General features: G+C 71.5%; 49 protein-coding genes, 1 tRNA gene and 1 pseudogene (2 of these 51 cut by a window edge). 28 read left to right on the forward strand and 23 right to left on the reverse strand.

What is annotated here, in order from left to right:
* Positions 1-399, forward strand: partial view of an ABC transporter ATP-binding protein gene (locus tag IG02_RS0114540; RefSeq protein WP_030746608.1) — the end only. The gene continues 1,485 nt to the left of window position 1, outside the view; only the last 399 of its 1,884 coding nucleotides appear in the window; its start codon lies off the left edge, out of view; its stop codon occupies positions 397-399.
* Between the two features lie 161 nt (positions 400-560).
* Positions 561-1,370, forward strand: a complete 810-nt coding sequence (locus IG02_RS0114545) for an ECF transporter S component (RefSeq protein WP_030746611.1) — start codon at positions 561-563, stop codon at positions 1,368-1,370.
* A 177-nt stretch (positions 1,371-1,547) separates the two neighbouring features.
* Here the strand turns inward: IG02_RS0114545 and IG02_RS0114550 are convergent, their stop codons facing one another.
* The 3 genes from IG02_RS0114550 to IG02_RS0114560 all read right to left on the reverse strand — a co-directional run bounded on the left by IG02_RS0114550 (position 1,548) and on the right by IG02_RS0114560 (position 5,586).
* Positions 1,548-3,722, reverse strand: a complete 2,175-nt coding sequence (locus tag IG02_RS0114550; protein ID WP_420707748.1) for a bifunctional glycosyltransferase 87/phosphatase PAP2 family protein — start codon at positions 3,720-3,722, stop codon at positions 1,548-1,550.
* Positions 3,723-4,270: 548 nt separating this feature from the next.
* Entirely contained in the window at positions 4,271-4,918 is a 648-nt protein-coding gene (locus tag IG02_RS41540; protein WP_051765008.1) for a hypothetical protein, read from the reverse strand.
* Positions 4,918-5,586: a hypothetical protein gene (locus tag IG02_RS0114560; protein WP_030746621.1), complete on the reverse strand. Its 669-nt coding sequence runs from the start codon at positions 5,584-5,586 to the stop codon at positions 4,918-4,920. The genes IG02_RS41540 and IG02_RS0114560 overlap by 1 nt, the downstream gene beginning before the upstream one ends.
* 177 nt (positions 5,587-5,763) lie before the next feature.
* On the opposite strand from IG02_RS0114560, the pseudogene IG02_RS0114565 reads away from it, so the two are divergent.
* Positions 5,764-6,249: pseudogene (locus tag IG02_RS0114565) on the forward strand (GNAT family N-acetyltransferase); the annotation flags it as partial.
* 217 nt (positions 6,250-6,466) lie between these two features.
* Here IG02_RS0114565 and IG02_RS0114570 read toward each other — a convergent pair.
* A complete protein-coding gene (locus tag IG02_RS0114570; RefSeq protein WP_030746627.1) occupies positions 6,467-8,515 on the reverse strand; it encodes an MDR family MFS transporter in 2,049 nt (682 codons plus the stop codon).
* A 362-nt stretch (positions 8,516-8,877) separates the two neighbouring features.
* Between IG02_RS0114570 and IG02_RS0114575 the strand changes: the two genes are divergently transcribed.
* Positions 8,878-9,561: an HAD-IA family hydrolase gene (locus IG02_RS0114575; protein WP_030746629.1), complete on the forward strand. Its 684-nt coding sequence runs from the start codon at positions 8,878-8,880 to the stop codon at positions 9,559-9,561.
* Between the two features lie 83 nt (positions 9,562-9,644).
* On the opposite strand, the gene IG02_RS0114580 is transcribed toward IG02_RS0114575, so the two are convergent.
* Entirely contained in the window at positions 9,645-10,382 is a 738-nt protein-coding gene (locus tag IG02_RS0114580; RefSeq protein WP_030746631.1) for an ABC transporter permease, read from the reverse strand.
* Positions 10,383-10,824: 442 nt separating this feature from the next.
* On the opposite strand from IG02_RS0114580, the gene IG02_RS0114585 reads away from it, so the two are divergent.
* The 5 genes from IG02_RS0114585 to IG02_RS0114605 all read left to right on the forward strand — a co-directional run bounded on the left by IG02_RS0114585 (position 10,825) and on the right by IG02_RS0114605 (position 17,079).
* Positions 10,825-11,478 carry an HNH endonuclease family protein gene (locus tag IG02_RS0114585; protein ID WP_030746633.1) on the forward strand — a complete coding sequence of 218 codons (654 nt, stop codon included), beginning with the start codon at positions 10,825-10,827 and terminating at the stop codon, positions 11,476-11,478.
* Between the two features lie 95 nt (positions 11,479-11,573).
* Complete coding sequence (locus tag IG02_RS42805) at positions 11,574-13,562, forward strand: alkaline phosphatase D family protein (RefSeq protein ID WP_234314737.1); 1,989 nt, start codon at positions 11,574-11,576, stop codon at positions 13,560-13,562.
* A gap of 157 nt (positions 13,563-13,719) precedes the next feature.
* Positions 13,720-15,714 carry an FAD/NAD(P)-binding protein gene (locus IG02_RS0114595; protein ID WP_030746638.1) on the forward strand — a complete coding sequence of 665 codons (1,995 nt, stop codon included), beginning with the start codon at positions 13,720-13,722 and terminating at the stop codon, positions 15,712-15,714.
* A 76-nt stretch (positions 15,715-15,790) separates the two neighbouring features.
* Entirely contained in the window at positions 15,791-16,228 is a 438-nt protein-coding gene (locus tag IG02_RS0114600; protein WP_107055609.1) for a DoxX family protein, read from the forward strand.
* Between the two features lie 179 nt (positions 16,229-16,407).
* The gene (locus IG02_RS0114605) at positions 16,408-17,079 is read left to right on the forward strand and encodes a DedA family protein (RefSeq protein WP_030746644.1); all 672 of its coding nucleotides are present in this window, start codon (positions 16,408-16,410) and stop codon (positions 17,077-17,079) included.
* A gap of 31 nt (positions 17,080-17,110) precedes the next feature.
* On the opposite strand, the gene IG02_RS0114610 is transcribed toward IG02_RS0114605, so the two are convergent.
* Together IG02_RS0114610 and IG02_RS0114615 are read right to left on the reverse strand one after the other, a co-directional pair.
* Positions 17,111-17,356, reverse strand: coding sequence for a DUF2277 domain-containing protein (locus IG02_RS0114610; RefSeq protein WP_030746647.1), 246 nt, complete (start codon positions 17,354-17,356; stop codon positions 17,111-17,113).
* A 38-nt stretch (positions 17,357-17,394) separates the two neighbouring features.
* The gene (locus IG02_RS0114615) at positions 17,395-18,153 is read right to left on the reverse strand and encodes a GntR family transcriptional regulator (RefSeq protein ID WP_030746651.1); all 759 of its coding nucleotides are present in this window, start codon (positions 18,151-18,153) and stop codon (positions 17,395-17,397) included.
* 164 nt (positions 18,154-18,317) lie between these two features.
* Between IG02_RS0114615 and IG02_RS0114620 the strand changes: the two genes are divergently transcribed.
* Both IG02_RS0114620 and IG02_RS36360 read left to right on the forward strand, forming a co-directional pair.
* Positions 18,318-18,977 carry a hypothetical protein gene (locus tag IG02_RS0114620; RefSeq protein ID WP_030746653.1) on the forward strand — a complete coding sequence of 220 codons (660 nt, stop codon included), beginning with the start codon at positions 18,318-18,320 and terminating at the stop codon, positions 18,975-18,977.
* Positions 18,978-19,039: 62 nt separating this feature from the next.
* Entirely contained in the window at positions 19,040-20,014 is a 975-nt protein-coding gene (locus IG02_RS36360; protein ID WP_063756783.1) for a hypothetical protein, read from the forward strand.
* On the opposite strand, the gene hemC is transcribed toward IG02_RS36360, so the two are convergent.
* Both hemC and IG02_RS0114640 read right to left on the reverse strand, forming a co-directional pair.
* Positions 20,007-20,945, reverse strand: coding sequence for a hydroxymethylbilane synthase (hemC, locus tag IG02_RS0114635; protein WP_030746656.1), 939 nt, complete (start codon positions 20,943-20,945; stop codon positions 20,007-20,009). The two genes, IG02_RS36360 and hemC, sit on opposite strands and share 8 nt — an antisense overlap.
* Before the next feature lie 125 nt (positions 20,946-21,070).
* Positions 21,071-22,159 carry a LacI family DNA-binding transcriptional regulator gene (locus tag IG02_RS0114640; protein ID WP_078854471.1) on the reverse strand — a complete coding sequence of 363 codons (1,089 nt, stop codon included), beginning with the start codon at positions 22,157-22,159 and terminating at the stop codon, positions 21,071-21,073.
* Positions 22,160-22,311: 152 nt separating this feature from the next.
* Between IG02_RS0114640 and IG02_RS0114645 the strand changes: the two genes are divergently transcribed.
* From IG02_RS0114645 to IG02_RS0114670, 5 genes are all read left to right on the forward strand, one after another.
* Complete coding sequence (locus IG02_RS0114645; RefSeq protein WP_030746662.1) at positions 22,312-23,613, forward strand: ABC transporter substrate-binding protein; 1,302 nt, start codon at positions 22,312-22,314, stop codon at positions 23,611-23,613.
* An 88-nt stretch (positions 23,614-23,701) separates the two neighbouring features.
* Positions 23,702-24,646, forward strand: coding sequence for a carbohydrate ABC transporter permease (locus IG02_RS0114650; RefSeq protein WP_078854492.1), 945 nt, complete (start codon positions 23,702-23,704; stop codon positions 24,644-24,646).
* Entirely contained in the window at positions 24,643-25,500 is an 858-nt protein-coding gene (locus tag IG02_RS0114655; RefSeq protein ID WP_051765010.1) for a carbohydrate ABC transporter permease, read from the forward strand. The genes IG02_RS0114650 and IG02_RS0114655 overlap by 4 nt, the downstream gene beginning before the upstream one ends.
* Before the next feature lie 278 nt (positions 25,501-25,778).
* Complete coding sequence (locus IG02_RS36365; RefSeq protein WP_078854493.1) at positions 25,779-28,280, forward strand: glycoside hydrolase family 3 protein; 2,502 nt, start codon at positions 25,779-25,781, stop codon at positions 28,278-28,280.
* Between the two features lie 177 nt (positions 28,281-28,457).
* Positions 28,458-28,754 (forward strand): GYD domain-containing protein, encoded by a 297-nt coding sequence (locus tag IG02_RS0114670; protein WP_030746672.1) that lies wholly within the window; start codon positions 28,458-28,460, stop codon positions 28,752-28,754.
* 74 nt (positions 28,755-28,828) lie between these two features.
* On the opposite strand, the gene IG02_RS0114675 is transcribed toward IG02_RS0114670, so the two are convergent.
* Positions 28,829-28,903: transfer RNA gene (locus tag IG02_RS0114675), tRNA-Val, on the reverse strand.
* Between the two features lie 364 nt (positions 28,904-29,267).
* On the opposite strand from IG02_RS0114675, the gene IG02_RS0114680 reads away from it, so the two are divergent.
* The 3 genes from IG02_RS0114680 (at position 29,268) to IG02_RS0114690 (ending at position 31,659) form a co-directional block, all read left to right on the forward strand.
* Positions 29,268-30,671, forward strand: a complete 1,404-nt coding sequence (locus IG02_RS0114680) for a membrane protein (protein ID WP_030746675.1) — start codon at positions 29,268-29,270, stop codon at positions 30,669-30,671.
* A gap of 150 nt (positions 30,672-30,821) precedes the next feature.
* Complete coding sequence (locus tag IG02_RS0114685) at positions 30,822-31,382, forward strand: DUF4383 domain-containing protein (protein ID WP_037802901.1); 561 nt, start codon at positions 30,822-30,824, stop codon at positions 31,380-31,382.
* A gap of 55 nt (positions 31,383-31,437) precedes the next feature.
* Positions 31,438-31,659 carry an FmdB family zinc ribbon protein gene (locus IG02_RS0114690; RefSeq protein WP_030746683.1) on the forward strand — a complete coding sequence of 74 codons (222 nt, stop codon included), beginning with the start codon at positions 31,438-31,440 and terminating at the stop codon, positions 31,657-31,659.
* A gap of 176 nt (positions 31,660-31,835) precedes the next feature.
* Here the strand turns inward: IG02_RS0114690 and IG02_RS0114695 are convergent, their stop codons facing one another.
* The 3 genes from IG02_RS0114695 to IG02_RS0114705 all read right to left on the reverse strand — a co-directional run bounded on the left by IG02_RS0114695 (position 31,836) and on the right by IG02_RS0114705 (position 36,534).
* Entirely contained in the window at positions 31,836-32,642 is an 807-nt protein-coding gene (locus IG02_RS0114695; RefSeq protein WP_030746686.1) for a hypothetical protein, read from the reverse strand.
* A 116-nt stretch (positions 32,643-32,758) separates the two neighbouring features.
* A complete protein-coding gene (locus tag IG02_RS0114700) occupies positions 32,759-35,353 on the reverse strand; it encodes a phosphoribosyltransferase (RefSeq protein WP_030746689.1) in 2,595 nt (864 codons plus the stop codon).
* Positions 35,354-35,370: 17 nt separating this feature from the next.
* A complete protein-coding gene (locus IG02_RS0114705) occupies positions 35,371-36,534 on the reverse strand; it encodes an HpcH/HpaI aldolase/citrate lyase family protein (RefSeq protein WP_030746692.1) in 1,164 nt (387 codons plus the stop codon).
* Positions 36,535-36,713: 179 nt separating this feature from the next.
* On the opposite strand from IG02_RS0114705, the gene IG02_RS0114710 reads away from it, so the two are divergent.
* Positions 36,714-37,685, forward strand: coding sequence for a TerD family protein (locus IG02_RS0114710; RefSeq protein WP_030746695.1), 972 nt, complete (start codon positions 36,714-36,716; stop codon positions 37,683-37,685).
* 33 nt (positions 37,686-37,718) lie between these two features.
* Here IG02_RS0114710 and IG02_RS0114715 read toward each other — a convergent pair whose 3' ends face one another.
* The 6 genes from IG02_RS0114715 to IG02_RS0114745 form a co-directional block, all read right to left on the reverse strand.
* Positions 37,719-38,456, reverse strand: a complete 738-nt coding sequence (locus tag IG02_RS0114715; protein WP_030746697.1) for a TerD family protein — start codon at positions 38,454-38,456, stop codon at positions 37,719-37,721.
* A gap of 178 nt (positions 38,457-38,634) precedes the next feature.
* Positions 38,635-39,774, reverse strand: a complete 1,140-nt coding sequence (locus IG02_RS0114720) for a DUF475 domain-containing protein (RefSeq protein WP_030746699.1) — start codon at positions 39,772-39,774, stop codon at positions 38,635-38,637.
* A 54-nt stretch (positions 39,775-39,828) separates the two neighbouring features.
* A complete protein-coding gene (locus IG02_RS0114725) occupies positions 39,829-40,404 on the reverse strand; it encodes a TerD family protein (protein ID WP_030746701.1) in 576 nt (191 codons plus the stop codon).
* Positions 40,405-40,654: 250 nt separating this feature from the next.
* Entirely contained in the window at positions 40,655-41,230 is a 576-nt protein-coding gene (locus IG02_RS0114735) for a TerD family protein (protein ID WP_030746703.1), read from the reverse strand.
* Between the two features lie 266 nt (positions 41,231-41,496).
* The gene (locus IG02_RS0114740; protein WP_030746706.1) at positions 41,497-41,961 is read right to left on the reverse strand and encodes a peroxiredoxin; all 465 of its coding nucleotides are present in this window, start codon (positions 41,959-41,961) and stop codon (positions 41,497-41,499) included.
* A 234-nt stretch (positions 41,962-42,195) separates the two neighbouring features.
* On the reverse strand, positions 42,196-42,633 hold the full coding sequence (locus IG02_RS0114745) for a DUF3052 domain-containing protein (RefSeq protein ID WP_030746709.1): 438 nt from the start codon (positions 42,631-42,633) through the stop codon (positions 42,196-42,198).
* A 545-nt stretch (positions 42,634-43,178) separates the two neighbouring features.
* On the opposite strand from IG02_RS0114745, the gene aceE reads away from it, so the two are divergent.
* Positions 43,179-45,923 carry a pyruvate dehydrogenase (acetyl-transferring), homodimeric type gene (gene aceE / locus IG02_RS0114750; protein WP_030746712.1) on the forward strand — a complete coding sequence of 915 codons (2,745 nt, stop codon included), beginning with the start codon at positions 43,179-43,181 and terminating at the stop codon, positions 45,921-45,923.
* A gap of 167 nt (positions 45,924-46,090) precedes the next feature.
* Here aceE and IG02_RS0114755 read toward each other — a convergent pair whose 3' ends face one another.
* On the reverse strand, positions 46,091-46,540 hold the full coding sequence (locus IG02_RS0114755; protein ID WP_078854472.1) for a peptidase inhibitor family I36 protein: 450 nt from the start codon (positions 46,538-46,540) through the stop codon (positions 46,091-46,093).
* 628 nt (positions 46,541-47,168) lie between these two features.
* On the opposite strand from IG02_RS0114755, the gene IG02_RS0114765 reads away from it, so the two are divergent.
* From IG02_RS0114765 to IG02_RS0114790, 6 genes are all read left to right on the forward strand, one after another.
* Complete coding sequence (locus tag IG02_RS0114765; RefSeq protein ID WP_030746718.1) at positions 47,169-48,389, forward strand: alpha/beta hydrolase; 1,221 nt, start codon at positions 47,169-47,171, stop codon at positions 48,387-48,389.
* Between the two features lie 247 nt (positions 48,390-48,636).
* Positions 48,637-49,548 carry a DUF4429 domain-containing protein gene (locus IG02_RS0114770; RefSeq protein ID WP_030746721.1) on the forward strand — a complete coding sequence of 304 codons (912 nt, stop codon included), beginning with the start codon at positions 48,637-48,639 and terminating at the stop codon, positions 49,546-49,548.
* 140 nt (positions 49,549-49,688) lie between these two features.
* The gene (locus IG02_RS0114775) at positions 49,689-51,146 is read left to right on the forward strand and encodes a sensor histidine kinase (protein WP_199814015.1); all 1,458 of its coding nucleotides are present in this window, start codon (positions 49,689-49,691) and stop codon (positions 51,144-51,146) included.
* Entirely contained in the window at positions 51,143-51,826 is a 684-nt protein-coding gene (locus tag IG02_RS0114780; RefSeq protein WP_030746727.1) for a response regulator, read from the forward strand. The genes IG02_RS0114775 and IG02_RS0114780 overlap by 4 nt, the downstream gene beginning before the upstream one ends.
* 307 nt (positions 51,827-52,133) lie before the next feature.
* Positions 52,134-53,201, forward strand: a complete 1,068-nt coding sequence (locus tag IG02_RS0114785) for an alpha/beta hydrolase (RefSeq protein ID WP_030746731.1) — start codon at positions 52,134-52,136, stop codon at positions 53,199-53,201.
* Complete coding sequence (locus IG02_RS0114790) at positions 53,198-54,406, forward strand: acyltransferase family protein (protein ID WP_030746734.1); 1,209 nt, start codon at positions 53,198-53,200, stop codon at positions 54,404-54,406. The genes IG02_RS0114785 and IG02_RS0114790 overlap by 4 nt, the downstream gene beginning before the upstream one ends.
* Before the next feature lie 245 nt (positions 54,407-54,651).
* Here the strand turns inward: IG02_RS0114790 and IG02_RS0114795 are convergent, their stop codons facing one another.
* Positions 54,652-55,689 (reverse strand): aldo/keto reductase, encoded by a 1,038-nt coding sequence (locus IG02_RS0114795; protein ID WP_030746738.1) that lies wholly within the window; start codon positions 55,687-55,689, stop codon positions 54,652-54,654.
* A 6-nt stretch (positions 55,690-55,695) separates the two neighbouring features.
* Positions 55,696-56,160, reverse strand: coding sequence for a MerR family transcriptional regulator (locus IG02_RS0114800; protein ID WP_030746740.1), 465 nt, complete (start codon positions 56,158-56,160; stop codon positions 55,696-55,698).
* 195 nt (positions 56,161-56,355) lie between these two features.
* Between IG02_RS0114800 and IG02_RS0114805 the strand changes: the two genes are divergently transcribed.
* On the forward strand, positions 56,356-57,174 hold the full coding sequence (locus IG02_RS0114805) for a serine hydrolase domain-containing protein (protein WP_030746742.1): 819 nt from the start codon (positions 56,356-56,358) through the stop codon (positions 57,172-57,174).
* 21 nt (positions 57,175-57,195) lie between these two features.
* Here IG02_RS0114805 and IG02_RS0114810 read toward each other — a convergent pair whose 3' ends face one another.
* Positions 57,196-57,671 carry the 3' portion of a pirin family protein gene (locus IG02_RS0114810; RefSeq protein WP_030746744.1) on the reverse strand. Its footprint extends 190 nt past the window's final position, so only the last 476 of its 666 coding nucleotides appear in the window; the start codon falls outside the window, past its right edge; it ends in the stop codon at positions 57,196-57,198.

The raw sequence follows: 57,671 nt of genomic DNA on the forward strand, positions 1-57,671 counted from the left end.
ACGACGCATCCACGTGACCTGTCCGAGGGGCAGCGGCTGGCGCTGGCCCTGGCCGTCATCCTGACCGGGCGGCCTCCGCTGCTGTTGCTGGACGAGCCGACCCGGGGGCTGGACTACGCGGCGAAGTCCCGTCTCGTGGGGATCCTGCGGTCGCTCGCGGCAGCGGGACACGGAACCGTCCTGGCGACCCACGATGTCGAGCTGGCGTCGGAGCTGGCCGACCGGGTGGTGATCCTCGCCGACGGCGAGATCGTCGCGGACGGCCCGACCTCCCAAGTGGTGGTCTCGTCCCCTGCCTTCGCGCCCCAGGTCGCGAAGGTCCTGGCGCCCCAGGCATGGCTGACGGTGGCACAGGTGCGTACCGCCCTGTCATCGGACGGGGGCGACCGGCCGGCATGACCACCCCCGACACCCCCGCGACCCACGGCGGTCCCGGCACTCCCGGCAGCCCAGCGGCCCGGGATTCGGACTCCGGTCCCAACTCCGGCCCCAGCCCCAGCCCCGGCTCCGGCTCCGGCTCCGGCTCCCGGAATCCCCGCCGGCGGCCGCCTCGTTCCCCGGTGCCGCAGGCGCGTGCCGTGCGGCTGGGGCCGCGCTCGGTCTGCGCGCTCGCCCTCGTCAGCGCCATCGGCGTCGTCGCCTTCGGCTGGCCCCTGCTGGCCGACCCCGCGTCCGGGCTCGCCCATTCCCAGGACGCGCCCTGGCTCTTCGCGCTGCTCCTGCCCCTCCTCGTGGCCGTGGTCGTCGCGACGATCGCCGATTCCGGACTGGACGCCAAGGCGGTCGCGATGCTGGGCGTCCTGGCCGCCGTGGGCGCCGCCCTGCGGCCGCTGGGGGCGGGCACGGCCGGGCTGGAACCCATGTTCTTCCTGATGGTGCTGAGCGGCCGGGTCCTCGGCCCCGGCTTCGGATTCGTCCTGGGCTCCGTCACCATCTTCGCGTCCGCGCTGCTGACCGGCGGGGTCGGTCCCTGGATGCCCTTCCAGATGCTCGCGATGGGGTGGTTCACGATGGGCGCCGGGTTGCTGCCGGGGCCCGACCGGCTGCGCGGCCGGGCCGAGTCGCTGATGCTGGCGCTGTACGGCGCGTGCGCCGCGCTCGCGTACGGCACCGTCATGAATCTCCAGGGCTGGACGTACCTCGGCGGGCTCTCGTCCGGCATCTCCTTCCACCCGGGCGAGCCCGTCCAGGACAACCTCGTCCGTTTCCTCGCGTACTGCGCCGCGACCTCACTGGGCTGGGATCTGGGCCGGGCGACGCTCACGGCCGTCCTGACCCTGACCGTCGGCGGCACCCTGCTCAAAGCGCTGCGCCGGGCCACCCGCAGGGCGGCCTTCGAGGCGAAGGCCGCCTTCGCCCGACCCGAGTGAGCCGAGCGCCCGAAGCGGCGGGCCACGTGCCCGGCCATGTGCCCGGCCACGTGCCTTGCCACGCATCCGACCACGCGTCCGGCCACCCAGCCCGCCGGACCGCGGACCGCGCGCCGCGCGATACGTACAACAACGTCCGAGCGTCGAACTTCCGAACTATTCGTCATGCACGGAAAGCTACCCCTGCTCACTCTCCGTAAACACTGGATTCTTCCGCTCCGTCCCCGTCGGCGCGTCCGGCCCCTCGTCCGGTCCCTCGTCGCGCCGCTCACCACGGTCCCCGTCGCGGTCCTTGTCCCCGTCCCGCCGCTCGCCGCTGTCCCCGTCGGGCGCTTCCCGCCGAGCGCCACCCGCAGCGCCGTCCAGGCCCAGAGCGGCGCCCTTGCCCAAGGGGAACGGGTCCTGCTTCTCACCCGCCTCCGGCATCAGCTTCCGCGGCCCGGCCAGTACGTACGTCAGCGCGAATCCGGCGCCCACGACCGCCGCACCGCCCACCGCGTCCAGCACCCAGTGGTTGGCCGTCGCGATGATCGCGCACACGGTGAACAAGGGATGCAGCAGCCCCAGCAGCTTCATCCACAGCTTCGGCGCCAGTACGACGACCACGACGCCGCACCACAGCGACCACCCGAAGTGCAGCGAGGGCATCGCCGCGTACTGGTTGGTGACAGCGGTCATCGCCCCGTAGTCCGGGTTCGCCAGGTCCTGCGGGCCGTGCACGGTGTCGATGAAGCCGAGGCCCGGCATCAGGCGCGGCGGGGCCAGCGGATAGAACCAGAAGCCGATCAGCGCGAGGACCGTGGCGAAACCGAGCGAGGAGCGCGCCCAGCGGTAGTCGGCGGGCCGGCGGACGTACAGAACACCGAGGATCGTCAGCGGCACGGCGAAGTGGAAGGACGTGTAGTAGAAGTTGAAGAAGCTCTCCGCCCACTTCATCTCCACGACCGCGTGGTTGGCCCAGCGCTCGATGTCGATCCCGAGCGCCTTCTCGATGCCGTGGATCTGCCGGCCGTGCTCCTCCGCCGACGCCCGGCCGCCCGTCGCGACGAGCCGGATCTGGGAGTAGACGGCGTACCCGACGCGGATCACCAGCAGTTCGAGCAGCAGATTCGGCCGGCTCACCAGCCGCCGCCAGAACGGCGCCAGCGGGACCCGGTTCCAGCGCGCGGGCACCGGTCGCGCGTACTCGGTCGGGACGGGCTTGTCGAAGTACGGCGAGGTCCGCAGCAGGAACGGCACTCCGCAGGCCGCCGCCAGCGCGGCGATCAGCGTCACGTTCTCCCGTATCGGAGACAGCAACGCCATGCTCGGCAACAACATCTTCCCCGGCAGTGTCATCGTCAGCACCACCAGCACGGGCCACACCATCCGGTCCCTGGCCCGTGTCCCGACCCGCCCCACCACCGCCAGCAGCAGCCACAGCAGCTGGTGCTGCCAGGCCGCGGGCGAGACCGCGACCGCCACACAGCCCGTCAGCGCGACGGCGAGCAGCAGTTGCCCGTCCCGGGCGTAGCGGACGGCGCGCCGCAGTCCGAGGGGGACGACGGCTGCCGCGAGGAGAACGAAGAGGACGACTTCCAGGGGCCCCGTCAGGCCGAGGCGGAGCAACGCGCCGTGCAGGGACTGGTTGGCGAGGCTGTCCGGGCTGTCGCCGAGGCCCGCCCCCGCCACATGGTGCACCCAGTACGCCCACGAGTCGTTGGGCAGGGCCACCCAGGCGAGGGCCGTACCGAGGACGAACGTCCCCGCCGTCGACACCGCCGCGTTCTTGCGCCCCGTCAGCCACAGCAGCGGCGCGAAGAGGAGCATGGCGGGCTGGAGGGCCGCGCCGACGCCGATGAGCACGCCCGGCGCGCGTTGCCCTCGGACGACGAAACAGCCGACCAGTACGAGCAGCACGGGAATGATGCTGGTCTGGCCCAGGTGGAAGCTGTTGCGTACCGGCAGGGACAGCATGAGCAGGCTGATCGCGACGGGCGCGGCGAGCAGTCCCGTACGGCGGGAGACCCGGCCCGGCAGGGCGCGGGCCGCGACCAGTCCGAGTGCGACGACCAGCAGGAGGGTGCCGAAGGTCCAGGCGATGCCGAGACTCTGCTCGGCCGAGCGGGCCAGCGGTCTGAGGACGAGGCCCGCGAACGGGGTTCCGGTGAACTTGCCCGTTTCGTACAGGGAACCCGCCACGTGCAGCACGCCGTTGTCCCCGACCCACGTCTCCAGATCGGTCAGCCGCTCACCGGGCGGCAGGCGGAGCACCGCCGCTGCCTGTCTTATCGCCAGCACGCCGGCGAGCAGCCAGAGAACCACGCGCACCCTGCCGAATCCGGCCCCCGCCACACCCGCCGTGCCCGCCACACCCGCCGCCCCGACCACGCCGGCGGCTCCCGCCGCACCGGCCGCCGCTCCGCCGCCGTGCACGCTGTGCTCCGCTTTCCCCACGCCGCGCCGCCCCACCCTCCGAAAACGCCATACCTGGGCATAGAGCCTCGCACTGCCCTGTTCAGAAGACTCAGGCAACCCCCTCTTCGCCTGAGTGTCATCCCTGTTTTGTCTCAATGACCGCGCCCTCCCCACGCCCGAACCCGCCAGGACACAGGCGACGCCCGGGGCGTCAAAGACGTGGGTGGCACAGGAGACACGGGTGATACGGGCAATACGGGTGGCGCAGGCGGCTCGTGAGACGCCTGCAACGCGGGGCCGACAGGCGTACGGAGCATATCCGGGGGACCGTGCCACGCCGAAACGCGAACGGTCGGCTGACCCGGCGCGCACGCGGACGGAGGCGGCGGGCCGTCCCTTGCCCGCCGCCTCCGAGTTCATGCTGTGCCCGACCCCGGGCCGGTCCACGGATCCACGGACCGGACGGATCCGCGGCTCGGACGGATCCGTGTGGATCGGACGGATCAGACCCGCAGCAGCCGTTCGGTCACCTCGCGGTAGCTCTGGAGCGCGACGCGCAGCCGCTCGGTGTCGGCCGGGGCGGCCCCGTCACCGCCGTTGTCCCAGCCTGCCCGAAGCGTACGGGGGCGCTCCGCAAGCGCGTGTGTCAGTCGCTCGGTGGCCTCCTCCAGTACGCCGGCCGCCTCTTCGACGGAGCGCCGGGGGCCGTCCACGAAGTGGTGGAGTGCCTTCTGGAGGCGCAGAGCCAGTTGGTCGCTCTCGCCCTCGGGGAGGAGACGCGGTTCCGAGCCACGAGCGGTATCGGTACGGGCACCCGTACCGATACCGGCACCCGTACCGGCACCGGCACCGGCACCGGCACCGGCACCGATCGAAGCACCCATCGGTGTGCCGGGCATGACGTCTGCACCGCCGGTACGGGCATCGGCGACACGGGGCTCTCGGGGCTCTCCGTGCTCGCGGGTGTCGTGGACCTCTCGTAGCTCCCGCACCTCGGGCGTCACGGCGTTCTTGACACTCGTCGGCTCCCTGGTACCGGCCGTGTTCCTCGCACGCGTCGCGTGCAGGTCGTGCGCCGTGTCCGCCATGTCCGCCGCGCTCGCCTTCTCCAGGTTCTTCGGGTCGTCCGGATTCTTCGAGTCGTACGCCATCACGCACCACTCCCCTTGGGCCGTAGTGAAAAGTTCCGGTTCCGGCCGGCATCGCCGCGTCCGGGGCGGCCGCCGCCCCACTCCGGCCGGGTGGTGATCAGTTCCTCGAAGAGCTCACGCGCGCCGACCATCACCTCACGGAGCTCCTCCGTGCTCACGCCGGTCCCGCCAGGCGCACCCCTGTCCTCAGGCGTGCTCGGGCTCGTGCTCAGAGCGGTCGCGTGCTGATGCACGCGCCGGTAGCCCTCCACCTGGCGCGCGTGATGGACGGAGAGGGCGTCGAACTGGTCGTCGAGTCGCGAACCGGCCGGGTAACCACGGTCCTCCGCCAGCCGCGCCAGCAGCCGGTCGGCCTCGACCACGGCCTGGCCCGGGGAGTCGACGAAGCCTTCCTGGAGCCCGGCCCACCGGGCGACGTACTGTTCCCGCCGTTCGGCGGAGAGCGGATTCGGCCGCAGCCCGCCGTGGCGTTGGAGGCGTTCGCCCAGCTCGCGCTCGGCGGCCTTGGTGTCACCACCGTGCCGGGCGGCGACTCGGTCGTACTCGGGTCCGAACCGGCGTTTCAGCCCGCTCCGCCCGGTTCCCCGGCCCGGCCCCGCGTACAGGAACACGGCCGCGATGATCACGAAGACCGCGATCAAGGCGACGACGATCAGAAGTGTGGACATGGCTGCCTTCCTGAGTTCATCGGCTCGGCCGGCCCCACCGGTCCGGCGCCTCGAACGGATCGGCCGGGCCGGGTGTGTGCCGACGCCGGCCAGGCCCGCGCGCAACGATCGTTCCTAAGAGTCGAGTTGCCCCTTATTCGGTGGCCAAACGGCTCACCGCCCGGTAGAGAACCGCCCATGAGCCGACAGACCTGGTCCGTGGGGCCCGAGCACTTCGCGACCGCCGACGCCGCCCGGCTGCGCCTCGCGTACTACGCGGAAGTCGCCGGGCGCTACTGGGGCCGCCCCGCGACCGAGGCGGAGATCGCACACGGGCTCGCCGAGGACCCGCCCGACGCGCTCACGCCGCCCACCGGGGAGTTCGTCGTCGGGCGGTACGGCGGCGAGGCCGCGTGCTGCGGCGGGCTACGGCTCCTGGACGCGGGTACGGCCGAGCTGACCCGGGTGTACGTGAGCCCCGCCGCGCGCGGCACCGGGGGCGGCGGCGCCCTGCTGGCCGCGCTGGCCGAGGCCGCGCGGCGGCTCGGCGCGCACCGGCTGGTCCTGGACACGCGGCTCGACCTCGTGGAGGCGCGCGGGCTCTACCTCAAACACGGTTTCCGGGAGATCCCGGCGTACGGCGAGCCCGGCCCGTACAGCCAGATCTGGTACGGAAAGGAGCTGGACGCGCCCGCGCCCGCGCCGGCGCCGGCGCCGGGGGCCGCGCGGCCCACCCGGCCCGCGCCCGCGTCCGCGCCCCACCCGCGCGACGGCCAGTAGCGTGCGCCCGGGGCAGGTCCCACCGTGCGGGCCGTACCGTGCGGGCCGCGCACCCGCGCACCGTGCCGGGCGAGCGTTCCACGCGTAGTACCGGGCCGGGCCGGAGTGCCGGCCGGGGTCTTCAGGCCAGGTGGTCCCTGGGCGGCGGCGGGGTGTACGGCCGCTCCCCGTCCGAACCGCACAGCTCGGCGCTCAGCCGCTCCACCAGCTGTACGAGATCGGTCGGCCGGTCGGGGCCCCACCAGTCCCCCAGCAGTTCCGACAGCGATTCCTCCCGCGCCGCGGCCAGCGCCTGTGCGACCAGCGCGCCCCGCTCCGTGAGCACCAGGTCGAGCCCCTGCCGGCGGGCCAGCCCGCGCTCCTCCACCTGCCGGGAGGCATCGGTGACCGACCTGACCGGGACCGACAGGGTCTCCGCGAGCGCGGCGGGCCGCACGGAACCGTGCCGGCGGATGCGCAGCAGGAGCCAGCCGGCCGCGGGGAGCAGGTCGTAGCCCGCCCTCGCGATGAGGGTCTCGTAGATCCGGCGGCGTCCCTCGCGCGTACCGAGCACCGAGAGGGCGCGCGCCACCTCGTCGCAGGAGGAGCGCTCGACCGGATTGGCGGCCAGGGTCTCGCTTATCTCCGGCGCGGTGACCGAGCGGCGCAGCCGGTCCTCCTTGAGGAACCACGTGACGGCGAACGCGACCAGCACCACCGGGACGGCGTACAGGAAGACATGGGTGATGGAGGTCGCGTACGCGTCGAGCACGGCGGGGCGCAGCGCGGCCGGCAGCCGCCCGATCGCCCGGGGATCGGCGGCGAGCGAGCCGGGACCCACCCCCGGCGGCAGCGGCTCGCCCGCCAGGGCGTCGGTCAGCCGACGGGTGAGCAGGCCGGTGAAGAGGGCTCCGAAGACGGCGACGCCGAAGGACGCGCCGATCGAGCGGAAGAAGGTGACGCCCGAGGTGGCCACGCCCAGGTCGGAGTAGCCGACGGCGTTCTGGACGACCAGTACGAGCACCTGCATGACCAGCCCGAGCCCGGCACCGAAGACGAAGAGGTAACCGCTCGTCTCCCAGGTCCCGCTGGTCACGGTGAGCTGGTGGAGGAGGAGCAGCCCCACGGCGGTGACGCCCGTGCCGAGGACAGGGAACGCCTTCCAGCGGCCCGTACGGCTGATGATCTGACCGGACAGGGTGGACGTGATCAGCAGGCCGATCACCATGGGCAGCATCCGCACGCCGGACGCGGTCGGGGTCACGCCCTGCGCGACCTGGAGGAACGTGGGCAGGTAGGTCATGGCTCCGAACATCGCGAAACCGACGACGAAGCTGATGACGGCGACGAGCGCGAAGGTCCTGATCCGGAAGAGCCGCAGGGGCAGTACGGGCTCGGCCGCACGCCGCTCGGCCCGTACGAGGAGGACGAGCAGGACGGCCGCGAGCAGCGCCAGGCCGATGATCTCGCCCGAGCCCCAGGCCCAGGTCGTCCCGCCGAGCGAGGCGATCAACACCAGGCAGGTGGCGAGGGACGCGATCAGGAAGGTGCCCAGGTAGTCGATGGTGTGGCGGGCCGTGGACGCGGGGAGGCGCAGGGCGGACGCGATGACGAGCAGGGCGACGACGCCGAGCGGCAGGTTGACATAGAAGACCCAGCGCCAGCTGAGGTGCTGGGTGAAGAAGCCGCCGAGCAGCGGTCCGAGCACGCTGGTGGCGCCGAAGACGGCCCCGAACAACCCCTGGTACTTGCCGCGTTCGCGCGGCGGCACGAGGTCGCCGACGATCGCCATCGACAGCACGATGAGCCCGCCGCCGCCCAGGCCCTGGAGCGCGCGGAAGGCGATGAGTTCGGGCATGCTCCGGGCGAGACCGCAGAGCGCGGAGCCGACGAGGAAGATGACGACGGCCGTCTGGAACAGCCTCTTGCGCCCGTACTGGTCGCCCAGCTTTCCCCAGAGCGGCGTGGCGGCGGTCGAGGCCAGCAGATAGGCGGTGACCACCCAGGACAGGTGCTTGAGGCCGCCGAGGTCGCTGACGATGGTGGGCAGGGCGGTGGAGACGATCGTCTGATCGAGCGCGGCCAGCAGCAGTCCCATGAGCAGGGCACCGACAGCGGCCAGGACGGTACGGGGAGGACGGCCCTCACCGGGTGCCGGGCTCACCGCCGGGACACTCACGTCCTGAGCCATGGGACCTCACTTCGACGATGTGCCGACGTGCTGGGGTGCGGCCGCACGGGACGGACGGGGCGCCCCGGGCAGCCCTTGCGGCGGCACTGACTGCTCTCCATCCTGGCCGCTTCGTCCCGTTATGGCCTGTCGAGCGGGCCGCCGGGAGCGAGGTGGGGGTGGCTCCGCGGGAAGCCGTTTGTATAATGACGAAACAAAGTGGTTCCGTCCGTCCCACCCTGACCGACGGGCGGAGCCACTTGACCTCCGCCGCACCCGTCCCGCCGCCAGCCACCCGCAGCCCGCTGTCCGCTGTCCGCTGTCCGCCGACACCTTCCGTCCGCGCCTCCCGCCCGCTTCCGCGCCTCCTGGAGAATCAGCCGATGTCGGCCACCGCTTCCTCCGCGACGTCCGCCCTGACCACGCGGGGCTTCCTGCTCGACATGGACGGCACGCTCGTCAATTCCGACGCCTCGGTGGAGCGCAACTGGCGTGTCTGGGCGATCGAGCACGGGCTGGATCCGGAGGAGGTCCTCAAGGTCGCGCACGGCCGGCAGGCGCACGCCACCATGGCCCTGCTGCTGCCGGACCGCCCGATGGAGCTCAACCACGCCGACAACCGCGTGATGCTGGCGAACGAGACGGCGGACACGGAAGGCGTGGTCCCGATCCCCGGCGCACGGGACTTCCTCACGGCGCTCGCCACGCTCCCGCACGCCCTCGTCACCTCGGCGGACGCGGCCCTGACGGACTCCCGGATGGCGGCCGCGGGACTGGCCGTACCGAAGATCCGGGTCACGGCCGAGAGGGTGACGACGAGCAAGCCCGATCCCGAGGGCTTCCTGCTGGGCGCGGCGGAACTGGGCCTCGCCCCGGAGAACTGCGTCGTCCTGGAGGACTCCGAGGCGGGCATCGCGGCGGGCCGGGCGGCGGGCATGCGTGTGGTGGGCGTCGGCCCGCGCGCGGCGGCCCTGTCCCCGGACGCGCATGTCGCGGACCTGACGCGGCTGCGGGTGGAGGCCCTGCCGACGGGCGAGATCCTGCTGCACGTGGGCGCGCACGACTGAGCCGTACGTAGCATGAGCGCGCGGCCGAGCCGCACGTACGTACGTCGGCGCACTCTGCCGCGCCCCGCGCCCCGCCCCGAGCGTCACATGTCGCGGTGGATCCGTCCCCGCGCCACCAGCTCCAGGACCACGCTCACCGCCACCGCCTGCACCGCTATCAACGCCACCAGCACGAACAGCTGCACCGCCCCCGCCAGCACCGGCGAGGCCCCGCCCAGCAGCATGCCCACGAACGCGCCCGGCAGCGTGACCAGCCCGACCGTCCTCGTCTGGTCCAGACCCGGCAGCAGCGCGTCGGACGCCGCCGGTCTGGCCACCTCCATCCGCGCGTCCCGGTCGAGCATCCCCAGCGCGAGCCCGGCCTCCACCTCGCCCCGCCGCGCGTGCAGTTCGTCCAGCGCCCGCCGGCCGCCCAGCACCGTCGCGGTGAGCGCGCCGCCGATGAGGATGCCGGTGACGGGGATCAGCGCGATGCCCTTCGCGGGGACGGCACCGACGAGCAGGAGCACCGCCATCACCGGCCCCACCCCCGCGCCGATGGGCACGGCGGCCCACCACCACGTGCGGTTCGGGGTGACCCGGCGCCCGGCGGTACGGACGGCCACGGCGTACATCAGGGCCACGAACCCGATCGTCGGCGGTACACCGCCGACCACCCAGCCGATCAGGAACGAGACCGCGCCGAGCTGAAGCGCCGCGCGCACCCCGGCGACGGCGATCTCGCGGGCCCGGCCGAGGCGGGCGAGCGCCGCCACGGCCACGGCCGCGATCAGCAGCAGGCCGAGGACGACCCCGAACGTGACATCGACCCGCAGCAGCACGCGCCCACCCTATGCCGCTCCCGCGCCGCACCCGCGCGCCGTCCGGCGAGGACCGCCCGACACCGGCGCCGTCCCACACGCCACCCCACACGCCACCCGGTACACCGCCCCCGCCCCGGCCGCCTCGCACGGCGCCCCGCCCGCGCCCCGTCGGCGCGCCCCCGCGCATCCATCGGGCGACGGCGCCGGCCGGCCCTCCGGCCCGCTCCGCCCACACCGCCTCCCACCTCGTCAATTCTGCGCCGATAGGCACCCAATTGCCGCCCCACCGAACCGACATCGCCCCACACGCCCCCTTGATGTGACGTGAACATGTCGCCACTCTGTTACCTGACGCACCCCCCACGGAAACCAAGCGCCACCACGCTGGCGCCCGGGCCGGTCGAGCCTCGCACCGGAACCGCACGCCGCATCACGTCCCCTCACCCTCAAGGGAGTTCGCATGTCAGGTGTCTACGCGCGTCGCATGCCGCGCATCGCCGTTCTCGCCGCGTCCGCCGCGCTCGCCTCCGCCACCACCCTGCTCTCCGCCCCGACCGCGCAGGCCGCCATGCCCACGCCGGTCAGCGCCGCCACCGCCCGGACCTACCTGAGCCAGCTCACGGTGCAGGCGGAAGGTTCCTCCAGCGGTTACAGCCGGGACAAGTTCCCGCACTGGATCACCCAGTCCGGCGCCTGCAACACCCGTGAGGTCGTGCTCAAGCGCGACGGTTCGAACGTCCAGCAGGACTCCAGCTGCGCCGCCGTCAGCGGCAGCTGGTACTCGGAGTACGACGGCGCCACCTGGAGTGCCGCCTCCGACGTGGACATCGACCACATGGTGCCGCTCTCCGAGGCGTGGAAGTCGGGCGCGAGCGGCTGGACCACCGCGCAGCGGCAGTCCTTCGCGAACGACCTGACCCGCCCCCAGCTCATCGCGGTCACGGACAACGTGAACCAGTCCAAGAGCGACCAGGACCCGTCGACGTGGCTGCCGCCGCGCACCTCGTACCGCTGCACGTACGTCCGCGCGTGGGTGCAGGTGAAGTACTACTACAAGCTGACCGTCGACTCGGCCGAGAAGAGCGCGATCAGCGGTGTCCTGAACGGCTGCTGATCAACGCACTCGCCACGGCCCGCCGGTAACCGGCAGGTCTCCCTCCCGGACTCCTCCGTCGTTCCGTACCGTACGGGGCGATGGAGGAGGCACATATGACCGGGCTGCGTCTGGGGCCACTGCTGCGACACGTCGACTGGGAGGGCAACGGCACGGCGACCGTCTGGGTCGAGGCCGACCGCCCCGCCACGGCCGAGGTCCGCTGCGCGGACGGCGCGTACGGCTCGTCCCGTACGTTCCGGATCGCCGGACACCACTACGCGCTGATCCCCGTGTCCGGCCTGACGCCCGGCACCACGACGCCGTACGAGGTGGTGCTCGACGGCCGCCGGGTGTGGCCGCCCGAGGACTCGCCGTTCCCGCCCAGCACGATCCGCTCCCCCGCCGCTCCCGCCCCCGGGACGCCCGGCCCCGGAGTCCGCGTCGCCTTCGGCTCCTGCCGTTGGGCGGCCCCGGCCCACGGGGAGCCGGACCCGATCGGCCCCGACGCCCTGGAGGCGCTCGCCACCCGCATCGCCGCCCGCGCCGCCACCACCGGCCGCGCCGCCACCGCCGGCCCCGAGGAGACGGACTCCGCGCGGCCCGATGTCCTGCTCCTCCTCGGCGACCAGGTGTACGCGGACGAGACGTCCGAGCCGACCGGACAGCGGCTCGCGCTGCGCCGCGACCTGAGCGCGCCGCCGGGCGCCGAGGTCGCGGACTACGAGGAGTACACGTACCTGTACGACGAATCGTGGGGTGCCCCGGCCGTTCGCTGGCTCCTCTCCACCGTCCCGAGCTGCATGATCTTCGACGACCACGACCTGATCGACGACTGGAACACCAGCGCCTCCTGGCTCGCCGACATGCGGGCCACGCCCTGGTGGCGCGAGCGGGTGCTCAGCGGACTGATGTCGTACTGGGTCTACCAGCACCTCGGCAACATCTCCCCCGCCGAACTGGCGGCGGACGAGCTGTACGCGGCCGTGCGCGCCGAGCCCGACGGCACCGGTCCGCTCCGCCGGTACGCCGACCTGGCGGAGCGCGACCCGGCGGCCGTGCGCTGGAGCTACCGGCGCGACTTCGGCCGCACCCGGCTGCTGATGGTCGACTCGCGCGCCGCCCGCGTCCTGGACGAGGGTGAGCGGGCGATGCTGGCCAAGGGCGAGGCCCAGTGGGTGAGGGACCAGGCACTCGCGGGCCGCGCGAGTGCCTCTCGGCCCCCGGTTCCCCGGCCCCCGCAGGACCCTCGCCCCTCTCAGGATCCTCCCTCCTCGCAGGACCCTCGGTTGCCGCACGTCTCCTGGTCCCCGGAGGCCCCGGATGTGTCGCGCCCCGGGCCGTACGACCCCGATGGCCCACGGCCGTACGACCCCGATGACCGCGGACCGGGCGCATACGACCACCGCGCCCCGTACGACCATCTCCTCATAGGCAGCTCCCTCCCCTGGCTGCTCCCGCCCCTCATCCATGACGGCGAGGCCTGGAACTCCGCCCTCTGCCGCGGCGAACGCGGCCCCCGCTGGGCGCGGTTCGGTGAGCGGCTGCGCAGGGCGGCCGACCTGGAGCACTGGGCCGCCTTCCCCCGCTCCTTCGAAGAGCTGACGGCGCTGATCGCCGAGGCGGGCAGTGGCCCCGACGCCCCGGCGACGGTGTGCGTGCTCTCCGGAGACGTCCACCACGCGTACGCCGCCGAGCCCCGCTGGACCGCGGGCGACGGCCCGGACGCGCACGTCGTCCAGCTGACCTGCTCCCCCGTGCACAACTCCGTCCCCGCGTACTTGAAGCTCGGCTTCCGGTTCGGCTGGAGCCGGCTCGGGCGGCGCACGGGCCGGCTCCTGACGCGGCACGGACGCGTCATCGCACCCCCCATCAGCTGGCGCAAAACGGGCGGGCCATGGTTCGCCAATCAGCTGATGACCCTCACCACGAACGGCCGTTCGGCCGTCCTCCGGCTCGATCACGCCCGAGCCGAGGACGGCGGCGCGACGCTGGTGACGGTGGACGAAAGGGTGCTGTCCACGGACGAAAAGGACTCGGCCATGGGCCGAGGAGCCCCGGCCGCGGACGGAAACAGGTCGGGGCCCGGGCCGAACACCCCTTGAATTCGGACGAGTCCCCTCCCTGCCCGATGCCAGGGAGGCGTGATCCTTGCCACACGAGGTGATCCTTCACCCACGGGTTCGAACTCCCGGCCATGCAACGGCATGATGATCGGACCATCCACTTCCAGCAACCCCACATGCCCCGGGAGTCACAGCTTTGTCCGATGTACGGCCTCACCTGTCCCGCTCCCTCGCCGTCGTCGGAGCCGGTCCCCGTGGCACCTCCGTCCTGGAAAGACTCTGCGCGTCCGCGCCCGAACTGGTCCCGGACACCGCCCTGACCATCCATGTCGTCGACCCCGCCGCTCCCGGCGCGGGCCAGGTCTGGCGCACCGACCAGTCCGGCGAACTGCTGATGAACACCGTGGCGTCCCAGGTGACGGTGTTCACCGACGAGAGCGTCGTGTGCGACGGCCCGATACGCCCGGGCCCGAGCCTGTACGAGTGGGCCGCCTCCCGGCCCGCGGAACGGCTCGGGCCGGACGACTACCCGACCCGCGCCGCCTACGGGCGCTACCTGGAGTGGGTCTTCCGCCGTACGGTGGCGAACGCTCCGGAGCAGGTCACCGTGCGGGTCCACCGGGCGCGTGCCGTCCGGCTGGACGACGACGTGCCCCCGGGCGGCGGCCTCGCGGACGCCGCGCCGGCCCACACCCCCGACTCGGCCCTCGGTGACCGCGTTCCCCCCACCCAGACGCTCACCCTGGACAACGGCACCACCCTGACCGGCCTCTGCGGCGTGGTGCTCGCCCAGGGGCATCTGCCGGTGATTTCCGGTCAGACCGAGGCGGCGTTCTCGGAGTACGCGGTGCGTCACCGGCTGCGCTACCTGCCGCCCGCCAACCCGGCGGATGTCGATCTCTCGGACGTCGCTCCGGGCGAACCGGTGCTGCTGCGCGGCCTCGGGCTCAACTTCTTCGACCACATGGCACTGCTGACGGCCGGACGCGGCGGGATTTTCAGCCGCGACGCCGAGGGTGTCCTCGTATACCACCCGTCGGGGCGCGAGCCGCAGCTGTACGCGGGGTCGCGGCGCGGGGCCCCGTACCAGGCGCGCGGGGACAACGCGAAGGGTTCCTCCGGCAGGCACCTGCCGCTGGTGCTGACGCCGGATGTGATCGCGGTGTTCCGCAAGCGCGCGGACGAGGGCGACCCGCCGGACTTCCGCCGCGAGATATGGCCGCTGGTCGCCAAGGAGGTGGAGGCGGTCTTCTACGGGGCGGTCTGGGCGGCGAACGGCCGTCCGGCGAGCGCGTGGGAACGGGTGCTCGACCGCTTCCTCGCCGCGCCCCACGGCAGCGCCCAGGAGGCCGCGGTCCTGGACGAGGCGGGTTTCGCCCGGACGGAGCGCTGGTCCTGGGACGCGGTCTCACGTCCGTACGCGGGGGCGAGCTTCCGCGACCCGGCGGACCATCGCGCCTGGCTGCTGGCCCGGCTGCGCGACGACGCCGCGCAGGCCGCGCTGGGCAACGTGGCGGGTCCGCTGAAGGCGGCGCAGGACGTGCTGCGCGACCTGCGCAACGAGGTACGGCTGATCGTGGACCACCGGGGCCTGTCCGGGACCTCCCGGCGCGACCACCTGGACCGCTGGTACACCCCGCTGAACGCCTTCCTGTCCATCGGCCCGCCGCGCCGTCGCATCGAGGAGATGGCCGCGCTGGTCGAGGCGGGAGTGCTGGACGTGATCGGACCCCGTACCGCCGTACGGATGGCTGACGGAGTGTTCACCGCCGAGTCCCCCGACGTGCCCGGTTCACTCGTCCACGCGAGGACGCTCGTGGAGGCCCGGCTGCCCGAACCGGACCTCCGGCGCAGTTGCGATCCATTGCTTTCGCGACTGCTGAAGACCGGGCAGTGCCGGCCGCACCTGGTCGGCGGTTACGAGACAGGTGGGCTGGATGTAACCCCTCGGCCATATCACGTGATAGACCGCCAGGGCAGGCCGCATGCCCGACGGTTCGCGGTGGGCGTGCCGACCGAAGGAGTGCACTGGGTGACCGCCGCCGGTGCCAGGCCCGGCGTCGACTCGGTACTCCTCTCGGATTCGGACGTGGTGGCACGTGCCCTCCTGCGAACTCCGCCCCCCGGAGGGACGGAAGACTCGGCGCGAATTGGCCCAAGGCAGAATGTTGAACTTGCAAGCATCGATTAGGCCAGCCTAACGTGCAGGGGAACGTCCTCATCGGTCCGGACCATTGATCGAAGGAGAACAACCCCCCATGTTCACCCTGTACACCCGCCTCAATCACGCCAGGCCCTATGCGCTGGGCCTGTTCCGCATCGTCGTCGGGCTGCTCTTCACCTGCCACGGGCTGGGCTCGCTCTTCGGCGCCTTCGGCAAGGAGAGCGTCCCCGTCGGGACCTGGCCCGGCTGGTTCGCGGCCGTCATCGAACTCATCGGCGGAATCCTGGTCCTGCTGGGCCTCGGTACCCGGATCGCCGCGTTCGTGTCATCCGGTGCCATGGCCTACGCGTACTTCGTCGTGCACCAGTCCGACGGCCTGTTCCCCATCGAGAACAACGGCGAGCTCGCCGTCGTGTTCTGCTGGTCGTTCCTGCTGATCGTCTTCACCGGGCCGGGCGCGTTCGCCCTGGACGCGCTGTACGGTCCCCGTGACGGCGTCGAGAACAAGAAGGACGAGCACCGCACGACCGTCGCCGCCTGAGCCGACGCCGTAGCCGGTACCCGGACCGTGGCGGGGTCCGGGCACCGGCTTTTCCGCGCCCCGTGCCGCCCTCGCGTACCGCACAGGCGTACGCTGTACGTCGATGGCCGCCCAGCCGCTCGCGCGACGTCCCGGCGCTGTCACGGGACCGGGCAGGGCGTGGGCGGGGAGTCGGAGAAGTGCTGGAAAGCTTGGGGGCGCTGACCGGCAGCCCATGGATCTACGCCGTCGTGGCCGTCTCCGTACTGCTGGACGTGTTCCTGCCCGTACTGCCGAGCGGCGTACTGGTGATCACCACGGCCACGGCGGCGGCCGCCGGGTCGACCACGGCCGCGGGTGTGGCGGCCGTGGGCGCCGCGGGCAGGGTGGCGCAGCAGGTACCGCGCGAGGTGCCCTCCCTGCTCCTGCTGATGCTGTGCGCGGTCGTCGCGTCCGTACTGGGTGACCTCCTGGCCTTCCGGCTGGCCCGGCGCGACGGCAGCCGGATCACCCGGGCGATCGCCCGCTCGCGACGGCTGACCACGGCCCAGCAACGGCTCGGGAACGCTCTCGGCGGGGGCGGCGGGCTCCTGGTCGTGATCGCCCGTTTCGCGCCCGCCGGCCGCTCGGTGGTCTCCCTGGGCGCGGGCGCGGCCCACCGCGAGGTGAAGGAGTTTCTGCCCTGGTCGGCACTGGCGGGCGTGGCGTGGACGGGCTACAGCGCGGGCCTCGGCTACTTCGGCGCCCGGTGGCTGGGGGCGGGCTGGATCGGTGCGCTGGTGTCCGTACTGGCACTGTTCCTGGCGGGCTCGCTGGCGGCGTACGTGATACGGCGCCCGCCGTCGGCGGGCGCGGCGGGCGCGACGGCGTAGCGACCGGGGCCCGGCCCGGCCCTTGACGGGCTCAGCCGGACGCCCCCGACGACGCCGTACGAGCCGGACCGCCCCGCACCTCCAGGTCCTCCAGGAGACGCGCGGTCGACCGGGCGATCTCGTCGACGGCCCGCTCGAACACCTCACGGTTGTGCGCGGCGGGCTGCCGGAAACCGGAAACCTTGCGCACGTACTGGAGCGCGGCGGCCCGGATGTCGTCCTCGGTCGCCTCCTCGGGGAGCACGGGCGGGCGGAGGGTCTTGATGCTGCGGCACATGCCTCCAGTGTCGCCGACGCGCCCGCCTCTCCGCCGCGCTATGCGTCGAAGCCGTATTCGAGCACGTACGCCGCCGAGTCGAGCGTCATCTCGTTGACCTCCACCGCGCGACCGTCGGCGGTGAACGCCGTACGGCAGATGAGCATGACGGGCGTGCCCGGGGAAAGCCCGAGCCGGCTCGTCTCGTCCGGGGAGGGCATTCGTGACCGGACTTCCTCTCGGAACCGCACCGGAGCGAGTCCGAGCTCCCCGAGCCGCGCGTACATCCCACCGGGCCCGGTGTCCTGCTCGGTGATCGCCGACCCGGCGACGAGGGCCGCCGGCAGGTAGCTCGCGGCCAGCAGAACCGGCTTCCCGTCCAGAACGAACCGTCGCCGCCTCACGCACACGGCATCACCGGACCCGATACCGAGTACGTGCGCGATCCGCTCCGGGGCGGGCTTCTCCGTCACCCCGACCTGATCGACCACGAGTGTGCGGTCTTCGGTATCGGCCGACCAGATCGAGCGCCCCGCACCCCACTGCTCGCGCGACAGCCGCTCGATGCCGCGCCGCCTCAGCGGCCGGAAGGCGCGCACGAACACACCCGCGCCTTTGCGGGACTCGGCGATCCCCTCGTTCTGCAGGACTCCCAGCGCCTGCCGCGCGGTCATCCGAGCCACGCCATGAGCGGCCATGAGCTCGTTCTCCCCGGGAAGCCGATCGCCAGAACCGTACTCACCCGCCTGGATCGCGTCCCGGATCGTGTCAGCGATGCGTTGGTACTTGGGCCGGCGGTCTCCGCCTTCGGTCGCCATACGTGAACCTCTCCCCTCTTCTCTAGACAGCCTAGGCCACGCCGCGCCGGCGCACCTTCGACACACCTCCGGAGCATCTCTAGACAGATATCTAGACATCTCTAGAGATGAATGGCTTCACTGGGCGATACCTGGAAAGTCGTCACCGACCAGAGGGAGTCGCCATGCGGTCCTCCGAGGCCAACGTCCCCACCATTGCCCCATCCAGGCCGGCAGCCGAGGTGCCGTACATCGCCAAGTGGAGCGCCGAGCAGGCACCCCGTATGCGCGTCGTCACGAAAGGCAGAGGTATCGGCTACGCCGACGAGCGGCCGTACGGCCGCGACACGGACGGGGTGCTGTGGACCCGTGCGCCCTCGCAGCCGGGCAAAGGCCGACCGGAGTTCGGCAAGGTCCACGCGCTTCGACAACGGCGAGCCATGCTCGAACTGCTGTGCCAGGTCTGCGGCCGACCCGCCGACCGCACTGCGGACGGTGTGCTGTGGCTGGTGAGCGAGGACCTCCACGCCATGGCTCCCCCGCCCCTCGATCTCACGACGACCCATCCGCCGCTGTGCGTACCCTGCGCCTTACGGTCCGTCCGAGCCTGCCCCCATCTGCGGTCCCGGTACGTGGCCCTCCGCGCGCGGACTTTCGCGCCGGCCGGCGTGCAGGGCGCGCTCCACCGCCCGGGACACCCGTCCCCCACGGCGGTGAAGGCCACCGGGGTGGCCTTCGGTGATCCCCTCATCCACTGGGTCAGGGCGGGGCAACTCATCATGCGACTGCGTGAATTCACCGTCGTGGACCTGGCCCCCGAGGCCGCCCGAGCGGCCGCCGGCTGAGCCCGCTCCCCCGACCGGGCCGCACATCCCCTTGTCCGACCTCGAACCGAAACGAGGCACCCATGTCCGTCTCCACGACACCTCACCTCCGTACCGCCACCAGGACGACGAGCCCACTCCGGAGCCGGTCTGCCGTCCGAAGCCTGTTGGAGCCGCGCACTCTCACTCCAGCCGATCTGTCCATGGTGCTGCTCGTCACGGCGGAGCCCGCCCGCAGGCCCATGCCCACCGTGACGATCAAGCAGATCCCCGCCGTGGTGCGCGAGGCCGCAGCCCTCGGCGTCCCGTCCGTGAAGCTGTTCGCCGAGTCGGCCGAGCGTGACGCCACAGGGGAGATTTCCCTGGCTGCTGACTCGCTGATTGCCCGTGCTATCCACGCGGCCAAGGACACCGCGCCGTCCATTGCGGTCATGACCGAAACGTGTCTGTGCTCGTACACCACTGACGGAGTCTGCTACCTCGTCGGAACGCACGGTCGGCCGAACGTGGCGGCAACAGTGGACGTGACGGCTCGCCAGGCCGTCGCTCACGCCGAAGCCGGCGCCGACATCGTCGGCCCCGCGTCCATGCTGCTCGGTACTACAGGCGGCGTGCGACGCGCATTGGACGAGGCCGGACACGAAAGTGTCTCCGTCATGCCGCATGTGATCTTCTGGTCCGGCTTGTACGAAGGGTTCCGTCGCACGATGGGGGCCGTCCCGAAAGCGGGTACCAACCGAGAATTCCAAATCAATCCCGGCCGCGCCGATCAGTTCATCGACTCCGCTTTACATATGGAAGCGGACGGAGCGGACATGTTGTTGTTGGAACCCGCCATGTTCACCGCTGACGTGCTGACCACGCTGCGGAGCATGACTCGCGCGCCGCTCTTCCCGTTCTCCGTCTCCGGTGAGTACAGCACATTGACTCACATGGACGCCGATACGGGCCAGCGAGACGTTCGCCGCCTGATGGAACTCTTCACCATGCTCAAGCGTGCCGGGGCGAGCGCGAGCATGACCTACGCGGCGCTCGACATCGCTCGTCGGCTCAGCTGATCGCGAGAGTGGCCCGCACGGCGTCCAGAATTGAGTGCGCGCCTTGGTCGATCAGTTCTCCGGCCAAAGCGGCACCCAATTTTTCGGGCTCGCCAGGCGGGCCGACAAGCGTCCCTGAGACGCGCGCCGAGCCGTCCAGCGACGTCACTTGGCCGAACAGTGAGATCTTCCCGTCCGGCAGGGGCTCGGCGTAGGCACCCACAGGTACGCTGCACCCTCCGTGCAACTCCGCGAGGAGTGCCCGCTCCGCACGGACCTCCGCGTCAACCGAGTGGTCCCCCATGGTGGACAGCATTTCCCGGACATCCACCGCTGCCTCACGGACCTGGATCCCCAGCGCGCCCTGCCCCGGACTCGGCGGGAAGAGATCGAGAGGCAACAGCTCGCCGATTTCCTTTTCCAGGCCGAGTCTGCGAAGCCCCGCCGCCGCGAGAACGACCGCGTCAAGTCCCATGGTTTCCATCTTCTTGAGGCGGGGCGGGACATTGCCTCGAATCGGCACCACCTCGAGATCAGGGCGTACCGCCAGGAGCTGAGCGATTCTGCGCGGCGCGCCGGTCCCGACTCGTGCACCCTTTCGCAGTCCCGCCAGCGTCGATCCGCACAAGGCGTCCCGCACCTCCTCGCGGCCTGGCGGAGGCAACAGGATGAGACCCGGCGGATTCGACGTGGGGAGGTCTTTCAGCGAATGGACGACGGCGTCCACTTCGCCCCGCGCCAACGCCGCTTCCTGCTCACTACTGAACGCCGAACCGCCGTTGTCGGTGGACACCCTGGCCAGCGGTGACGTGCGGTCCTTGTCCCCGCCCTCCACAATCACCCGGTGTGTGAATGTGATGTCCGGGAAACACTCACGCAGAGGGGCGAGAAAGCCACGCACTTGAGCCTTGGCAAGGTTGCTGGCGCGTGAGCCGACACGGATATTGTTCACGGCGACTGGACAACTCCCCGAGTAGGCCTGGCAGAGTGCCACCAGAATATGTGTCATAACCACGGGGACATGCAGACACCAGGTCGGAATCAAAGGACCGGCAACGTGTGGCGGTCCTCCCCCGGTTACGGCCGCCCCGTGCTGTCGCGGACCACCAGCCTCGTACCGAGTTCGATCCGCGTGTCCGCCTGGTCCGGACGGCTCGGCTGCGCGGCGCGGTCGGCGCCCGCGCCGTCGCTGCGGGCCGTACGGGCCGCGGGGCCCGGGCGGCCGGACTTCCGTAGCCGCAGCAGCATCCGCGCGGCCTCCTCCGCCATCTCCACCAGCGGCTGGTGGACGGTGGTCAGCGCCGGGCTCGACCACCGGGCCGGCGGGATGTCGTCGTACCCCACGACCGACAGGTCCTCGGGGATGCGCAGCCCCAGCACCCGCGCCGCCTCCAGCACACCGAGCGCCTGGAGATCGCTGCCCGCGAAGACAGCGGTGGGGCGGTCGGGCCGCTGGAGGAGTTCCTTCGCGTGCGCGTGGCCGGACTCGACGTGGAAGTCGCCGTACCGCACCAGCTCCGGATCGACCGCGATCCCGGCCATGCTCATGGCCGAGCGGAAACCGTCCAGGCGCGCCAGCGAGCACAGCATGTCCTGGGGGCCGGTGATGACGGCGATCCGGCGGTGTCCGAGCTCGGTGAGGTGCCGGGTGGCGGCGAGCCCGCCGGCCCAGTTGGCCGATCCCACGGACGGCACGTCCGGCTCCGGATCGCCCGCCGGGTCGATGATGACGAAGGGGATGGCCCTCGACCAGAGCTTCTTCTTGAGGTCCTCGGGGAGGGTGGAGAAGACCAGCACGACCCCGAGCGGGCGGCGTCGCAGCGCGCCCTCCACCCAGTCGGCGCCCGGGGAGTGGCGAGTCCCGGTCTCGGTGAGCACGACGCTCACCCCGGTCTCCTTGGCGACGTTCTGGACCCCTCTGATCAGCTCCATCGCCCAGGCGCTCTCCAGCTCGTGGAAGACGATCTCGATCAGCGGCGCATCCGGAGCGGTGGGCGCCGAGCGCCGGTAGCCGTGCTCCTCCAGCAGCTCCTCCACTTTGCCCCGGGTGGGCGCCGATACATCGGGACGCCCGTTGAGGACCTTCGAAACTGTCGAAAGGGAGACTCCGGCTTGCGAGGCCACCTGGGCGAGGGTGACCCGGCCCGCACTCCTGTCATCACGCATGGACCGAAGGATATGCCACCAGATATGACCAGGGCCCTCGGTAACGGTTTGGTCGCGCGACGACGGGGCTGTTGACCACTCAGGAGCGGAGTCCTACGGTCACTCGACGGATACTTTCGGCAAAGCAACCGATACTTTCGAGAGGCCGATCGATGTCATTACGCGCACGATTTCCTCGATCCGTCGCCGGCGGCGTGGCCCTCGCCCTCGCCCTGGGTCTCGCGGCCTGCGGTGGTGGCGGCGGCTCCGCCGGTGGCGCCGCGGAGTTCCACGTACTCGTCTACGGCGACGCGGCGAACAAGGTCGAGAAGGAGATCGTCGCGACCTTCAACAAGACCTCCGACGTCAAGGCGGTGCTGGACACCGTTCCGGGCGCAGACTACCAGCAGAAGCTCCAGACCATCATCAACACCCCGCAGGCGCCGGACGTCTTCTTCAACTGGGGCGGCGGCAGCATCCAGCCCTTCGTCAAGGCCGGCCTGCTGCTGCCGCTCGACGAACTGGGCCCGGACGCCGCCGGGCTGGAGACCAAGTTCCTGCCGTCGGTCTTCGACACGGCGGCGGTCGACGGCAAGGCGTACGGCGTCCCCATGCGCGGCACCCAGCCGGTCCTGCTCTTCCACCACCGGAAGGTGCTCGCGGACGCGGGCGTACAGCCGCCGAGGACCTGGGACGAACTGCTCGCCGCGGTGAAGAAGCTGAAGGCCGAGGGGATCACCCCGATCGCGCTCGGCGGCGGCGACCAGTGGCCGACCCTGATGTGGTTCGAGTACCTGTACGACCGGATCGCGGGGCCGGAACTGCTCAAGAAGGCACTGGCGGGCGACAAGAGCGTGTGGGAGAGCGCCGACAGCCGGAAGGCGCTGAGCATGCTGAAGCAGTTGGTGGACGCGGGGGCGTTCGGCACCAACTACGACTCCGTCAAGTTCACCGACGGCGGGTCACCCGCGCTGCTGGCGAGCGGCAAGGCCGCCTTCGAGCTGATGGGTTCCTGGGAGTTCTCGACGCAGCAGGACGCGAACCCGGACTTCGCCACGAAGGACCTGGGCTACAGCGCCTTCCCCACCGTGGCGGGCGGCAAGGGCGACCCCGCCGCCGTCGTCGGCAACACCAACAACTTCTACTCGGTGCTGAAGAAGACCAAGCACGCCGAGCACATAGCGAAGTTCCTGAAACTGATGTACTCGGACGACTTCGTCAAGGCCCAGCTGGCCATCGGCAACCTGCCCACCACGACGAACACCGAGAAGTTCCTGGCCTCGGCGGACAACGCGGAGTACCTGAAGTACCAGTTCGACATGGTCGACAGGGCTCCCTCGTTCCAGCTCTCGTGGGACCAGGCATATCTCCAGACCAACGCCACTCCGCTGCACCAGGCCGTACAGCAGTTCTTCAACGGACAGACCGACGCGGACGGCTTCATCAAGGCGATGCAGTCCTTGAGCACGTCCTGACGTCTCCCCTCGCAACGCCCGGGGCGGCCGATCGCCCATCGCCGCGCGGCCCATGCGAACGAACCGAGAGCTGGGAGTGACACCCGAGATGGTTACCCTCGCCGCCCCGGCGAAGAGCGACCGGCGCCGCCCGCCGCCCCCGGGCACCGGCCCGGCCGACCGCGCGGTCGCCCGCCCCGGCCTCGGCTGGGCGCTGCCCGCCACCCTCTTCTTCGCCCTGTTCGCGATCGTCCCGCTGCTGCTGGTCGCCGTCCTGTCCTTCGCCAGTTGGGGCGGCATCGGCGCACCGGAGTTCGTGGGCCTCGACAACTGGGTCACCCTGCTCCACGACCCGGTGATGATCAAGAGCCTGTGGCTGAGCGTGCTGCTCACCGCGCTCGGGGTGGTGACCCAGACGCCGCTGAGCATCCTGCTCGGCGTCTGGGCGGCCGGACCGCAGCGCAACCGCGCTGTCCTGTCCGCGATCTTCTTCGTACCGCTGCTGCTGTCCGCCACCGCCGTGTCCGTGCTGTGGCGGGCGCTGCTCGATCCCAATTTCGGGGTGCCGGCGCAGGCTCGCTGGCTCTTCGGGGACGGCAATCTGCTGGGCTCGCGCACCGGCGCGATCGCCGTCCTCGTACTGGTCGGAACCTGGCAGTTCACGCCGCTGCACACACTGATCTACCAGGGCGCGACCCGTGCCATTCCCGAGGTCCTCTACCAGGCGGCGGCCATCGACGGCGCCGGGACCGTACGGCAGTTCTTCCACATCACACTGCCGCAGCTGCGCAACTCGGTCATCACCTCGGTGATCCTGATGGTGGTCGGAGGGCTGACGACCTTCGACACCGTACTGATCCTGACGCAGGGCGGACCGGGTACGGAGACCACGATCAGCGCCTTCTACATGTACCAAAAGGCCTTCAAGAGCTTCGACTTCGGCGCCGGCGCGGCGATCGCGCTGCTGCTGGTGATCGTGGCGACGATGATCTCGCTGATCGTCGTGCGGCTGTCCGGTTACGACAGGATGGCGAGCCCGAAGGAGGGCCTGTGACCGGCGCGTACGCCCGGCGCCATCGCCCGGCCCCCCGTCGCCACCGGCCCAACTACCTCGCGGCGCTGGGCGCGCTGCTGTGGCTGTGCCTGGTCGCCCTCCCCCTCTACGTGATGCTCGGCGCGTCCCTGCGGACCCGCCCCGACTACAGCACGGGCGGCCCGCTGTCGTTCCCCGAGCACCTCACCCTCGCCAACTACGTGCGCGACTTCTCCAGCGGCTTCGGCCGCTACTTCCTCAACACCATGATCGTCACGACGAGCGTCGTGGTGATCGTGCTGGTCCTCGTACCGCCCCTCGCGTTCTCCATCGTGCGGGGGCGCGGGCCCGCCACCGGCCGCGTCTTCCGGCTCTTCCTGCTCGGTCTCGCCGTACCGGCCCAAGCGGTGATCGTCCCCATGTTCTACGTCATCAGCACGGCGGGCCTGTACGACAATCTCCTCGGCGTCATCCTGCCCACCGCCGCCTTCTGCCTGCCCGTCTGCGCACTCATCCTCACCGGCACGATGCGCGACATCACCGACGAACTCTTCGAGGCCATGGCCATCGACGGGGCGACCACCCGGCGGGTCTTCTTCCAGCTCGTGCTGCCGCTGTCCAGGGGCGGTGTCGCCACGATCGTGGTGTTCTCCTCGCTCCAGGCGTGGAACGGCTTCCTCTTCCCGCTCGTCCTGACCCAGTCCGAGGAGACGAAGGTACTCACGCTGGGGCTCTACAACTTCCAGACGCAGTACGGCATCGACATCCCCGCCCTGCTGGCGGCCGTGGTGCTGTCCGCGCTCCCTGTCCTGCTCGTCTACCTGTTCGCCCGTCGAGCCCTGGTCCAGGGGCTGATGGGCGTCGGAGGAAAGTGAACGACAACGTGACTGCCGAGACCCGCTCCGACGCCACCGCCTCGCGTCCCTCGGAGGACTCCCCCGACCCCCTGAACTCCTCGGACCTCCCGAACTCGGCGACCCCGCCGGACACGTCGAACTCCTCCGGTTCCCCGAACCCGCCGAACACCTCGGACTCCTCCGATTCGCCGGACTCCTCGAATCCCCCGGGCTCCCGCACGTGCGCGGAGCCCGGCCTCGTCCCCTCCGAGCGGCAGGCGCGACGAGCCGCCCGGGTCGAGTACCTGATCTCCGCCATGACCCTGGAGGAGAAGCTCGCCCAGCTCTACGGCCTGTGGGCCGGTGCCTCCGCGGAGGGCGCCGAAGTCGCGCCGCACCAGCACGACATGGACCGGCCGCCCGCCCTCGACGAACTGCTGCCGCACGGCCTCGGACAGCTCACCCGCCCGTTCGGCACGGTCCCGGTCGACCCGGCGCTGGGCGCGCTGTCCCTGTTGCGCACCCAGGAGCGCATCGTCGCCTCGAACCGTTTCGGCATCCCCGCCATGGCCCACGACGAGTGCCTGGCCGGCTTCACCGCCTGGGGCGCCACGACCTATCCCGTCCCGCTGTCGTGGGGCGCGTCGTTCGACCCCGGCCTCGTACGGGAGATGGCGCGCGCGATCGGCCGCGACATGCGGTCCGTGGGCCTGCACCAGGGACTCGCTCCCGTGCTCGACGTGGTGCGCGACGCCCGCTGGGGCCGGGTCGAGGAGACCATCGGCGAGGACCCCTACCTGGTCGGCACGGTCGCCACGGCCTATGTCCAGGGTCTGGAGTCCGCCGGGATCGTCGCGACCCTCAAACACTTCGCGGGGTACTCCGCCTCGCGCGCCGGGCGCAATCTGGCCCCGGTGAGCATGGGCCCCAGGGAGCGCGCCGACGTCGTTCTGCCGCCCTTCGAGATGGCCGTACGGGAGAGCGGCGTACGGTCCGTGATGCACTCGTACACCGACACCGACGGGCTGCCCTCCGCCGCGGACGAGGGTCTGCTGACCGGCCTGCTCCGGGACACCTGGGGCTTCGAGGGCACGGTGGTCGCCGACTACTTCGGCGTCGCCTTCCTCAAGACGCTGCACCGCGTGGCCGGTGACTGGGGCGAGGCCGCCACGGCGGCCCTCACGGCGGGAGTCGACGTCGAACTGCCGACGGTGAAGACGTACGGGCAGCCGCTGCGCGAGGCGGTCGCGGCGGGACGGCTGTCGGAGGAGACCGTGGACCGGGCGCTGCGCCGGGTTCTGACGCAGAAGGCGGAACTGGGGCTGCTGGACCCCGACTGGAGCCCGGTACCACCCGCCCTGGCCGAGGCCGCTCCGGCCGAGCCCGCCCCGGCCGGGACGCCGCGGAACGCGACGGGGCAGGAGACGGCGCGGCCGGAGACCGAACGGTCGGCCCCGGAACCGCGGGACCCGGCGCGACCGGAGCGAGAGCCACGGGACTCGGCGGGACTGGACGCGACGCGACTGCGCGGCACGATCAGCCTGGACGCGCCCGCGCACCGGGAGATCTCCCGGCGGCTGGCGGAACGGTCGGTGGTCCTGCTCCGCAACGACGGCACCCTCCCGCTGGGCCGCCCGGCCCGGATCGCGCTCGTCGGTCCGCAGGCCGAGACACCCACGGCCGTGCTGGGCTGCTATTCCTTCCCCGTGCACATCGGCGGCCTGCACCCGGACACCCCGGTGGGCATCCCGCTGCCCACGCTGCGGGAGGCACTCACGGCGGAGTTCCCCGACAGCGAGATCGTGACCGTGGCCGGTGCCGGGATCGACACCACCGACACGAGTGGTTTCGACGCGGCGGTACGCGCCGCCCGCGACGCGGACGTGGTGATCGCGGCGCTGGGCGACCGGGCGGGCATGTTCGGGCGCGGAACGAGCGGCGAGGGCTGCGACGCGGAGAGCCTCGCCCTGCCCGGCGTGCAGGGACCGCTGCTGGACGCCCTGCTCGGCACGGGGACGCCGGTGGTGGTGACACTGCTGGCGGGCCGGCCATACGTACTGGGCGCAGCGGCGGCGGGCGGGGCGACCGGGCCCGCGGCGGGCGCGGCGGCCGCGATCGTCCAGACCTTCTTCCCCGGTCAGGAGGGCACTCCGGCCGTGGCGGGGGTGCTGAGCGGCCGTATCGACCCCTCGGGCCGGCTCCCCGTGAGCATCCCCGTACTGCCCGGCGCCCAGCCGTCCACGTATCTCGCGCCGCCCCTGGGCCGGGCGAACGACGTGTCCACCATCGACCCGACTCCGGCCTTCGCCTTCGGTCACGGCCTGACGTACACCTCCTTCGCCTGGTCCGACCTGGAGACCGACGGCGGGCTCACCACCGGCACGGACGGCTCGGTGCGGCTGTCCTTCGCCGTCCGCAACACCGGGTCCCGGCCGGGCACCGAGGTGGTCCAGCTCTACCTGCACGACCCGGTGGCCTCGGTGGTCCAGCCGGTCCAGCGGCTGATCGGCTACGTACGGGTGCCCCTGGAGCCGGGCGAGCGGGTCACGGTGACGATCACCGTCCCCGCCGACCTGGCGTCCTTCACCGGTCGGGACGGCCGCCGGATCGTGGAACCCGGCGAGCTGGAGCTGCGCCTGGGCGCCTCCAGCACCGACATCCGCCTCACGGCCCGGGCCGCCCTGACGGGCCCGGTCCGGCACGTCGACCACACCCGCGCACTGCACGCCCGCCTCACCGTGTCGCCGCCCACCAACGTCCCCGGCCCCGCGGACCACACCACCGACCATCCCGCCACCGACCCACGAGCCGGCACGTGAGCCCCCTGGGCCACGGGAACGGAAGGGCTGAGCGGCCCGGCCCCGTGCGCGGGCTTTCACCTGCCTGTGGTCGCTCGTACTGCTCGGGTGCTCGTTCGGGTGCGCACCTCATGCGGGTCCCATCCCGGGTGTGCAGGCTTGACCTCGCGATCTGTCTCCTCGTGAGGGTGAGAGAACATGCCGACGTACGTCGCCTTACTGAGCTGGACCGATCAAGGGGTCCGAAACTACAAGGACACCGCTGAGCGCGCCGAGGCCTTCGGCTCAGCGGCACAAGGGCTCGGGGCCAGGCTCCTGAATATCTACTGGACCGTCGGCCCGTACGACCTCGTGGCCATTGTCGAGGCGCCTGACGACGAAACCGCCACGGCAGCACTCCTGCGACTGGGCGGGGTGGGCAACGTCCGTTCCACAACGCTGCGGGCCTTCGGCCGAGAGGAAATGGAGCACATCATCGCCAAGGCGGCCGGCTGACGACCACCCGGCGCAGGGCCAAGCGGCCACGCGCACAGCGGCCCCCGACCATGATCGGTCGGGGGCCTTCGTGCTGGTGGGCGCGGACGGTTTCGAACCGCCGACATCTGCTTTGTAAGAGCAGCGCTCTACCCCTGAGCTACGCACCCTCGGACGAGTCAACAGCGTACATGGCCCACGGGGCCGGGCCGCAAACCGATGGGGCAGGGGGATATTCGCACCCTGGAAAGAGTGGGTCGCCGGATCGGGGGCCGGGCCGCGGGTTCGTACGGTGGGGGCTCCTCGGGGTTTGCGTCGGAGGCTGCGGCACCGCCGATGTCTCCGAAGCGCTGGTCGAGAGGAAGTCGTTCGCCCTGAACGGGAAGACGCTGACGATGGCGTTCGCTGCCGGCCCGCGAACCGACCGGCCCGTGTGTTCGTCCTTACCTGGTGGGAGAATGGACCCCGGCCGAACAGGTCGGAGGCAGTGGACCATTCGGCCACACGAGGGCGAACAGGGCACGGGAGAGGGATGTGACGGCCATACACGCGCAGCCGCAGGCGAGAGCCAAGCCGAGTGCCGTCCGTGATGTCCTCGATGTCCTCACCCTGGCGCTGCTGCCGGTGCCGCTGATCGTGACCGTCGTCCCTCACGCCTTCGCCGGCGGGGGAACGAGGCGCTGGTTCGGTGGGCGTGGGGAAAATCGACGGGCCGAGGCGCAGGCGGCGAAGGATGCCGCGGCCGCGGCGTTCTACGAGCTGGACACGGCCCAGCGCGGGCTGCGGATCTCGATCGAGACGATCACGGCAGTGGACAGTTCCCCGGGGGCACGGCGCGCGGAGTCCGACTTCGCGGCGCTGGGCCGGCGGATCGACGAGGTGAGCCACCGCTACATCAGCGCCGTCGACGCCCATGACCTGGACCGGGACGACCTGGAACCGTCCACCGCGACCCGGGCCCGGAGCGAACTGGAGAAGGCCAAGGACGAGCTGAACCGGATCAAGAGCGAGCTGGACCGCTTCGAGCAAGGACTCGCTCCGCTGCTGGACAAGGCGGAGAACCAGCTGGCCCGCCTCGCGCCCGCGGTGGAACGGGCGAAACAGACGCTGCTGTCCGCGAGTAACGCACTCGATACGGCCCGCGCGGCCGGTCTGCGCGCGGACGATCTGGCCGCCCGGCTCGCGACGCTCGGTCCCGAGCTGACCAAACTCAACGAGGGCGCGGGCCGGCACGGCGTGGCCGAGACCCTCCAGCGCGCCGAGCGGGTGCAGCGCGATGCCGAATCCATACGGACCGAGGCCGAGGGGCTCCCCGAGCGCGCCCAGGAGATCGACCGGCGACTGGTGTCCCTGCGGACGCGGGCGCAGGCCCTCGCCAACCGGGCGGGCTCGGTGGAACCCGTTCTGAGCGAACTGCGCCGCCGCTTCACGGCGGCCTGCTGGCAGGACCTCCAGCAGGTCCCGGACCAGGCGGCGGCAAGCGTGCGGCAGGCGGAGGACAAGCTCAGGGAGGCCGGCTCGGCGCGCGAGGAACAGCGCTGGGCGGACGCGACGGCACTGCTCGGCACGGTCCGCGCCCTGCTGAACAGCACGGACGAGGCGGTCTCCGCCGCCGGTGACCGGCTGCGCCGACTCGATGACGTGGCGCAGGACCCGCGCCAGGAGATCGACCGCACCCGGTTCGCGATCCGGGACGCACAGCGGCTGGCCATGGCCGGGCGCACGACCCCGGAGCCCCGCCATGCCCGCCCCTTGGACGACGCCGTGGGCCGACTGGACCGCGCCGTGGCCGCGCTGGACGGCCGCCACCCCGACTACTGGCGCTTCCTGACGGAAACCGAGGCGGTGCGCACCACAGTGGCACGGGTGGTCGCGGAGATCCGCGAAGAACGCGGCTCCGGCTCCGGCTCCGGCTCCGGCTCCGGGCACCATCGCTGACGTATCCGCTGTCCCTGCCTTACCCCTTCCACTATCCAGCTTTTCCTAATTTGTCCCGGAGTCGCCCGGGGCGGATCCTGGATGCGTACCCGAGCACGTCGTGAGTACCTCGTGCCGGACACACGCATGTGATGCCAAAGGAGACCGCTCATGGCCGGCCAAGCGCTCCGTCGCCCGCACCGGCGGCACGTCAAGCTCGACGAACATCTCCCACTCGATCACCACCTCAATCAGGTCTACCGTGTCGGGGCCGGTGTGATGGGTCTGATCCTGACCGTCTTCGGCATCCTCGGGCTGATCGACAAAATCGGCTTCTTCGACACCGGAGGCGCCACGGTCGCGGGCCTGAACACCAACGGCGCGCTCAGCGTGTTGTCCATCTGCGTCGGTCTGATCCTCTTCGCCGGCATGGTCGTCGGCGGAAATATCGCCTCCACCCTGAACATGGTCATCGGCGTCCTCTTCATCGCCAGCGGGTTCGTCAATCTCGCCCTGCTGGAGACCAGTTACAACTTCCTGGCCTTCCATATCCAGAACGTGCTGTTCAGCTTTGTCGTGGGCGTCCTGCTGATGTTCTTCGGGATGTACGGCAGAGTCAGCGCCACCTTGCCGCACGACAACCCGTACTGGCGGGCTCGCCACCCGGAGGCGGCGGAACGCGAGCGGCGGTTGCGGGCGCGGGGCGGTCAGGGCCGCGTGGGAGTGGGCTGATCCGTGCGGCCCGCGGCCTTGCCGCGTCTCCGCACGGGCCGGATATTCTGGGCCCATGCCTCGATACGAGTACCGCTGCCGCTCCTGTGGTGACACCTTCGAGCTCAGCCGCCCGATGGCGGAGTCCTCGGACGCCGCCGCCTGCCCTGCGGGCCACGATGACACCGTGAAGCTGCTGTCCACCGTCGCCGTCGGCGGTACGGCCAAGGGCGCCGCGCCCGGACCCGCCGCGAGCGGCGGCGGTGGCGGGTGCTGCGGCGGCGGCTGCTGCGGCTGATCCCTCTCTCCTCGGCCCCTCCCTGGTGTCCGCCGCGCAGACGGCGAGCGGGCGTATGAACGCCTGCCTGCCACACGGCCAGGCGAGGAGAGAAGCAGCGCGACACCCGCGAGCGAGACGATACCGCCGGCAGCGGTGCCGGCCGGCGTTCGTGGCCTTGCTGGGCACACGGATGGTCAAGCGAGGGCGGGGGCGGCGGCGCGGATGAGGTTACGGAGGATCTGCTCCCCCGCGGCCACTCCCGTGGCCGCGACGGACTCGACGTGGGGTGCGTTCCAGCCCGCGTCGGCGAGTTCGCCGTGGCCGGGCCGCCAGGCACGGTCGGCCGCGAGGAGCAGGTCGGCGTCGAGGAGCGAGTCGCCGGCTGCGAGAGTGCGACCGGCACCGGTTCTGCGGGCGACCTCCCGCATCGCGGCACTCTTGGTGAGCGGGCGCGGTACGGCGTAGATCTTGCGCCCTTGCAGGGACACGGCCCAGCCGCGGGGCTCCGCCCACTCGGCGAGTTCCTTGACCCAGCCCTCGGGCAGCAGCGCCCGGTCGACCACCAGATAAGCGAAAAGGTCCTCGGCGATCCGTTCCTTGAGAAGCCAGGCGGGGTCGGCCGTGGCGAGCAGATGAGCGCGGATTTCGCCGAGCGGAGCGCATTCGTCGCCCAGCCTGCGCATCACCTGATCGTGCCAGGATCGGTCCGACACGCCGTTGACCAGCAGATGTCCGCCATTGGCACAGATCGCGTACGCGGGTGGCGGGCCGGGCAGCCGGACCCGGCCGTATTGCTCACGAGTGCGCGTGGTCGTCGGTACGAAGACGGCGTTCCGGGCCAGCAGGGCGAGCAGTCCCGCGGCCGTCTCGGTCAGATACGACAGCGGTCTGCTCTCGTACACCTCGACGCAGAGCAGGCGGGGAGCCTGGGCGTCCGGCATGGAGAGCTGGAGTGCCGCGGCCGAATAGATGAGGGTCCGATCGAGATCACTGGCGACCAGGACCGGTGGGTGGGGCGAGGAACGCGCGGGGTCGGGCGCCGAGCTGACCGGAGCCGCGTCCGCGGAAACGGAAGTCGGGGCCGCGTGAGCCGGGTCCACGGGAAAGGAGGGGGTGCTCACGAAGCGGTCACCGCCTTGCCGTCCGCTCCCGTCGCGCCCCGGGTGTACCGGGGATGGATCAGGCCGACGCAGGAGTACGGAAGGCCGTCCACCTCCTCGACGGGTACCCCGCGCTGCTGGGCCAGCAGCCGGACGTGGGCGAGGTCGGCCTCGGCGCCGCGCCGGGCGAGGATCTTCCAGGGGACCCGGCGGAGCAGGACCCGGGTGGTCTCCCCCACTCCCGGCTTGACCAGGTTCACATCGTGGATGCCGTACTGCCGGCTGATCCTCTCGACCGCTGCCCAGCCCTCCCAGGTGGGAGTGCGGTCGGCCTGGAGGAGTTCCTTGACGTCGGTGTCCACGGCCTCCGTGACCTCGGCGAAACGGGCCGCGACGGTGTCCAGGAAGTAGCCCGAGACGTCGGCGTCGGCGAGGTCCCGGTAGTGCTTCGCGCCATGGAAGTCCTGTGGGCCCACGAGGTCGGCCCGCAGGACGGTACGGGAGATCAGGCCGGAGACGGTCGAGTTGAGGCAGGCGGAGGGGATCAGGAAGTCGTCGCGAGTGCCATAGGTCCGTACACAGCCGCCCGGATCCGCGAGCACGGCGATCTCGGGGTTGAAGCCTTCGAACGCCGAGAGCGCCTGGCTCAGTTCCCTCGTGATGGCTCCCTTGCCGGTCCAGCCGTCGACGAAGACGACATCGGCGGGATCGTGGTGGGCGGCGAGCCAGCGCAGGGCGTTGGTGTCGATGCCCCGGCCGCGGACGATCGATATGGCGTAGTGCGGCAGGTCGAGGCCGTGCCGCCGTTGGGCCCAGCGGCGCATCAGGACGCCGACGGGGGTGCCGGCCCGGGCCAGTGACACCAGCACCGGGCGGGGCGGGCGTTCGGTCAGGACGATCTCGGTGACGGTGCCGACGGCGCGTGCGATACGGGCCGCGGACGTCTCCAGGGCGGAGGCGAAGAGCTGCTGGTACTGGGCATTGGGCTGGTATTCGACAGGAAGGGACTCCGCGTAGTGGGCACCACCGCTCTGGATGGCCTCCTCACGCTCCTCCGTGGGTGCTTCGAGCTCCACGTCGGACAGGTCCTGGAGGAGCCAGCCCACGTCATCGGGCGCGTAGGAGGAGAAGGCGGGGCCACGAAGGGGCTCGGGCAGCATGGAGGTTTCCTGCCGTTCGGGATCGTGCGATGAGCGGCTGTGCGAAGTCGGCGCCTCGTGCTCGGGGCCTGCGGGAGTGGGCAGATAGGAGGGCAGGACAGCGAGGAGTACCTGGGGTATGTGCTCGGCGAGCTGGGCCAGCAGGCCGCCGGGAGCGTGCAGCTCGGGGGAATCGGCCTCGGAGTCGACAACCGCGACGACGGCGTCGAAGCCCGCGCCCGCGACGTTGTACGCGTACCGGTCGCCGACGCCGTCACCGTCCGGGAAGGCCGCGGTGTCGTGGGCGGGGAAAACGAGCCGGCTGCGTATCGCGTATCCGGGGTCGTCCACGGCCAGCACGGGAGAGCGGGTGGTGGTGGAGTACCGCACCTCGGCCGCGCAGGAGCCTTCCAGGGCCTCGGCGATGCGCAGGGGCGCGTACATCAGCTCTTCGAAGCCGAGGACGAGAACGCGCCGGGCGTCGGTGAGGCGCTCGGCGAGTGCGGCGGCCATCCCCGGCAGCGCCGACTCCAGCCGGGCCCGGTGGGCGGGGGTGAAGCCGTGACGGCCGCCGTCCGGCAGGCCGACGGGCCAGTCGAGGACGGCGCGCGCCACGGTGCCGTCCACCGGTCGTCTGTCCGGCACTGTCCCGGCCGGCACCGCCGCCGGTGTGGTCGCCGTACCTGCCCCGTGTCCCGGTACACGGGTCCCGGGGATCGGAACGCCCGACGGACGGGTCTCGTGCTCCTCGACGAGTGCCCGGCCCTTGGCCAGGACGCCTTCCGGCAGCCGGACCGTACCGGTGACCAGGGTGACCAGGTCGATCCTGGCACCGATCTCGTCGGCGAACTCGGCGAGCCTGCCCTGGTCGGCCGCCGAGCGCAGGTCGGCCAGCGCGACGATCACGTACCGGGAGCGTGGGTAGCGCTCGTGGAGGGCGCTGATGGTGTTGAGGACGGTGTTGCCGGTGGAGAACTCGTCGTCGACGAGGACCAGCGGGCCCTCCCCGGCGAGCAGGCCCGGATCCTCCGGGAGCAGCAGATGGGAGGTGGCATGCGAATGCGACTCCTCGAAGCCGCCCGCCCGGGCCACGCCCGGGACGGGGCGGCGCGTCGAGTGCAGATACGGGGCGTCGCGCAACCCGTCCGCGACGGAGTGGCCGAGCCCGGTCGCGGTCTCCGCGTAACCGAGCACCACCGCCCGCGCCGCGTCGCGGCCGAGCAGCGCCCGTACCCGCTCGCCCAGTGCCACGCCCGTGCCATGGACGACACCGGGGCTCTGCGGCACATGCTTGCCCAGCACGTTCGAGACAAGGAGGTGGGCCCGTTTGGGGTTGCGTCGCAGTGCCAGGCCGAGCAGCTCGGGCAGTCGCTCGTCCCCGTCGAGTGTGACGCCCAGCCGCTCGGCGACCCATGTCCCGGACCACACCACGTCGGGGTTCTCTCTCTTGCTCGGGAGGACACCGGCATCCACCGGCGGTATGCCGGCCGTCACCGGGGGATGCCCGCGGTCAGGAGGTCCACGAAGCCGATGTCCTCGCGCGCGACGCCGAAGACCTCGGCACGCAGAAGCGTGCGTTCGGCCCAGGCGCGGTGCGGCCTGGCCTCGTTCATCTTGTTCGTGTACGCCGAGCGCAGCACGCCACCTCCGTCACGTTCCGGCCGCAGGATGTCCTGCGCATCGCTGAACTCCTCATGGCTGACGACCGAGAGCGCGTGGACCGGGGGGACGTGGGAGGGGTGGATGCAGGTCTTGCCCAGGAGTCCGTTGGCCCGGTCCAGGGCGATCTCACTCAGCAGCCCGTCCATGTCGTGTTCGATCAACGTCGTGCGCAGTTCCTCGGCGCTGCCTTCGAGGAAGGGACTGCGCCGCAGCTGCGGTTTGAACATGCGCTCCTGCAACCGGAAGTACTCCCAGACGGGACCGGTGATCGTGAAGCCGGTACCGTCGGCACGGCCCAGCACGTTGACCACGTCGGCGATGACTCCGGCCACGATACGCACGTCGTACGCCGTCATGTCGGGGGACCTGCGCAGTCCGTATGCCGAGCAGAAGTCGGTGACCCCCAGCCGCAGGGCGAGGACCCGGTCGCGGTACTTGTCGACGGTGGTGGCGATGCCGGTGAGGGTGGCGGTCCTGGTCTCCAGGTGCAGCAGCTCGGGCGACTCGAGGACCGGCATCGCGTACAGCTTGTGTCCGCTCACGCTCTCCGCGTCGACGAGCGCTTCCAGGAAGGGGGTACCGCGCTCCTCGGTGAACTTGGGGAGTACGAATCCGGACAGCGGCCGGACAGCCGGGCCGAGCCGTTGTACGAGGTCGGGAATCTGCTCCGGTTCCCGGACACGGATGAACAGCAGCGGGGTCTCGGCCCCCTGCTCGGCAAGCTTCTCGAACTGCCGGACGAGGTTGATCTCGGCGCCCTCGACCTCGGCGTCATGGATGGAATCCTCCAGGCAGAGCACCATGGAGACGACCCCGCGCCGGGCGAGCTTGAGCACGTCGTCGGCGAGCCGCGGCCTGGTGGCCGGGCTGTAGAGCGTGGCCCCGAGCGCCGCCGAGAGCAGGTCGGCCGGGGAGCCGGCGTGGAAGTCGCACGGCTCCTTATGGAACAAGCGCTTCCGGACAGCAGGCGAAACATGCCCGTAATGACGCATTTATAGCCCCCGTACTGCCGAAAATAGCCTGTCGGTCATGTGGCCGGTAATAGTACGTATGGACGGGTGTCAAGAGTTCCCCCGGTACATGAAATCCCGGTGACCCCTCGTTCACCCGGCCTGCCGGCGGGCGGCGTGGACCGGCCCCGCGTTGTCCACGCGGGCGCCGGGAGGGCAGGATGACCGGCATGACGCACGCGATGCTGAAGGGCTCGAACGTCCCCCTCGACGCCATGGCCGTACGGGCCGTGCTGCGCTGGTCCCCGGGCGCCGGGGTGCCCGACGTGGATGCCTCCGCCCTGTTGCTCGGGGCGGGCGGCCGGGTGCGCTCCGACGAGGACTTCATCTTCTACAACCAGCCGCGGCACCCGTCGGGGCTGGTGCGGCGGCTGTCCAAGAAGCAGGCCGGTGACACGCTGACGGACACCGTGGAGGCCGACCTCGCCTCCCTCGACGCCTCGGTCGAACAGGTGGTGCTCGCGGCTTCCTCCGACGGAGGAAGCTTCCAGCACGTGAGCGACCTGCGGGTCGAGCTGTACGACGCGGGTGCGGCCGACGGCGATCCGCTGGCCGTCTTCGACGTACGGCCCGAGACCGGCGAGGAGACCGCGATCATCTGCGGCGAGCTCTACCGGCGCGGGGAGGGCTGGAAGTTCCGTGCGGTCGGCCAGGGCTACCCGACCGGGCTGGTGGGGCTGGCCACGGCCTTCGGTATCTCGGTCGACGAGAGCGAGCAGGGCGCGGGGGACGACTCGGCGGAGGAGGGTGCCGGTGTCCGGACCGAAAACGCCCGGCCCGAGGACGTCCAGACCGACGGCGCCGAGTCCGACACGGCGCAGGCCGAGGCGGAGCGGCCCGCACCCGGACAGCCTGTCAACGACCCCGCGGCCGTCACCTCGGCGCTCCCGGCCCCGGCGGCCGACCGGCTGCCGCCGCCGCCCGGCCGGCCACCCGCCCAGCCGGCCGTACCGCCCGCGTACGGATACCCGCAGCCCGCGCTGCCTTCGGCGCCGCCCAGCTATGGCTATCCCCAACCGGTGTCGTCGCCCCAGCCCGCCTACGGCTATCCACAGCCGGCCGCCGCGGCGGCTCCCGCTCCGGACCCGAACTTCCGGCTGCCTCCGATGGGGCCCCAGTTCGTCCGCTCCTAGAGCCCGGCCGTCTCCGCACACGGCGGCCGCCTCTCAGGCCTTCGTCTTGTAGCCACGCCCCCACTGGAGGCCCCAGCCGTACAGCCGGTCCAGCTCGGCCTGGAAGCCGTAGACGAACTTCACCTCGCGCCGCACGACCAGTTCGCCCTTGACCTTCTCCAGCGAGAACACCGCGCAGGAGCGGGCCTCAGGGGCGTCCTCGTCCAGTTCGATCTCGACCCGTGGGCCGCTGCTCGGATAGAGCGTGACCATGGCGTGCGTACGGTCGAAGGCCGGCGTCTGGTCGTAGATGTAGACGAAGAACAGCAATCGCTTGATCTCGTCCTTCTGGTCGAGGTTGACGTAGACCGTCTCGCCCGAGCCCGCGCCGAACCGGTCGTCGCCGCTCAGCTTCACGTACGGCGGCCCGTTGAGGTCACCGAGGAAGTTGCCCAGCGGCTGGACGACTCCCTTCGTGCCGTCGGTCATCTCGTACATGCACCCGAGGTCCAGGTCCACGTTGACCACGCCCTGCGTATGCGCCTGGACGACCTCCGGCTTGAACATCTTGAGCGGATTGCCCAGCAGCCGCCCGCTCTGCCGTCGGCGCTCGATGTCGGACGTGCGCATCTGCCAGGAGAGGTTGACCCGCAGATTGCCGGTGGCCGCGCCCTGCTTGGTGAGCGAGATCGTCGGCCGCCGCTTGGTCAGTCCTATGGCGTTCGACACGGCGTGACCCGTGTCGAATTGTGATGCCCTTTGCCCCGGCAACAGATTGTCCCAGAAGGCCATGCCCACCCCACCTCTGTCGTCAACTCGCCGTCGGTCACGGAAACATGTCGCGGAACACAGAACGAGGGCGGCCGAGAGGCTCGCGCCCGTCGGCCGCCCCGTTCAGAGCGTTCCCGAAAACCCCTCCGGATCACACCCCGGAGGACCGGCTCACCAGAGGCTCACCGGAGCACGCGCGTCAGACGCGCAGCGCCTCCTTGCCCTTGTCGGTGCCCTGGCCGCCCTCGTCGGCCTCCAGCGCCTTGTTACGGCGTACGGAGGCCAGGAACGAGGCGGCGATCAGCACGACTCCGACCAGGCCCGTGATCACTTCGTTGATCGAGTGCTGGATCGTGATCAGCAGGATCACGGCCAGGGCACCGATCGCGTAGTGCGCGCCGTGCTCCAGGTAGACGTAGTCGTCCAGGGTGCCCTGGCGGACCAGGTAGACCGTGAGCGAGCGGACGTACATCGCGCCGATACCCAGGCCCAGTGCCATCCAGAAGATGTGGTTCGTGATCGCGAAGGCGCCGATCACCCCGTCGAAGGAGAAGGAGGCGTCCAGCACTTCCAGGTAGAGGAACAGGAAGAACGCGGCCTTGCCGGCCAGGCCGACCGCGGAGACCTGCTTGCCCTCCGCCTTCGCCTTCTCTTCCTCCTCCTGCTCGCGCTCCTCCTCCTCTTCGAGGCGGTTCTCGAAGAAGCCGGAGAGCCCGCCCACGACCAGGTAGGTGATCAGGCCCGCGACACCGGCGAGCAGCACCGTCGCCGACTTGTCCTGGTAGCCCGTGCTGGTGTGGGCGTGGGTCGCGAAGGTGAGCGCCGTCACGAGCAGGACGATCAGGGCGATGCAGACCGACAGCATGTCGACCTTGCCGAGCTTGGCCAGCGGCCGCTCCAGCCAGCTCAGCCAGGTGATCTCCCGCTCCTCGAAGATGAAGTCGAGGAAAATCATCAACAGGAACATGCCACCGAAGGCGGCGATCGCCGGGTGGGCGTCGGTGACCAGGTCCTCGTACCGGCCCGGGTCCTGCATGGCCAGCTCGACGGCCTCGATGGGGCCGACCTTGGCACTGATGGCGACGATGACGACGGGAAAGACCAGCCGCATACCGAACACGGCGATAAGAATGCCGACCGTGAGGAAGATCTTCTGCCAGAAGGCATTCATCTTCTTCAGAACTCCGGCGTTGACGACCGCGTTGTCGAAGGAGAGCGAGATCTCAAGGATCGACAGGATCAGTACGACCCCGAACGCCTCCCACCCCCACTGCCAGGCCGCGAAGGCGAGGCCGAGCGCCGTGACGGCGAACGACCAGCCGAAGGTTTTCAGGATCACGTGCCACTACCCCATCTGGTGATTAACGGGTTTTCCCCCGCGCAGCGTACAGCTTTACGAAACGTTGACCCCGAAGTCTAGAGCGATACCCCGCAGGCCCGACGCGTACCCCTGGCCCACCGCCCGGAACTTCCACTCGCCGCCGTAGCGGTACAGCTCGCCGAAGATCATCGCTGTTTCCGTGGAGGCGTCCTCGCTGAGGTCGTACCGCGCGAGTTCGTTGTTGTCGGACTGGTCGACCACCCGGATGAACGCGTTGCTGACTTGTCCGAACGTCTGGCCACGGGCGTCCGCGTCATGGATCGAGACGGGAAAAACGATCTTGTCGCAACCCGCCGGCACCTTGGAGAGGTCGACCAGCAGGGACTCGTCGTCACCCTCGCCCTCACCGGTCAGGTTGTCACCGGTGTGCTCGACCGAGCCGTCCGGACTCTTGAGGTTGTTGTAGAAGATGAACCACTCGTCGCCCAGCACCCGGCCCGAGGCGCACAGGAGCGCGCTGGCGTCGAGGTCGAAGTCCGCTCCGGTGGTGGAGCGCGCGTCCCAGCCGAGTCCGACCATGACCTGGGTGAGGTTCGGTGCGGCTTTGGAGAGGGAGACATTGCCTCCCTTGGCGAGTGTGACACCCATGCTGATTCCTCCCCGATGAGGTGTTGCCGTTCCGTGCCGGCCGGCCAGGACGTCGGACGCGGACAACGACGCGCCTGACGTCCTGCCCGCCGGGCGCCTGTTCATGCCGTTCGCGGACGGTTCGTTCCCGTACCGATGCGCGTCCGGCGCCGCACGGGAGAGTGTGCGGCGCCGGGCGCGGACGGTCGTACAGGTGGACTGGTGACTAGTACCGGGAGGGGCACTAGTGGCGGCTGAGCGGGAGCGCGGCTCAGACGTTCACGCCGAAGTCCTGCGCGATACCGCGCAGGCCCGAGGCGTACCCCTGGCCGATGGCCCGGAACTTCCACTCCGCGCCGTGGCGGTACAGCTCGCCGAAGACCATCGCGGTCTCGGTCGAGGCGTCCTCGGTGAGGTCGTACCGCGCGAGCTCGTTGTTGTCGGCCTGGTTGACCACGCGGATGAACGCGTTGCGCACCTGGCCGAAGGACTGCTGGCGGCTCTCCGCCTCGTAGATCGAGACGGGGAACACGATCTTCTCGACATCGGCGGGGACCGCCGACAGATTGACCTTGATCGCCTCGTCGTCGCCCTCGCCCTCACCGGTCAGGTTGTCACCGGTGTGCTCGACCGAGCCGTCGGGGCTCTTGAGGTTGTTGAAGAAGACGAAGTTCCCATCGGCGGCGACCTTGCCCTCGGCGTTCGTCAGCAGCGCGCTGGCGTCGAGGTCGAAGTCGCTTCCGGTGGTCGTACGGACATCCCAGCCCAGACCCACGGTCACCGCGGTCAGGTTGGGCGCGGCCTTGGTCAGCGAGACATTGCCGCCCTTGCTGAGGCTGACTCCCACGAGTCCTCCCTATGGTTTCTCGGGTCCGGCGCCCCTGGCAGGCGGCTGACGCCGCGGGCCGCGCGTCCCCTGAAGCGTTGGCATCGGATCAACGACTGGATCCTAGTGACCGGTTCCCCGTCCCTCGGCGATTTCGCCGGGACGGGGCGGTTTCCGGCGGAACACCCCCCTATGAGGGGGGCTCCGGCGGGAACACATCCCCTGGTCGGGGTTCCGCCGGGGCCGCCCCGGTCAGACGGTTTCCGGCGGGCCGGCGGAGCCGGGGCTCAGATGGCGGCGAGCGCCTTGACGTAGTCGTCGAGATCCCGGGCGTCCGGCAGGCCGTTCACGACGGTCCAGCGGACAATGCCCTCCTTGTCGATGATGAACGTGCCGCGGACCGCGCAGCCCTTCTCCTCGTCGAAGACGCCGTACGACCGCGACACCTCGCCGTGCGGCCAGAAGTCCGACAGCAGCGGGTACTCCAGGCCCTCCTGCTCGGCGAAGACGCGCAGCGTGTGGATGGAGTCGTTCGAAACGGCGAGGAGCTGGGTGTCGTCGTTGACGAACGAGGGCAGCTCGTCGCGCAGGGCGCACAGCTCGCCCGTGCAGACGCCGGTGAAGGCGAACGGGTAGAAGAGCAGCACCACGTTCTTCCCGTCCGCCCCCTTGAAGTCGGAGAGGCGCACGGTCCGCCCGTGGTTGTCCGTCAGCTCGAAGTCCGGGGCGGGGGTGCCGACCTCGATCGCCATGGGTGCACGTCCTTTCAGATGGCTCGGCAGTCATCAGCGGCCGGACGGCTCAACAGGGGCCGCGGGCTCGACCGATGCCCGCGGCTGCCGTCCGGCGCTGTCCACCCTACGCACAGGGCCCCCGCCGACCGAGGTCGACGGGGGCCCTTCATGGCCGCCCGGTCCGTATCCACGGGCCGGGGCCGATGTTCTGGATGTCTCGCAACGCCGGGTGCGACGCCGGTGACGCCCGGATCAGCGCTTGGACCTGGCCGCCTTGGGAGTGACCAGCCGACTGGCGGTCCAGTCCTTCCCCGCGCTGATGCTCTTGGTCTGGGACAGGCCCGCGGTCTGCGCGGCCTCGTTGATGTCGCTCGGTTCGACGTAGCCGTCACGGCCCGTCTTGGGCGTGAGCAGCCACACCGCTCCACCGTCCTCGATCAAACCGATGGCGTCCACCAGCGCGTCCGTAAGGTCGCCGTCCTCGTCACGGAACCACAGCAGGACGGCGTCGGCCACGTCCTCGTAGTCCTCGTCGACGAGCTCCTGGCCGATGACGGCCTCGATGGACTCGCGGAGCTCGTGCTCGACGTCGTCGTCGTAGCCGATCTCCTGGACCACCTGTCCGGGTTCGAACCCCAGCCGTGCGGCCAGGTTGGTCCGTTCCTCCGCGTGGTCCGCGGTCGCGCTCACGGATTGCCTCCTGATCATGTTCGGGAAATGCTTCAGCCGCGCGCGTACGCGGGGCACTGGCCGTAGTCCACACGGGCGGGGCGGATCGCGCAAGTACCCGGCCGCCGAGACCGCCTAAACGGTGACGATCCGGGCCGCTTCACCGCAACTCCTGTCACTTCCGCACCACCCTCCGTGACGGAGGTCGTACACTTCCGCCTCCTTTGCCATGGTATGCCGCTTCGGCGTGCCTTCGGGGCCGGGATCTTCCGACGGAAAACGTGCGCGAGTTGGGCGTAAGGTTGCGATTTGACGGGCACGACGAGCGGTGACAGGCGCGGCGAGCAGCCCGGGCACGGCGACCGGGCCCGTCCGGGGGCGGGGTTCCCAGGGGAACACCCGCTGCCCCACAGTAGAGGTCCACAGTAGAGGTGACGTATCTGTCGTCGCGGTCCACGAAGGAGGCGGCGCGGCCGCCTCGGAACGCGGAGGAGCAGTACCCCGACGGCGTGCGCCGCACCGACCGTGAGCGCGGGGCACGAGACGACCGACAGTGAAGGAACAGCGTGGCTTCCGGATCCGATCGCAACCCGATCATCATTGGCGGCCTTCCCAGCCAGGTCCCGGACTTCGATCCCGAGGAGACTCAGGAGTGGCTCGACTCGCTCGACGCCGCCGTCGACGAACGGGGGCGTGAGCGTGCCCGGTACCTGATGCTCCGGCTGATCGAACGGGCCCGCGAGAAGCGCGTGGCCGTGCCCGAGATGCGCAGTACGGACTACGTCAACACCATCGCGACCAAGGACGAGCCGTTCTTCCCCGGCAACGAGGAGATCGAGCGCAAGATCCTCAACGCGACCCGCTGGAACGCGGCCGTGATGGTCTCGCGCGCGCAGCGCCCGGGGATCGGCGTCGGCGGGCACATCGCCACCTTCGCCTCGTCCGCCTCCCTGTACGACGTCGGCTTCAACCACTTCTTCCGCGGCAAGGACGACGGCGGGGGCGGCGACCAGATCTTCTTCCAGGGACACGCCTCCCCCGGTATCTACGCCCGCGCCTTCCTGCTCGACCGGCTGAGCGAGGAGCAGCTGGACGGTTTCCGGCAGGAGAAGTCGAAGGCGCCGAACGGCCTCTCCAGCTATCCCCACCCCCGGCTGATGCCGGACTTCTGGGAGTTCCCGACCGTCTCGATGGGCCTCGGCCCCCTCGGCGCGATCTTCCAGGCCCGGATGAACCGGTACATGGAGGCGCGCGGTATCGCCGACACCTCCCGGTCGCACGTGTGGGCGTATCTGGGCGACGGCGAGATGGACGAGCCCGAGTCGCTGGGCCAGCTCTCGATCGCCGCCCGGGAGGGCCTGGACAACCTCACCTTCGTCGTCAACTGCAACCTCCAGCGCCTCGACGGCCCGGTGCGCGGAAACGGCAAGATCATCCAGGAGCTGGAGTCGCAGTTCCGCGGCGCCGGCTGGAACGTGATCAAGCTGGTCTGGGACCGCTCCTGGGACCCGCTGCTCGCCCAGGACCGGGACGGCGTGCTGGTCAACCGGCTGAACACCACGCCGGACGGGCAGTTCCAGACGTACGCCACGGAGACCGGCGCCTACATCCGCCGGCATTTCTTCGGCGACGACCACCGGCTGCGGGCCATGGTCGAGAACATGACCGACGACCAGATCCTGCACCTGGGGCGCGGCGGTCACGACCACCAGAAGGTGTACGCGGCGTACGCGGCGGCCAAGGCGCACAAGGGCCAGCCGACCGTGATACTGGCGCAGACCGTCAAGGGCTGGACGCTCGGGCCGAACTTCGAGGGCCGCAACGCGACCCACCAGATGAAGAAGCTGACCGTCGACGACCTCAAGGGGTTCCGCGACCGGCTGCACCTGCCGATCACCGACCGGCAGCTGGAGGACGGCCCGCCGCCGTACTACCACCCGGGCCGGGACTCGGAGGAGATCCAGTACATGCACGACCGCCGCAGGTCGCTGGGCGGCTATGTGCCGACCCGCGTCGTGCGGGCGAAGCCGCTGAACCTGCCCGGGGACAAGACCTACGCGGCGGTGAAGAAGGGCTCGGGCCAGCAGTCGATCGCCACCACCATGGCGTTCGTCCGGCTGCTGAAGGACCTGATGCGGGACAAGGAGATCGGCAAGCGCTTCGTGCTGATCGCGCCCGACGAGTACCGGACCTTCGGAATGGACTCGTTCTTCCCGAGTGCCAAGATCTACAACCCGCTGGGCCAGCAGTACGAGTCGGTGGACCGCGAGCTGCTCCTGTCGTACAAGGAGTCGCCGACGGGCCAGATGCTGCACGACGGCATCTCCGAGGCGGGCTGTACGGCCTCGCTGATCGCGGCGGGATCGGCGTACGCGACACACGGCGAACCGCTGATCCCCGTGTACGTCTTCTACTCGATGTTCGGTTTCCAGCGGACCGGTGATCAGTTCTGGCAGATGTCCGACCAGATGGCGCGCGGATTCGTTCTGGGCGCGACCGCAGGCCGTACGACACTGACCGGTGAGGGACTTCAGCATGCGGACGGCCATTCGCAGCTGCTGGCCTCGACCAACCCGGCGTGCGTCGCGTACGACCCCGCCTACGGCTTCGAGATCGCGCACATCGTCAAGGACGGCCTGCGCCGGATGTACGGCCATGCCGCCCCGGGCGAGGACCCGGACGTCTTCTACTACCTCACGGTCTACAACGAGCCGATCCAGCACCCCGCCGAACCGGCCGGCGTGGACGTCGAGGGCATCGTCAAGGGCATCCACCTCTTCCGCGAGGGCGCCGGCGGCTCGATCCCGGCCCAGGTCATGGCGTCCGGGGTGGCCGTGCCCTGGGCGGTCGAGGCGCAGCGGATCCTCGCCGAGGAGTGGGACGTCAAGGCCGACGTGTGGTCGGCGACCTCGTGGAACGAGCTGCGGCGCGACGCCGTCGAGGTGGAGCGGTACAACCTGCTGCATCCGGAGGAGGAGCAGCGCGTCCCGTACGTCACCCGCAAGCTGTCGGGCGCGCGCGGACCGTTCGTGGCCGTCTCCGACTGGATGCGGTCGGTGCCGGACCAGATCGCCCGCTGGGTCCCGGGGCCGTACCAGTCGCTGGGCGCGGACGGCTTCGGCTTCGCGGACACCCGGGGCGCGGCCCGGCGCTTCTTCCACATCGACGCGCAGTCGATTGTCCTGGGCGTGCTCACGGAGCTGGCCAAGGAAGGGAAGATCGACCGGTCGGCGCTGAAGCAGGCGGTGGACCGCTATCAGTTGCTGGACGCGTCGGCGGCGGACCCGGGCGCGGCCGGAGGCGACGCCTGACCCGACGCGTGAACGCGCGCGCGGCCCCGGAGGGCGGCGGGACATCAGAGGTCCCGCCGCCCTCCGGACGTTCCCGGACCCGGCGGCGCTCAGAGACCCGGCTCCGCCGGTGGTCCCGGACCCGGTCCCCGCGGTGGTCCGGGACCCGGACCCTGCGGTCCCGGACCTCACCTCTCCCAGACCTTGAACGCCCGTACGCGGTACGGCGACCGCGGCAGCCACGTACCCCCGCCGGGGTACGTCTCGAACTCCGCCGTCTCCCCGCACTCCTCCGACTGGTAGGTCGTCACCGGCCGCCCGGTGCGATTGGCCAGCGACTGGACGCTCGTGCCCTTCGGCAGCGGCACACAGCTCTCGATGTCGATGCCGGCCAGTTCGTACGTCTTCCGCGCGCCCTTGAAATCGTCCTTCTCCCAGAGGCACAGCTCCCCCGCCCCGCACTGGCCCAGGCGGACGGGCGCGGCCGCCGCGCGAACAGCCGGCGCGGACGACGTTGGCGCCGCGGCCTCCGCCGCCGTGCCCGCCGTCCGCGGCAGGAGCGCGGCGACGGCCAGCGCACCGACGGCCGTGGCCCTCCGCACACCGGTGAGCGGAAACGCGGACGTGCTCGCGGTCATTCGCATATGGATCTGCCCCCGTGTCGAGTCCGCCGGCACATCGGGCGATGCGCCGGTCGACCTCCAGCCTGACCTGCGAAGTAAGGCCCGTGGAAGGGCTCGCGTCCCGGGCCACCCGGATAGGCGACAGCCCTGGCGGAACCTTCCGGCAGGGCCGTCTCGGCCATCGAATTGACGCCCGGTCAACCGGAGGCTGACGCCAGACGCGCACTCTCCCCGCTCGCCACACCCGCGTCGACGGCCCGCTTCGTCAGCGGCGCGCCGGGAGCCACCACGACCAGACTCACGACCACGGCCACGCTCACGGCCATGACCACGGCCACAGTTCCGCCACGGCCACGGCCACGCAGACCGGGTACCGGCACGCGGCAGCAGGTCCGTACGCGTGAACCGCGACACACGTCCGTACGCGTGAACGTGGTCCCGCGCACGCGGTCCGAGTACGGGCACACCTCGCCCCGCTCACACGCCGCCTTCCGCGCCGTACCCCATGACGCACCGCAGAGTGTGCGGAAAATTCACACTGCGTGAGGTTACCGTCGGTCCAATCCTCCGGGGCCCGTGATCTGTCTCACCACTCCCGTCCCTCGTCGCGAGGCCCCCCGCCCGCGGCCTAGGGTTATCCCCAGTGACTTCCTTCGATTCCTCCCCCACCCTCAACGCATGGCGCGCACTCCTGGCCCTCGCCGTCGTGTTCGTCATGCTGGCATCCACCGGGTGGACCGCCGTGCAGCGCACACGCGGTCCCGGAGAACCGCTGAAGGCCGCGTTGGCGGCGTGGGAGAAGGACCGCATAGGAGCGCGCCGCCTCCCGGACCCGCACTCCGCGCCGAAGCGGCTCGCCGCCTTCTTCGCATCCTTGTCACCCGTTCAACGGGAACGGCTCGCGACCCGCTACCCGCTCGTCGTGGGAAACCTCAACGGCGCTCCCGTCACGCTGCGGTACCGGGCCAACCGGATCGCTCTCATGCAGGCGCGCCAGGTGGAGGAGCACCGGATGCGCGACAGCAGGCTGTCGCCGGACGGCAGACACCAGGCGGGGCGCCGGATGAACCGCTTCGAGTCCCTGCTGAGCACGGGGCGCCAGATCCTCGCGTTCAACCCGTCGGGCAAGGGCCGGGTCGCCGAGGTCTTCGGCGACCTCGACCGGGCGCGGCACGTCTCGGTCGTGGTGCCGGGCGTCGACACGAACGTACTGACGTTCGAGAAGACCGAGCGCTACTACACCGCGCCGGTGGGCATGGCCGAGTCGCTGTACTCGGCCGAGCGCGTGGCCGGGCCCGACGCCCGCGCCGCCGTCATCGCCTGGGCCGATTACACGGCCCCGGCCGGCCTCGGGGTGGACGCGGCGATCGGGAAGCTCGCCGAGGACGGTGCCGTACGCCTGGCCGCCCTCACCGCCGCGCTGCCCGGCACGTCACGCGTCTCGCTGTTCTGCCACAGCTACGGTTCCGTGGTGTGCGGGGTCGCGGCGCGCGCCCTGCCCTCCCGGGTCACGGACGTGGCGGTCGCGGGCAGCCCGGGCATGCGGGTCGAGACCGCGCGGCAGCTGCGCACCGCAGCCCACGTCTGGGCCATGCGCGACCAGGACGACTGGATCCAGGACGTGCCGTACCTGGCGGTCGGCGGGCTCGGCCACGGCGCGGACCCGGTCACCCGGGCCTTCGGCGCCCGGGTGCTCTCGGCCTCCGGGGCGGCGGGGCACGCGGGGTACTTCCAGCCGGGCACGGAGAGCCTCGACAACTTCGCGGACATCGGGGTCGGCGCGTACCGCGCGGTGACCTGCGCGGACGGCGCGACCGCGTGCCGGAGCGGGCTCGCGGTGGCCGGGGTGAGCCTGGCGGGCTGACCGCCGCCCGGGCCGACCGACCACCGCCCGGGCCGACCGACCTCCGTCTTGGGAACCTGCCGACCACCGCCCGGGCCGACCGACCTCCGTCTTCGGACCTGCCGGTCACCGGCCCCGGGCCGGCCGCCCGCCGGCCCCAGGCCCTGTCGCCCGCCGGCCCCGGGCCCTGTCTCATGCGCCGGACGCGCGTAGAATTCGTACGCTTCGGCAGGGGACGTGCGGCCGCTCGCGGCCTACGATGAGGCACATGGGTGATGTGCTGGCGGGGAATCATGCCACCTGGGAGTTCGACAGCGACTCCGTGCTCATCCGTTTCGAACGGGGGGCACGGACGGGGATACGGACACCGAAGCTCTTCCAGGCGCTCGGCGAACGGCGCGTCCCCTACGAGGCGCTGTCGTCGGTGACGCTCGGTCCCGGAAAGCGCGGGACGGTGGTGCTGCGTGCCGTGCCGAGACCCGGCGCCGACCCGCTGGTCGAGGCCGCGGCCGGGCAGCTCAAGGAGAGCGTGGATCCCTACCGCCTGGTCCTGCCCGCCGACCGCGAAACGCTCGCGGAGTACTACGCGGACGAACTGCGCGCCGGCATCCGCGACGGGCGGGAACCGGCCGAGCGTTACCTGGTCGCCGCGCCCGAGGCTCCCCTCCAGTTCAAGGCGTACGACGCCAAGGCGTCGTTCGACGGGAAGAAGGTGTCCTTCCGCTGGTTCTGGACGGGCGCTTCCACGGCGAAGTGGAAGGCCGGCGACCAGGTCCTCCCGGTCGGTGAGCTGGAAGGGGTCGAGTGGCGCTCCCCCGAGCTCTTCAACGGCTACCTGCGGATGCTGCGCCGCGACGACGTCACGGGCACGGCCGCACCGGAGCCCGCGCCCGCGGACCACGACCCGGCGGCCGTCGTCTTCGGCCTCGGATACGGACCGGTGCACGAGTCACTTCCGTTCGCGGCGGCTGTCCTGGAGGCGGTCCAGGGCGCGTCGGCACGCCGGCCGCCGGCGGACCGCGCGCTCGTCGCGGCGGGTGCCGTGGCGACGGCGGCGGTACGGAGCGATCCGGCGGATGTGGCGGAGCGGATACGGCACCTGGGGGAGCTGCACCGGGCGGGGCTGGTGACGGACGAGGAGTTCTCGGCGAAGAAGGCGGAACTGCTGGCAGAGCTGTGACCAGGCCGGGTCCTGCCCCGATGTCGCCGGTGCGCTCATACCTCAAGATGACGCCGGTACGGTCATACCCCGGTATGACCCCGGTGCCGGTCCCCGGTATGACGTCCGCCCACCGTCCGCGCCCTACGCTGGTGCGCGCCATGCCTCCCCCGCCCACGCGTCCCCGCACCGCCGCGCTCCGTACGGTCCGCGCGCTGGTCACGGCGCTGCGCACGCCCGCCGAGTCCACCGAGCCGCTGTTCGCGCACGCGCCCCGGCGATGGCAGCGGGTCGCGCCGTACGTCGTGGCGTTCGGCTTCGCCGTGACGCTGCTGCCGGTCACCACCACCGTCCTCACCGAGGACTACCGGCTCGGCGGCGGCTGGTCGGGGGCCCTCGCTACCGTGCAGGCCGCGCCCTTGCTGCTCGCCGTGACCCGTCCGCTGTCCGCCTGGTGGATCGTCTTCGGCGCCGATGTGCTCGGGGGGATCCTGCTCTGGGGCGCGGACGGCCTCGCGGGCCGCCCCTGGCCGTGGACCCCCATGGTGGTCGTCGGCTACCTGCTGCTGATGCTCTGTCTCGGCCTGCGGGAGTCGCGCCGTACGCTGCTCGCCGTCTGGCTGGCGACCGGGCTGGCCGGGCTCTTCTTCGAACTGCTCTCACAGGACCGCAGCGACGGCAGCCATCTGCTCCTCTTCGTGCTCAGCGGGGTGTTCCTCGTCGTCGCCGCCGCGCTGCGGGAGCGCGGCGACGCCCAGCGCAAGCTGGCGGAGCAGGAGACGATCAGCGAGGCGGAACGCTCCCGGCGCACGCTCCTGGAGGAACGCGCGCGTATCGCCCGCGAGTTGCACGATGTGGTGGCGCACCACATGTCCGTGATCACCGTGCAGGCCGATTCCGCCCCGTACCGGATCGACGGCCTGCCCGGTCCGGCGCGCGAGGAGTTCGACACGATCGCCGCGAGCGCCCGGGAGTCCCTCGCGGAGATGCGGCGGCTGCTCGCGGTGTTGCGCAGCGACGGTTCGGAGGGCGAGCGGACGCCGCAGCCGGGGCTCGACCGTCTCCAGCAACTGGTGGAGGCGACGGTCCGGGCGGGGGTGCCGGCCGAGTTGTCGCTGCCCGCCGAGCTGGGCGCCGTACCGCCGGCCGTGGACCTGTCCGCGTACCGCATCGTGCAGGAGGCCCTGGCCAATGTCGTACGGCACGCCTCCGGCGCGCGCACCCGGGTCTCCGTGGCCGGCGACGGCTCCTGGCTGACCGTCCTGGTCGTCAACGGGCCGGCCGCCGAGCGCACCGCGCCGCTGGAGACCACGGGGACCGGTCACGGCCTGGTGGGGATGCGGGAACGGGTCCGGCTGACCGGCGGCACACTGGACACCGGCCCGCTGCCGGACGGCGGCTTCCGGGTCGCCGCCCGGCTCCCGTTGGCCACCGGTGGCTCCGCTGTGGCCGATCCCGCCCCCGAAGCCGGCCTCCGTCCCGAAGCCGCCCTCCGTCCCGGAACCGACCGCGACCTCGACCTCGACTCCGGACCCGGCCCCGGACCCGGTGTCAAGGCGACCGGCGCCGGCTCCGTACCCGTTCGATCCGCCACCCCCGAACCGGAGGACACTCCTTGACGATCCGCGTGGTCATAGTCGACGACCAGGCCATGGTCCGCGCGGGCTTCGCCGCGCTGCTGTCCGCCCAGGCAGACATCGACGTGGTGGGCGAGGCGCCGGACGGCCGCCGGGGCGTGGAGGTGAGCCGTACCGTCCACCCCGACGTGGTCCTGATGGACGTCCGGATGCCGGAGATGGACGGACTGGCCGCCGCCCGCGCACTGCTGGACCCGCCGCCCGGGGTGGTCCACCGCCCCAAGGTGCTGATGCTCACCACCTTCGACGTGGACGACTACGTGTACGAGGCGCTGCGCGCCGGCGCCTCCGGCTTCCTGCTGAAGGACGCGCCCCCGGCCGATCTGATCGCCGCGGTTCGGGTCGTCGCGGCCGGCGAGGCACTGCTCGCACCGTCCGTGACGCGTCGGCTGATCGCGGACTTCGCCCAGCAGCGGCCCGCCGCGCGCCGGGCTCCCGCCCAGCGCCTGCGCGGCCTCACCCCGCGCGAGACCGAGGTGCTCGAACTGATCGCGCGGGGCCTGTCCAACCAGGAGATCGCCGGGCGGCTCGTGGTCGCCGAGCAGACAGTGAAGACGCACATCGGCCGGGTGCTGGCCAAGCTCGACCTGCGGGACCGGGCGCAGGCCGTGATCTTCGCGTACGAGTCGGGGCTGGTGACCCCCGGCGACGCGCCCGCCTGAGACACGGGCCCGGCCTGCCCCGGACCGACCCCGGAGCTGATCCGACCTGCCGGACCCGACCCTGCACGGCCCCTGACCGGCCCGAACCGGCCCCTCGTGCCACCACACCGAGCCGGACCGGCTGCTTCCGCCACCACACCGGTCCGGACCGGCCCGTCCTGCCGGCCGCTCCGACCGGCTCCTCCTGCCACCGCCCCTACCTCGGTATCACCTTCCAGTTGGCTCCCCGGTGTGACGTCCTGTCGCACCCCGTCTCCGTACCTTCCGGCTCGCCACTTCTCAGGACGAGCCACACAAGGAGACGGACATGCACCGCCACAGGAGGGCCCTGGCCGCCACCGCGCTGGTGACGGCCCTGGTCGGGGGAACGGCGGGATGGGTCTCGGGGGACGCGCAGGAACCCGTCACCGGACCACCGCCCGGGAGCGCGGCATGGCGCGCGGACGGTTCGCTGGGCCGGGCGCTGCCCGACCCCGGGACCACGGAGCCGGGCGCGGTCGCCCGCTTCTTCGCCTCGCTGACGGGCGAACAGCGGGAGCGGCTGGTCCGCCGGCACCCGCTCGTCGTCGGCAATCTCGACGGCGCCCCCGTGGCGCTGCGGTACGCGGCCAACGCCCGTGCCGTACGGGCCACGCACGACCCCCGGTTCGCCGGGCTCGCGGCGCCCGGCCGGCGCATCCTCGCCTTCGATCCGCGCGGCCGGGGGCAGGTCGCCGAGGTGTTCGGGGAACTGGCCGCCGCCCGCCGGGTGTCCGTCGTCGTCCCCGGCTCCGACATCGACGCGGCGGGCTTCGACCGCGCGCGTGACCGGTACGGCACCCCCGCCGGCATGGCCAGGTCGCTGCGCGCGGCGACCGGCGAGCGTACGGCCGTGATCGCGTGGGCCGGTTACACCACCCCGCGCGGGATCGGGCCGGCCGCGGCCACCGGGAAGCTCGCCGAGGCCGGTGCCGGGCGCCTGGTGCGGCTCACCGAGGGGCTCGCCGCGGTCGGGGCGGAGAAACCCGTGCTGTTCTGCCACAGTTACGGCTCCGTCGTGTGCGGGCTCGCCGCCCGCGAGGTGAACGCCTCGGACATCGTCGTGTTCGGCTCCCCGGGGATGCGCGCCTCCCGGGTGGCCGATCTCCGGACCGACGCGCGGGTGTGGGCCGCCAAGGATCAGGACGACTGGATCGCCAAGGTCCCGCACGTCGAGTTCGCGGGCCTCGGGCACGGCCAGGATCCGGCCGCCGCGTCCTTCGGCGCCCTCCGGGTGCCCGCCGACGACGCCCGCGGACACACCGGCTACTTCGCGCCGGGCACCGACTCGCTCCGCGCGTTCGCCGCCATTGCCCGGGGGGAAGCCGGCACGGCCCGTGCGGAGGCGGTCCGATGACGCTCGCCACGGTCGTCGCGACCATAGAGGCCCGCACACCCGCCGGCCGTGACCGCGCCCTCGACGGCCTGCGCGCGCTCGCGCTGCTCGCCGTGCCCACCGGGCACTGGCTGCTCGGCGGCTTCACCCTGGACGGAGCCGGCACGCTGCGCAACGCGAGTCCGCTGACCGCCATGAGCGGCTTCGCGCCCCTGAGCTGGGTGCTCCAGATGCTCGGCGTCTTCTTCCTGGTCGGCGGCTACGCGTCCGTGCTCTCCTACCGCCGGAGGCCGGCCACGACCGCCGCCTGGCTTCGGCAACGCGTGGTGCGGCTGGGACGGCCGGTGCTCGGGGTGACGGCCGTGTGGGCGGTGCTGCTCCCGGCCCTGTACGTGGTGGGCGTGCCCGCCACCACCCTGCGCACGGCGTCGACTCTCGTGATCCAGCCGCTGTGGTTCGTGGGGATCTACGTCGTCGTCACGGCGCTGACCCCGTACTGTGTGCGCGCCGCGCGCGTGGCGGGGGCCTGGGCCGCCGCTCCCCTGCTGGGCGCGGTGGCCGTCGTCGACCTGCTGCGCTACGGCCCCTGGGCCGACGCGATGCCGTCCTGGCTGAGCGCGGCGAACCTCCTGCCGGGCTGGCTCTTCGCCTACCAGCTCGGCGTCTGCTGGGCCGAGGGAGCGCTCGGCCGGCGCACGGCCCGCGCGCTGCTGGCGGGCGGCGTGGCACTGTTCGCGGCACTGCTGCTGGTCTTCCACTACCCGGCGTCGATGGTCGGCGTGCCCGGCGCGGTCCGCACGAACTCGCACCCGCCGTCCCTGCTGGTCCTCGCCCTCGCCGCCGCGCAGTGCGGCGCGGCGGTCCTGCTCCGGGACCGGATCGGGCGGCTGCTGGCCAGGCCCGCCGTCTGGGCACCGGTCGTGGTGATCAACCTGTCCGCGATGACGATCCTGTGCTGGCACCAGAGCGCGATGCTGGCGGTCGCCGTGCCCGGATCGTTCCTGGGCCCGGTCGCGGGGCTGACGACCTCGCCCGACTCGCTCGGCTGGATCGTGGCCCGGCTGACCTGGCTCCCGCTGTTCGCGACCCTGCTGGTCGTGATCGGCCGGTACGCGCGCGGCTTCGACGGGCCCTGGCGCACGGGGAACCCGGCCGCCACGGCCTGGCGAGCGGCGGCGGGGCTGCTGGCGGCGGGCTTCGGCCTCTTCGCGCTGGGGCTGGTGTGAGGCGCGGTCCCTGCCGTGCGGTGCCCCGCCGGAGCCCGGGCCATGGGGTCGGGCCCCTGGTCCCTGGCCCGGCCCCCGGGCCGGGGGCCCGGTCCGGGGTCTCCAGGTCCGGGATCCGGGGCCCGGAGTCCGGGATCCTGGCCCCTGGCCAGGCCCCGGGTCCCGGCACCCCCGGCTCCGGGACCCGCGGGAACTCCAGGGTCCCGGACCCGGTGAATCCGGGGCCGCAGGCCCCAGGCGGAGGTCTACTCCCGGCTCTCCGGGGTGACACTCATGTCGGCGTACCGGCCACCGGCCACCTGCCCCGCGATCGGCTCCAGCAGCTCCAGCTCGCTCGCGGTGAGGATCAGATGCGTCGCCCCCGTGTTCTCCTCGACCCTGCTCCGCCTGCGGGTGCCCGGGATGGGCACGACGGCCACCCCGTGCACCGCCGCCCGCTGCTGCACCCAGGCCAGCGCGACCTGGCCGAGCGTGGCGCCGCGCCCCTCGGCGATCTTGCGCACCGGCTCCAGCAGGGCGGCGTTCGCGCTCGCGTTGCTGCCGGTGAAGCGGGGCTGCGCGCGGCGGAAGTCGTCGGCGCTCAGCTCCCGGTCGGCGTGCACGAACGAACCGGTCAGGAAGCCCCGGCCGAGGGGGGAGTACGGCACGAGCCCGACCCCCAGCTCCACGGCGGCCGGCACGACGTGCCGCTCGATGTCCCGGCTGAACAGCGACCACTCCGACTGCACCGCCGTGATCGGGTGGACGCCCTGCGCGGCCCGCAGTTCGCCCGCGGTGACCTCGCTCAGCCCCAGGTACTTGACCTTCCCCTCGGTCACCAGCTCGGCCATCGCCCCGACCGTCTCCTCGATGGGGACGTCCACGTCGCGCCGGTGCATGTAGTAGAGGTCGATCTCGTCCACGCCGAGCCGCCGGAGGCTGGCCTCCACGCACTGACGCAGGTACGGCCGGTCGTTGCGGATGATCCGCCTGGCCGGGTCGGCGGGGTCGAGGCCCAGCGAGAACTTCGTCGCCAGCACGATCTCGTCGCGGTGGGCCCGGACGAACGGCGAGATGAACTCCTCGTTGGCCCCGGACCCGTAGACGTCCGCCGTGTCGTACAGCGTGACGCCGAGTTCGAGGGCGCGCTCCAGAGTGGCCCGCGCCTCGTCGACGTCGTCCGTCGGACCGTACGCGAAGCTCATGCCCATGCAGCCGAGGCCCTGGATGCCCACCTCCGGGCCACCTGCCCCCAGGGCCACCTTCTGGATCTTTTCCGTCCTGTCGGACTTGCTGTCGCTCATGAGGTGTCAGACCCTCTCCGACGCCGTGCGGGCGTCCGCGTAAAAGCTGATCTTGTGGTCGAGTACCGCGACCGTGTCCTGGAGCTCCGCGATCCTGTTCAGCACATCACGCCTGGTCCGCTCCAGCAGCTCCTGCCGTTCCTCGAACGTCTCCTGGCCCACCCGGATCAGTTCGGCGTAGCGGACCATGTCGGCGACGGGCATCCCGGTCAGCCGCAGCTTCCCGACGAAGCCGAGCCAGTCGAGGTCCCGGTTGGAGAAGCGGCGCTGGCCGGTGTGCGACCGGTCGACGTGCGGCATCAGGCCGATGCGCTCGTACCAGCGCAGGGTGTGCGCGGTGAGCCCGGTGAAGGCGGAGACCTCGCTGATCGTGTAACGGTCCGCTCCGTCGGGGCGGGGATGGGAGCGTGGCGCCTCGGCGCAGCTGGTCACGCGATCCGTCCGTACAGGGCTGCTCTCGATCAGCGTCATGGCTTCCACGCTAGATCCTTGGAGTGCGCTCGAAGCAAGGATCCGTCACCGGAAACCGCCGAAAGGGACGGATACGCGCCGTCCCGCGCCGGAAGGAGGCCGGTACGAGGCCCGTACGAGGCCGGTACGAGCCACGCCACCGGGCCCGTCCGCTCCCGGTCCGTGCCCCGTGGGCAGCCCAGTAGGCTCTGACGCATGCAGAGCCTGGCCCTCATCGAGAACTGGCCCGTGCCCACCGCCGCGGCCGCCGTCGTACGCGCGGACGGCCGCGTCGCGGGCCGGCACGGTCCCACGTCGCACCGCTTTCCGCTCGCCTCCGTGACCAAGCCGCTCGCCGCCTACGCGGTGCTCGTGGCGTACGAGGAGGGGGCGCTCGAGCTGGACGAGCCGGCCGGGCCCGAGGGCGCCACCGTACGGCACCTGCTCGCGCACACCAGCGGCGTGGCCTTCGACGAGCCCCGTGCGTCGAGCGCGCCCGGCACGCGCCGGCTGTACTCGAACGCCGGGTTCGAGCTGCTGGGCGACCACGTCGCCAAGGCCACCGACATCCCCTTCGCCGACTACCTGCGCGAGGCCGTCCTCGAACCGCTCGGGATGACCAGCACCTCCCTGGAGGGCTCGCCCGCCAAGGACGGCGTGTCGACCGTCGACGACCTGGTGCGGTTCGCCGCCGAACTCCAGGCGCCCCGGCTGCTCGACCCGCGGACGGTGCTGGAGGCGATGACGGTGGTGCACCCGGGGCTGGCCGGGGTGCTGCCCGGCTACGGCCACCAGAAGAACAACGACTGGGGCCTCGGTCTCGAGATCCGCGACGCCAAGTCCCCGCACTGGACGGGTGCCACGTCCTCGCCGCGTACGTTCGGGCACTTCGGCCAGTCCGGCACGTTCCTGTGGGTCGACCCGGACGCGGGCGCGGCCTGCGTGGCGCTCACCGACCGGGACTTCGGCTCGTGGGCGGTCGAGGCGTGGCCGCCCTTCACGGACGCGGTGCTCGCCGAATTGCGCGCCGGCTGAGGCCGAGCCCCTCAGGGGTCCTCAGCCCGTCATCTCCCACACCAGCACCTCCGCCGCCCCCTCCGCCGTCAGCTCCGGCCCGTCCGCGTCGGTGATCCGCGCCGCGTCGCCCGGCCCCAGCCGGCGGCCGGCCGGGCCGTCGAGCCGTACCGCGCCGCGTACGACGTGGACGTACAGGAAGGGCGCGGCCGGCAGGACCGAGCGCGCGCCGTCGGCCGGCCGGCGCACGTGCAGCACCGCCCCGGCGCCGGGCACCGCGTAGGGCGTGGTGTCGGCGATGCCCCGCACGATCTCGTACACGGGCTCGCCGCCCGTCTCCAGGGGCGCGAGCCACGTCTGTACGAAGACCAGCGGCCGGTCCCCGTCGTTGCGCTCGACGTGGCGCACCCCGTCGGCCGCGCCGAGCCGCTGCACGTCCCCCGGCCGTACGACCGTGGCGTGCCCGGCGGAGTCACGGTGGGTCAGCTCGCCCTCGACGACCCAGGTGACGATCTCCG

The sequence above is a fragment of the Streptomyces sp. NRRL F-5135 genome (assembly GCF_000719775.1).
GTDB lineage: Bacteria > Actinomycetota > Actinomycetes > Streptomycetales > Streptomycetaceae > Streptomyces > Streptomyces hebeiensis.

Coding starts and splice junctions, on each gene's coding strand:
- IG02_RS0114560 (WP_030746621.1), bottom strand. CDS start 5,586: ATGTCCACACTTCTGATCGTCGTCGCCTTGATCGCGGTCTTCGTGATC.
- IG02_RS0114615 (WP_030746651.1), bottom strand. CDS start 18,153: ATGGCGACCGAAGGCGGAGACCGCCGGCCCAAGTACCAACGCATCGCT.
- IG02_RS0114715 (WP_030746697.1), bottom strand. CDS start 38,456: ATGGCCTTCTGGGACAATCTGTTGCCGGGGCAAAGGGCATCACAATTC.
- IG02_RS0114685 (WP_037802901.1), top strand. CDS start 30,822: ATGGCCGGCCAAGCGCTCCGTCGCCCGCACCGGCGGCACGTCAAGCTC.
- IG02_RS0114620 (WP_030746653.1), top strand. CDS start 18,318: ATGCGGTCCTCCGAGGCCAACGTCCCCACCATTGCCCCATCCAGGCCG.
- IG02_RS0114725 (WP_030746701.1), bottom strand. CDS start 40,404: ATGGGTGTCACACTCGCCAAGGGAGGCAATGTCTCCCTCTCCAAAGCC.
- IG02_RS0114575 (WP_030746629.1), top strand. CDS start 8,878: ATGTCGGCCACCGCTTCCTCCGCGACGTCCGCCCTGACCACGCGGGGC.
- IG02_RS0114640 (WP_078854471.1), bottom strand. CDS start 22,159: ATGCGTGATGACAGGAGTGCGGGCCGGGTCACCCTCGCCCAGGTGGCC.
- IG02_RS0114800 (WP_030746740.1), bottom strand. CDS start 56,160: ATGACGCTGATCGAGAGCAGCCCTGTACGGACGGATCGCGTGACCAGC.
- IG02_RS36360 (WP_063756783.1), top strand. CDS start 19,040: ATGTCCGTCTCCACGACACCTCACCTCCGTACCGCCACCAGGACGACG.
- IG02_RS0114570 (WP_030746627.1), bottom strand. CDS start 8,515: ATGGCTCAGGACGTGAGTGTCCCGGCGGTGAGCCCGGCACCCGGTGAG.
- IG02_RS0114645 (WP_030746662.1), top strand. CDS start 22,312: ATGTCATTACGCGCACGATTTCCTCGATCCGTCGCCGGCGGCGTGGCC.
- IG02_RS0114610 (WP_030746647.1), bottom strand. CDS start 17,356: ATGTGCCGCAGCATCAAGACCCTCCGCCCGCCCGTGCTCCCCGAGGAG.
- IG02_RS0114790 (WP_030746734.1), top strand. CDS start 53,198: ATGACGCTCGCCACGGTCGTCGCGACCATAGAGGCCCGCACACCCGCC.
- IG02_RS0114775 (WP_199814015.1), top strand. CDS start 49,689: ATGCCTCCCCCGCCCACGCGTCCCCGCACCGCCGCGCTCCGTACGGTC.
- IG02_RS36365 (WP_078854493.1), top strand. CDS start 25,779: ATGACCCTGGAGGAGAAGCTCGCCCAGCTCTACGGCCTGTGGGCCGGT.
- IG02_RS0114770 (WP_030746721.1), top strand. CDS start 48,637: ATGGGTGATGTGCTGGCGGGGAATCATGCCACCTGGGAGTTCGACAGC.
- IG02_RS42805 (WP_234314737.1), top strand. CDS start 11,574: ATGACCGGGCTGCGTCTGGGGCCACTGCTGCGACACGTCGACTGGGAG.
- IG02_RS0114705 (WP_030746692.1), bottom strand. CDS start 36,534: ATGCGTCATTACGGGCATGTTTCGCCTGCTGTCCGGAAGCGCTTGTTC.
- IG02_RS41540 (WP_051765008.1), bottom strand. CDS start 4,918: ATGGCGTACGACTCGAAGAATCCGGACGACCCGAAGAACCTGGAGAAG.
- IG02_RS0114755 (WP_078854472.1), bottom strand. CDS start 46,540: ATGACCGCGAGCACGTCCGCGTTTCCGCTCACCGGTGTGCGGAGGGCC.
- IG02_RS0114805 (WP_030746742.1), top strand. CDS start 56,356: ATGCAGAGCCTGGCCCTCATCGAGAACTGGCCCGTGCCCACCGCCGCG.
- IG02_RS0114795 (WP_030746738.1), bottom strand. CDS start 55,689: ATGAGCGACAGCAAGTCCGACAGGACGGAAAAGATCCAGAAGGTGGCC.
- IG02_RS0114740 (WP_030746706.1), bottom strand. CDS start 41,961: ATGGCGATCGAGGTCGGCACCCCCGCCCCGGACTTCGAGCTGACGGAC.
- IG02_RS0114650 (WP_078854492.1), top strand. CDS start 23,702: ATGGTTACCCTCGCCGCCCCGGCGAAGAGCGACCGGCGCCGCCCGCCG.
- IG02_RS0114585 (WP_030746633.1), top strand. CDS start 10,825: ATGTCAGGTGTCTACGCGCGTCGCATGCCGCGCATCGCCGTTCTCGCC.
- IG02_RS0114690 (WP_030746683.1), top strand. CDS start 31,438: ATGCCTCGATACGAGTACCGCTGCCGCTCCTGTGGTGACACCTTCGAG.
- IG02_RS0114710 (WP_030746695.1), top strand. CDS start 36,714: ATGACCGGCATGACGCACGCGATGCTGAAGGGCTCGAACGTCCCCCTC.
- IG02_RS0114670 (WP_030746672.1), top strand. CDS start 28,458: ATGCCGACGTACGTCGCCTTACTGAGCTGGACCGATCAAGGGGTCCGA.
- IG02_RS0114785 (WP_030746731.1), top strand. CDS start 52,134: ATGCACCGCCACAGGAGGGCCCTGGCCGCCACCGCGCTGGTGACGGCC.